This is a genomic window from Sphingomonas populi (genome assembly GCF_004208535.1).
GTDB classification, from domain to species: Bacteria; Pseudomonadota; Alphaproteobacteria; order Sphingomonadales; family Sphingomonadaceae; genus Sphingomonas; species Sphingomonas populi.
On record NZ_SGIS01000015.1, the window covers coordinates 1 to 57,671 of the forward strand.

The window sequence follows — 57,671 nt, forward strand, 5'->3', positions numbered from 1 at the left end:
AACGACATCCGGCAACATCACCGATGACATCATCATGCGATATCTCGACAAGCACATCCACAAGGACCAATGAAGGCTTCAGCCCTCTCCGATGATCCTACCGGCGTCAGCCGGTATGTCATTCAGCCTCGTAGAACATCGGATTGCGCAGCCAGTCATTGACTGCGGACTCCCGCCAACCCGCACAGCGAACGGCGATGCGGATTTGTTTGGGAAAGGTGCCGGCCTGCACCTTTCGATACAAGGTTGCCCGGCTGAGGCCGGTACGATCGAGTACGGTGTTAAGGCGCAGAATGCGATCGGGAGCGTCGGTTGTCATGGCATGATCCTGGTTCGCGTGTGATCCAATGGTTCGGTGCTGTCAGGATTGAGATGCGTCGGCGCGGAGACAAGAGGTGCGGGACCGAGATGCACCGCAGTGCCTCAGAGAGTGCCCAACAGGCCCCATAAAATCAGAGAAGATTATAGGCTTCAGCCGTCCCGCGCTGGAGCGCGGCCGAGCTCTATGGCGCTGCGCGCCACCGAGTCGCCTTCGGCGTCTCGGCCGCAGGGCGGTTACGATCTCTTACGGGGATCGCTCGCGTGCGATCGATCCGGGCCGGGCGTGCCGCCCGGCCGGCGGTCATCGCGCCTCGGGCGCGATGGCGTTTGCGCCTCCGGCGTCGATCTGGCGGGGGAGCGTCGCTGCCCTGTAGGCCTGTCGCGGCAGGCCGCAACCGGGGCTTCGCCCAGGTCTTCCACTGCGTTGCAGCCCTTGGGACCCATCCCCATCGCTAGCGCGCTAGGGGCCCCTGCGGGTGCAGCCTGCCTCTGCCGACGGGCCTGTCGGTCCGCTCCTGCCGCTCCCCGCCATTCCGGCGCCGGGTGCGGTGTTTGAAGGAGTGAAGGCAATGGAACTCAAGCATATCGACATCGCCAATCTGTCTGTCTCGCCTGCCAACATGCGGGTGAAGGGCAAGCCCGTGGACCTGAGTAACATCCTGCCATCGGTGCGGGCACGCGGCGTGCTGGTGCCGCTGATCGTGCGGCAGAATGGAAGTTCTGACACCTACGAGATCGTGGCGGGCAAGCGACGCTATCACGCGGCGCTCGCGGTCGCGCAGGAAACCGGTGAAGCCGAGCCGCTGCCGTGCGCGGTGATGGCGGCGGGGGATGATGCGGCGGCGCTGGAAGCCTCGCTGATCGAGAACATCGCACGGGTGGACCCTGACGAGGTGACGCGCTGGGAGAGCTTTACGCGGCTGGTCCGCGAAGGCCGAACCCCGGAGGATATCGCGCTGACCTTCGGCCTCACGGAATTGCAGGTGAAGCGCACGCTCGCACTCGGCAATCTGCTGCCGCGCATTCGTACTCTGTATCGCAAGGGCGGGATCGATGCGGCGACGGTTCGGCACCTGACCCTTGCTTCGAAGGCGCGGCAGCGGGACTGGCTGGCGTTGCTCGACGATCCCGACGCCCATTGCCCCACAGGTTACCAGGTCAAGGCATGGGCGTTCGGTGGCGCGTCGATTCCGGTGCGGGCGGCGCTGTTCGACATCGACGGCTATCCCGGCGATATCGTGTCCGACCTGTTCGGCGACGACCGCTATTTCGCTGACCCGCAGACGTTCTGGACCGCGCAGAACGCCGCGCTTGCCGAGCGCGGCGAGGCTTACGTGCAAGCGGGTTGGCCCGATGTCGTCGTTTTGCCGACCGGCGAACCCTTTCACACATGGGAGCATGAGCGCACGCCCAAGCGCAAGGGCGGCAAGGTGTTCGTGGCCGTGGGGCCGCGCGGGGATGTCACCTTTCACGAAGGCTATCTGACCACCAAGGAAGCACGAAAGCTGGCAAGCGGTGCCACGTTCGCGGACAGGCCGGCCCGCCCCGAAATCAGTTCAGCGATCCAGAGCTATGTCGATCTTCATCGCCATGCCGCCGTGCGATCGGCGGTGGCGGCAAACCCGTCGGTGGCGCTGCGCGTGATGGTTGCCCACGCCATTGCCGGATCGTCACTGTGGCGCGTGTCGGTCGAGCCGCAGCGGACAACGAACGACGCCATTGCCGAGAGCGTCGAGACCTGTGCATCCGAAGCCGCGTTCGACGAGCGGCGCCGGGCGGTGCTGGCGTTGCTCGGGTTCGATCCCGATACTCCCACCGTTACCGGCGGCCATGAGGACGATCACGGCCTTGCTGGCCTGTTCGTCAGATTGCTCGGGCTGACCGATACTGCGGTTCGCGATGTCCTCGCCATCGTCATGGCCGAGACGTTGGAGGCGGGCAGTGCCCTCATCGAATTGCTCGGCGTCCATCTCGGTATCGACATGCGCGCACTATGGCAGGCCGACGATGCGCTGCTCGACCTGATCCGCGATCGTGACGTGCTGGGATGTGTCCTGACGGAGGTAGCGGGCGAGGGCGTCGCAACCGCCAACGAGGCTGCGACCGGCAAGGTGAAGCGTCAGATCATCCGCGATTGCCTGACCGGCGAAAACGGGCGGGCCAAGGTCGAGAACTGGGTGCCGCGCTGGATGACGTTTCCGCCTGCCGCCTACACGACGCGCGGCTCCGTGCAGACGGTCAGTCGCAGCGTGGCGTTTGGCGGCCTCGTCGAGGCGGTAACGCCGCAGGTCGCAACCATCGCGCGTGCGGCATGATCCGATCCCGGCGGCGCTTACCAGCGCCGCCGGCAAGGCCGCTGACCTTCTGCTTAGCTCAGGTTCGGACGGCGCGACGTGAGGTGGGCGAACGTCCTATTCTCGAAAGCTCAATCGTTGAAGTTGCCCATTTTCATCGCCGAGATTGGGCAATCCTCTCGACTATTTCGTCTAGCATAGCTGACGGACGAATCCCGAGGGCCTGAGCCATCTCAATGAACTCCACCACATCCAGCCGGCGCTGCGAGCCTTCCACGAGGCTAACCCAGCTTTGATCCTTCTTAATTCGTTTGGCTAACTCGGTTTGCTTCAAGCCGGCTGCTATCCGCGCAGCCTTCACGACTTCTACGACCACCACATTCTCGTCGCTGAAAATCGTCTTTGGCATCCGGCATTGATTTAAATGCCATTATGTCATATGCCGTTTTTCCATATCCTTTCCTAGCGGATGGGGATCAAACGTGTCTGGATCGAACAGCGACATCACTCTGCCTGTGGACGACGAGCAGCCGGGCTGGCGCGCGATCGAAGCGCTCTACCGAGACCATGCGGAGTGGCTCCGCGCTCTCGTAACGCGCCGCCTGCGCGCACAGCCGACCGAAGTCGACGACATCGTCCAGGACACGTGGCTCCGCGCCGCCGGCTGCAAGACGGACAACATCCAGCATCCCAAAGCTTTCCTGTCGCAGACGGCACTCAACCTGTTTCGCGATCGCAAGCGGCGCGAGGCGGTTCGCCAGCAGCATCGAGAGGGCGTCGCCGCCGACCGAGGTGGCGGTGACAGACATAGTATGTCCGAGCAGGAGGCCATTCTTGAACTGGAGCGGATCGTTCTCGACTTGCCCGAAAAGATTCGCGACGTCTTCGTGCTGAGCCGATTCCGGCATATGAGTAATGCCGAGATCGCGACAACGCTCGGTATCTCGATCAAGACCGTGGAGTGGCGGATGGGTAAGGCGCTGGCATTGTGCATGAGCAGATTGCGCGACTGAGCGACGGCACATACTTATGAACGATAATGATGCGAGCGGCGGCGATGCTTTGACGCAAGCCGCGCATTGGTACGCGCGGTTGCAAACGCTGCCGGTGTCGGCCCGAACGCTCGAGCAGTTCTTCGAGTGGCGAAAGGGCGAGGGGAATCGCGAAGCGTTCGACGCCGTCGATCGCCTTTACAGGCAGACCGGCACGCTTGCCGATCGCCCAGCGATCGTCGCGGCGACGGAACAGGCGATGACGCGATCCGCCGCTCCGCCTAGCAGACGATACCCGTGGTTGGGGACGATGGCAGCGGCGGTGGTTGGCGTGATTGCAGTCGGCCTGACGACCTTCGCGGTATGGCCCTCGGGCGGTGAGCAATATGCGACCAAGATCGGCGAGCAGCGCACCATCAGGCTCGCCGATGGATCGAAGGTGACGCTCGATACCGACACGGCGCTGACGGTTGCTTTCGCCAAAGATGCGCGCCGCATCTCGCTTGCCCGAGGTCAGGCATATTTCACGGTCGCGCATGATGCCGCGCGACCCTTCACCGTGGATGCTGGTGGTACGCGCGTGCTCGCGACGGGCACGCAGTTCGATGTCCACCGCAGCGGCGACCGGATCGACGTCACTTTGGTCGAGGGCAGGGTGCGGGTCAGTTCGGCGGAGCGGCCTGTGGCGCAGTTGCAAGCCGGGCAGCGGGTGATCGTTGACGGCTCCCGCACAAGTCCGGTTCAGGCGATCGACACGACGCCGACGATTGCGTGGACGCAAGGCCGGATCGTGCTCGACGGCATGACGCTCGAGCATGCGATCACCGAGGTCAATCGCTACGTAAATACGCCGGTTCGCCTCGATGCGCCGGGCTTTGCCGAGGCGCGCATCAGCGGCTCTGTCGAAACCGGCGATATCGGCAGTTTCACGGCGGCGGTTACCGCAGTGCTGCCGCTCAAGGCGCAGACCAACAACGATGGATCGGTCACGCTACGCCCGTGAATAGTGCCGATCGTGCCAGCGGCAGAAAGCGGCTCGCACCGCCCGACGAATGCCGGGCGGTGCGAGCACACCATCAGGCGTTTTCAGCAGCCTTGCGGCGCGTGCGCTTCGCCGGGGCAGGAGCGGGCGCAGACTCCACGCTCGCTTCGCTGGCGGCGGGCGTTTCGGCCGGCGTTGCTGCGCCCCCGCGACCCTTGCGGCCGAGGCCGATCCGCTGCGCCATTTCGCGGCGGGCCAGCGAATAGTTCTCCGAGACCATCGGATAATCGGGGCGCAGATTATAGCGCTCGCGGTACTGCACGTCGGTCAGACCATGCGTCGAGAGATGGCGGCGCAGCGTCTTGTAAGGCTTGCCGTCGACCATCGAAATGATGTGATCCTTCGAGGCAAGCGACTTGCGCACCGACACCGCCGGCGTGAACTCTTCCGCTGGAGCAGCTTCGCCGCCTGAAGCGTCCGCTGCCGATGAGCCAGAACCGAGTTCGACAATCGTAGTGTGCATCGTGCGCAAGAACGCCGGCACATCGTCAGCCGATACGCGATTGTTCTGGTTGCCGAGCCACGCGATCGTCAGTTCGGTTGCGAGTTCGACGGGGTTTGCGGTTTCTTCAGTCATATCAATATGTCCATATGTGTTGCTGCGATGTTTCGCTGCGACCAAGGGGGATATCCAGTATCGGACAACACCGCTGTGACGAAGAATCGCGATCAGCGCAAATCGTCATTGTTAGTATCATCTTCGAACGCGCGCTTGCCGCGACGTCGCCACAGCGTAACCAACGATTCTTTGTCTTCTCTGCGCAACTTCGATGCGGCCTCCACGAGAATGCCGAAGATCACCGCACGATCGTCGTCGGTGAGGTCGATCAGCCCGGACTTGGCGACGAGTCCGCCCAGCTCGATCAACTGACGCGTACGCTCGCGGCGCTTCACTTGCCACTCCCGCATATCATGCCGTGCGCGGCTCGCGATCAAGCGGTAACGTGCCGCCTTCAGCCGCCGAAGCTGATGCAGTGTTTGGCGCAGTCGCTCGGCGTTCGTTGCTTCTGGCTTTGCGCTGAAACATCGCCGAGCCAGCTTTCCGCCACGCCTCCTGTACTGGCGCGTCACTGCTGGAAATCGAGAGCAATGCACCCGCCAGAACATCGACCGGTACTGTATCGGCGCGACACGCGATCACCAATTCACCGAGCTGGATGATCTTGCGCTGTTTGAGCGCTTTCGCCTTCTGGTCGAGTGAGTCGAGTTCGGTGTCATAGTCACGCGGTTTTCGCATCGGGATCGTCCGTGTTGTGGCGTAAGGACGATCCAGTTATCGGGTGTGTCGATCGCCGTAAATGTCGTGATATGTTCTGGGACCACGCCGTCCCGAGACAGATGAAATCTTTCGAGGGCGCGCTTATACGTCGTGCCGACGTGCGCTTTCAGGTGTAAGTGGAGTGCCGTCATGGCGCTCTACCATTTCTCGGCAAAGATGATCTCGCGGGCCAACGGCTCAAGTGCGCTGGCATCCGCAGCGTATCGCTCCGCATCGCGGCTCCACGATCAGCGCCTCGACCGCCACCACGACTTCTCGAACAAGGCCGGCGTCGTGCATTCAGAGGTGATGCTGCCGGACGGCGCGTCCGAGCATCTCGCCGACCGCGAAAAACTGTGGAACGCGGTCGAGGCGGCCGAGGTCAGGAAGGACGCGCAACTCGCCCGTGAGATCGAGTTCGCGATCCCGCGCGAGCTGTCGCAGGAACAGGGCATCGAACTGGCCCGCGAGTTTGTCCGGCAAGAGTTTGTCAGTCGCGGCATGATCGCCGATCTCAACGTGCATTGGGATATCGGCGCGGACGGCGAACCCAAGCCGCACGCGCATATCATGCTCACCACCCGCAAGGTTGGCGAAGATGGGTTTGGCACCAAGAACCGCGACTGGAACCACACCGACCTTCTGGAGAAATGGCGCGAGCGCTGGGCCGAGCACGTCAACACGCGGCTAGCGGAGTTGGATATCGATGCACGGGTCGATCATCGCTCGTTGGCGGCGCAGGGCATCGATATCGAGCCGCAGCACAAGATCGGCCCAGCCGCATCGCGGATGGCCGAACAAGGTTTGGAGTCCGAGCGTCTCGCCGAGCACGTTGAGATTGCGCGCAACAATGGTGAGAAGCTGCTCGCCAACCCGGCGCTGGCGCTCGACGCGATCACACACGGGCAGGCGACCTTCACCACCCGAGACCTCGCGACGTTCGTGCATCGCCACAGTGATGGAAAAGAGCAGTTCGACCAAGTGATGGCGGCGGTTCGCGCCTCACCCGAACTGGTGAAACTGGGCAAGGACGGACGTGGTGAGGACCGCTTCACCAGCCGCGACATGATTGAGATCGAAGCGCGACTGGAGCGTGCGACAGTAAAGCTCGACGCCAGTCGTGGGCATGGCATGGACGAGCAACATCGCAAGTTGGCGCTTGCGCGTGCCGAAATGCATGGCCTGGTCCTGTCGAGCGAGCAGCGCAGCGCCTTCGATCATGTCACCAGCGGCAAGGATCTGGGCGTGGTCGTCGGCTATGCTGGCACCGGTAAATCGGCGATGCTTGGCGTTGCGCGAGAGGCATGGGAGAGCGCCGGCTACCACGTCCAAGGCCTGGCGCTATCCGGCATCGCCGCCGAGAATCTGGAAAACGGTTCCGGCATCGCCTCGCGTACGATCGCGAGCATGGAACATCAGTGGAAGCAGGGCCGCGACTTGCTGACCGAGAGATCGATCGTCGTCATCGACGAGGCCGGGATGATTGGCACCCGGCAGATGGAGCGGGTGCTTGCCGAAGCCGAGAAGCGCCACGCGAAGGTGGTGCTGGTCGGTGATCCAGAGCAGTTGCAGGCGATCGAAGCGGGTGCGGCGTTCCGTTCGGTCGTCGAGCGCCACGGCGCCACCGAGATCACCGACATCCGGCGGCAACGCGAAGACTGGCAGCGCTTGGCGACGCGACAGCTCGCGACCGAGCGGACCGGTGAAGCGCTATCGGCGTATCGACAGCATGATGCGATCCATGCCGCTGACACGCGCGAAGCGGCGCGTGCGGACCTGATCGAGCGCTGGGATCGGAAGCGCCAGCAAGCGCCGGGCGACAGCCGGATCATTCTCACCCACACCAATGACGAAGTGGCAGCGCTCAACCAGGCCGCGCGTGGGCGGCTGCGCGCACGTGGCGAGCTCGGCGAGGATGTGACCTTGCAGGTCGAGAAAGGCGAGCGGCAGTTTGCCGCCGGTGAGCGGGTGATGTTCGGGCGCAACGAGCGTAGCCTGGGCGTGAAGAATGGCTCGCTCGGCCGTATCGAAAGCGTCAGCGCCACCCGTATGGCTGTGCTGCTCGACGACGGGCGATCGGTCGCGTTCGACCTCAAGGACTATGCGGCGGTCGATCACGGTTACGCTGCCACCGTGCACAAGTCGCAAGGGGTAACGCTCGACCGCGTGCATGTGCTGGCGACGCCGGGGCTCGACCGCCACGCAGCCTATGTCGCGCTGTCCCGACACCGAGATGGTGTCGATCTCCATTATGGCCGCGACGACTTTGCCGATCACGGCAGGCTGGTGGCGACGCTGTCGCGCGAGCGGAGCAAGGACATGGCATCCGATTATGCCCCGGCCTTTGCGGCGCGGCGGCAGATCGTACTGCCGGCGCCGGCGCAGGAGCATCAGCTTGCTCCGAAGCGCGACATGTTTGCGGGGCTGAAGCTGCGGGTGCCGCCCGACCTTACTCCAGACCTGCTACCGACGCCCGATCCCGCGACCGCGCTGTCGCAGGCGGTGAAACGTCATGCTGTGATCGTCCGTGAGATGCGGCTCGCCCGTAGTATCGGGGCACCTTACACCGCAGAGCAACGGCAGACGTTAATCGCCAGCCGTGCGGCCCTCGACGCAATCCGGCCAAATGGGCGGATCGATCTGGAGACCGCGCTCGCGAAGAATCTGGGGCTGATCGAGGAGTCCGCGCAGGGCCGGACGACCGCGACAATCCGCGCCATGCAGATGGAAACCGAGCTTCGTGTTTCCGCTGAGGAGCGGGCCGACACGTTCGTGCAGCGCTGGCAGACGTTGGAGCGGCAGCGCGGATTGCTGATCTGCAAGTATGAAACAGCGTTCGCAAACGAAGTGGGCGACCGGATGATCGGCATGGCCAAGAGCCTCGAACGCGACCCACAGGTCGAGTCGATCCTGCGCAATCGCCGAGCACAGCTCGGGCTGCCCGAAGCAGATGTGCGCAGCATCGGTCAGGGTCTTGCGGACATGATCGGCAGAGGGCGGAGCAGGGGGCTCGGCATTGGGATGTGAGTAGCCATTCCGAAGAACGCCCTCCTTGCGGTCATGTCGGCATCCTCGATCTCATACCAAAAACGGAGGCATGTTAAGCAGCATCACGCGCCGATGGTCGAGCCGGTTAAAAGATAGCGCCAAACATCGCGAAGCGCCCTCGATAACTGATAACCCTCACTGATCGAGAGAGGAGGATAGGGAAATGTGCCAAAGCGACTCTCGGGATGGAGCGCTTTGATCCGGTCTTCGTAAAACTCTTCGAAATATCGCATGCCTGAAGGCTCATTTCCGAACGCATCTTCAATGAATGCTTGCGCATCGGGTGCCGTCGGGTTGTTGTTTCCCGAAGCTTTAAGATGACGGAGAGTCAGAGCGAAGGTCGCATCGAGTGATACGAAGAGCGTGTACAAGCCTTCTGCTCGAAAGGTGGTGCCGTTAATAAGCATTTGTGAACGCAGATACGCGCCGAGCCCTCGAACAACCAGATGATCTTTCAAATCGATGGCATTGTAGATCTGCCGCTGGAGATCGAACGGTACTGGATCGGCTCGCAGTTGGTAAGATGGGCCGCCGACACACTCAGGCAGAGGGAGTATGACAACTCTCCGCTCCGCATCGCGGATATTCATCAGACTCGCGCGAAGTTCTGTTTCCAGTTCAAGTATGCCGGCGTTGTCCCATTCGCATTGCTGCCGAAATTCGAGGCTCGCATGCATGGGGAACGGTAGCATTAGCCCGGCATCATATCCGAGAGGTAGCGAAAGGGCTGCACAAAGTCGAAACTCTTCCGCCCGAGGATCATCGAAGTCCGTATAGAAGTCGTTAGGCTGATGATCATCATCGAAGTGACATGCCGTGAAGATTAAATCTCCGGCGTTCACGTATGCTGCGTTTTGGAAATGCGAAGTTTCAGGCCAGTAAATTCCTGCCGGTGACATAGCGCGAACGATTGTGCCGCGGCTAATGCGTCGCTCTCCTAATGCGCTCGGCGGCAGTATGAAGCTGTGGGGTGAGCGTCCTTCCATCTTCTTCGGATAGTGCGTCAGCCGCCGTGATGCGACAAGCAGATATGCGAGGCTGGTCCGCTTCGCGCCTTAAAGTCGGTCGTTCCGCTTGAAACGATGCGTTCTCGGAAGCTGCCGTTCGTTCATCTGACTGCACGAGACGCAGCGAACGGCTGAGACTGGGAACATAGCTGCCCCTCCCGGCATCAACAGCGAACGACGGCTTGCGGGGAAAACTGACGTTCGGGCGATAGCCTTAAGGTGGCTTCAAATGGTAAGCTCGATCGGCAGCCAATCTCGGACGAACGGAAGTTGAGCTTCAAATCGATCACTAGGCTGCTTCTAGATGTACGAGGGAGGATGCAGCGGTTCACAAATTCCGTAGAAATTGCTAGAGGTTGCCTGCCGATCTTCCTGATCATCGCAAAGCTCAACTGCTTCACCGGAATCGGGGCTTGTTGGCCCAGCACAAGCGATCATACTCGACCACACGCGTAGATCGGATATATTCGGTCAAAGTGGAAAAATCTGCCGGAGCTACTGATGACAAGGAATACCCGTCTGTCGTTGAACGCAAAGCAGACAGCAGCCTTGATCGAAAAGGCAACGCGCGAGGGAGATGGCGACGCACTGGCCATCGCGAGATTCCTGCATCACGAGGTGACGAATACCTCGCGGGTCAGACAGATATTCAGGCCACCTAGCTTGTGGCGAAAGCTGCTCGCTGCCGCCCTCGGATGTTAGGCTTCACATCACTAACGCCGATGGATGGCGAGAATGGGGGCAGGCGAACGGTAGCTGGAGGTTGTTCCTGAAATGTGGTTATGGCGCGGCCCCCTCTGAATCTGATCCAAGGTCATTGCTGCCTTATATTGCCCAACGGGGTACCGCGCCTACAGCCGTCAGGCTGCAACTGGTAGAGGCTCGGGATCGCGAACCTCAGGAAAGGCTTCATACGAGCGACCGGTGCGCCACATGTTCAGCATGATGACGGCAAGTTTCCGGGCAACCGCAACTCGCGCCTTGGCAAACCCGATCGCCTCAGCCCGTTCCAATCCCCAGCGCCTCAGCGCCGTATCATGCTTCTTGGCGACGGACAGCATCACCGTTGCGGCACTGACCAAGTGCACGCGCGTCATGGGATTGCCCGCTTTGGTGATGCCGCCGTTCCGCTTACTATCGCCGCTCTCGAAAATCTTGGGTGTTAGACCGAGATACGCGGCGACATCGGTGGACCGGCGAAATCGAGTCGGGTCCTCAATCGCGGTGAAAAACGAGACTGCCGTGATGCTGCTGACGCCAGGTATTTCGGTGAAACGCCGGCAAAGGTCATTGGACATTACGAAATCGTGGAGCTCACTCTCCAAATTCGCGATTTCGGTCCTGAGCTTCATGGAAAGCTCAAGGAGCGGTTTCATATGCTGAGTAAGATCATGGCCGGTTTCGGCCCTGACTTCCTCAATGGCCCGCTCGACATGGAACCGGAAGCGGCTTGAGTTATGGCTCCGTTCCTTGATTCTAGTGCCATAAACCCGGAGCGTGGATTTTATCATCAGTTCTGTAGATACGCGCTGCCGGACCATATTGTGCCGAGCCACTAATTTGGACCGCGTAGAGTAGCACTCGTTGCTCTTGATATGAACTTCAACGAGAAATCCGCGCCCCAAACGCGCGACTTCGGCTATTCCCCGCGCGTCATTCTTGTCGGTCTTGTTCTTCCTCAGTTCGAGAAAGCGCCGCACGGCAAATGTGTCGTAGGCGTTGGCGTCGTAACCGAATGCCCGGAGGCCCTTCACGACCTGAAGGCTTGTTGAGCAGGCTTCCATACCTATTGCGCGGACACCTTCGGGAAAGTGTTCGACAAGCAGGTTCCTGATTCTGGCAGCTTTCGTGGGAAGTTCCTGCTGAATGAGGACCTTGCCATTGTGATCGATTGCACATAGCGCGGTCGAAGCAACTCCCGTATCGAGTCCAATCCAGATTTCTGGCTTCGTATTTTGCAATGCGGTCATCAATGCTCCCTCTTTGGGCTATCCCTCACAGGCCGAGTGCGGAGTCCGCCGGGGCTCCAAAAATTACTTCGAGGTGATAGCCTTCTCCGCGACCGCGAAGGGTCGGGGGGTGGGCTGATGATACCTTTACCTTATCAAAGGGTTAACGACATCGTCGGGTGTGTGTTGTTGGATTGGGGGAAGAAACACAAGGCCTTCGACAGCAACGCGCTTGTGGCCGAGTTGAACGATCGCGGTGCCAAGGTCGTCATCTCCCAGCATCCGGGCCGAGCGCAGAAGCTCAGGATCGACGCGGCCATCTACGCATGGCGGCATCTGATCGAAAACTTCTTCTGTAACCTCAAGGAGTTCAGCGTATCGCCATGCGCGGCTGCAAGACCGACCGGAGCTTCGAAGCCATGATCTACCTCGCTGCCGCAGTCATCCATTCACGATGAATCCGCACAAGCCCTAGGAGGTCGATCTCGCTCTTGGTGCGCGCGCCGAACGCGGGCGTCAGATAGCCGTCCGCCAGATGCGCCGCGAAGGCGAGCGCTTTGGCCGGGTCCTTGAGCGCCGCTGGAATGTCATAGGGCATGGCGCATCGACTCCGTGGTTCCGTTCAGCTTTGCACCACAGGCATCACGTCCGGGCAACTCGCCGCATGGCCCGACAGGACGGGAACCGGCGGGCCGGACCAGCCTACCGCGATCCCCTGCTCGTGCGTCGTCAGGTGCGATGCGGTCGCCAGCACCGGCTGGCCGGCGAGCCTCATCGCCGCCGGCGGCGGCGCCCAAGCGCCCTGCGGCCAGCCCGCGGAATTGTGCGCGGCGACAGCGGCGGCGGTCGGATGCGACACGCCCGTGCGGCCATGGGCATTGGCCGGCCCGAAGGAATAGAGCAGCCGCGCATAGCCCGGATGCGGGGAAGCGGGCGGGATGCTGGCCTTGCCCATGTCCGCGCCGTGGTGAGGCACCGCGACCGCGGTAAGATTGGCCGGCAAGGGGCCGGGCACGTAATTATAGGCGGCGTCGCCGGTGAGCAGCCAGCCGCTCTGCGTTCCATTGTCCTCCGCGATCAGCGCAAGCCCGGAGCCGTTGCGGTCGGTCCCCGTGCAGCGGCGCAGCTCGAAGGTCTGACCCGGGTTTCCCCAGACGAGCGGCGACAGCGCAGTGGGCACGATCAGTATCCGGCCGCCGCCCTTCAATATGTCGTTGCCGAGCGCCTTGTGTACTTTGCTGATTGACTGGCGGGGCGCGACCCAGGTCATGGCGAGCAGGCGCTTGTCGACCGTTGCTCCCGCCCAATGGTCCGCGTCCCAGTGCGACAGGATCACTGTCGGCGGCTCGTGCGTGCAGAAGCTTACCGTCGCCGGCATAGTCTTGGCGTTGCGGTACACCCCGCAGCCGACGTCGAAATAGCTGATCACATTGCCGCATTGGCAAACGAGCGCGGTTGCCGAGCCCTGGCCAATGTCGAACATGAGAAGCCGTTCGATCGGGCAGGCCACCCCGCCCAGGACCGCTTCCAACTCATCGCGGGTCGCGTCGGGCCAGTCTTCCATGCTGAACAGGCGCTCGAGCTTCACTGCAGGCGCGGCGGGGCGCGGCTTGTGCGACAGGCGGGCCGGCACCGCCGCCATGAATAGGCCGCCATAAACTTCGACCTCCTGGCCCTGCTCGGCATTGAGGCCGATCTCGAACCACTGGCCGTCCATGCCGAGCAGCTTCTCGGCGAGCGGGTCGTGGCGCCCCAGCGTGATGTCGATGCGGTACATCGGCAGCGCGTCGAACGGGTCGGGCCCATCGATGACGCGGTCGTCGGGCGGCGAGAATCGCGCCGCCCAGAAGCGGCTCAGCCGCGCCTCGGCCGCGGGATCGTCCTCCAGGCTCAGCATCTGCCCGCCCTCGAACCCCGGCCAGTCGGCATCCACCGCATCGAACGCGAAAAGAATCTTGCGGGCTTCTTCTGCATTGGGCGGCTCGACCTGGTCGAGTTTCGCATAGCTCCGCTTGGGAAAGTCGCGGCGGCCTTCGCCTGGGATGAAGAAGCGGTTCACCGCTCTTGCTCAGCGCAGGCGCGGCTGGCGGGCGAAACGCGCATCACGGCCGCCAGAACGCCAGCATCCGCTTGGACTCGCCGACCTTGCGGCGGCGCTGCCAGTCGGGATCGCGCGACAGGAACTGGAACGGATCACGGCCCTCGCGTTTCGACTCCTCGAGATAGGCGCGCCAGCGGTAATGGCTGTAGGTCTGCATCGCGTTGATCGCATAATGCATCGCGATCGTCGGCTGGCCGCGGATGACGATGAAATTCTCGTCGTTGTTGCCGCTCGCCGATTTCGAGAAATTGTGCGAGCCGGTGACGACGATAGGATCGTCGCCGAAGGGATCGATCACCAGCACCTTCGAATGGGTGATGGCGTTGCCGATATTGGCTTTGAAGTCGGCGGCAGTGCCTTCGACGGCCCACTCGCCGACCGACTGGCCAACCCCTGTGTCCTGCGCGGCGTCGAGGAAACATTCCTCCGGATTCTTCTTCAGCAGCTTGAAGGTCTCGGCGCCCGCGCCGGTGAACTGGGTCGCGACGCCCCGGACATAAAGGTCCTTCTCCTTCTGCATCTGGAGCAGCGTGTTGACCGGCTCGCTGCCCGGCTGGAACATCACGAAGAACACCCCTTGCTTCGCGCTCTTCACCAACGCGATCAGTTCGGCGATGTCGATCTCGCCGGTCAGCCGGCTGAACCAGCTGTCGACCGTCGCATTGCCGAGCGGAATGCCGCGCTTGGGCTTGTTGTTGGAGGCGAGGAGCTCAGGGCTTACCGTATCGCCGGACTTGGCCAGCAGCTGGAACTGCGCCTCGTACCGCTCCGCGATCCCGGCATTCTCGATCATGATGCCGTTGTTGAGCTGGGTGCACAGGCCCGTGGGGGTCCAGTTGGTGCTCCCCGTCCAAGCCTTTTCCGGCGTGAACTTGGCGCCGGCACGCCGGCCGATCACCACGAACTTGTTATGGCCGAGGGCCGCCGGCGACAGGAAGCGGTCGTGGACGACGCACTTGGCGTCCTTCAGGCGCTTGCGGCCCTTGGCGTTCTGGTCGTCGCCTTTCTTGTCGACGCTGCCATTGGCCAGCACGACATGCGCGCGCTTGCCGATCGCGGCGAGCGCGTCGATCAGCTCGGCGTCGCCGAACTCGTAGAGCGCCGCGTGCAGCTCGAGCGCGGGATCGTCCTCGACCGCCTTCATCATCGCGAGCATGCATTCCCGCAGCGTGCCGCCCAGGAAGGCGCGCGCTTCGCGGTCGACGTTGGCGCTGACCACCACGGCGGTTTTCTTGAGCTCCGCCAGCGTGATGTGCTTGCGCTTCATGTAGCGCGCCATGAACTGCGACAGGACATAGCCGCGGTTGAAATGGACGCTGACCCCGTCGCCGCAATCGGCGCTGAGCGTCAGCATCGGCGACCAGTCGCTGGCCGGGCCGTCATGCAGCTTGCCGTCGTCGCCGAGCACCCGGGCCACGATCCGGTAGGCGATCTCGTCGCCGAGATCGGCGGCATGATCGGTCCAGTCATACCGCTGGAACGGCCAGATCTGCGACGAGCGCTGCACCAGCTGCTCGCCTTGGGCGTCCGCTTCGGTGTCGTCCTCATAGCCCACGCGGTTGGAGAGCCAAGTGGGCTCGCCGTGCCCGCGCCGGCACTGGATCGCGAATCCGAGGCAGCCGGGAATGTCCTCGTCATGGTTCCAGACGAGGTGGACGTCGTCCGCGTTCGAGCAAACCTTGAGCCTGATGTCAGCCATTTGTACCCCCCTAATTCCGCGGCGCGGCTGGCCCGCCTCCCGCCTTCAACCTGCAGGACTCTCCGTCAGACGTGAGCCGTCCCGACGCTCCGAGATGTCCGTCCAACACGCTACCAAGCACGATCAGGAGCACGAGCTGCGACTTGGCTTGCTGTAGTCGGCAAGCTCTTTGGCCATACGCCTGAAGTTACGCCGAACAAAACACACGGGATCGGCGCAGGTCAGGAGGCAAAGGCTGCCGTCCACAAAGTCGTGCGACTCTCCAGATTTTACGGTCGTCAGTGTCTCGCACTTCGGATCGGGGTGCAACGCCAACTTAAGTCAGATTGCAGGAATATCCTCGCCCAGCGGTATCGCACCGCTGTCGCCACTTGTGCTACCTGACGGCAGGGAATGACGGGGGAAGCGTGAGCACGGACGAGCCATTTCGAGTGCTGTGCCTCGACGGCGGCGGGATGCGCGGGGCCTATACGGCCACCTATCTCAATGGCTTGGCCAAGAGCTTCGGGATCCGCCGGGGCGGAGTCGACTTCGATCTGGGCACCGGCTTCGATCTCATCTGCGGGACCAGCACGGGAGCGATCGTGGCGTGCGCGCTTGCCTGCGGCATCCCCATGGCTCGGGTCATCGATCTCTACGCGGCGAATGGCGGCAAGATATTCCCGCGCCGGCTGCCCAAGACCGCGGGCCTGGCGTTCGTGCGCGATCTCCTCCTGCGGTCCCGCGACCTGCGCTCGGGCGCCGCCGCATTGCGCGCAGCCTGACCGCCGAGCTTGGGGGGACGACCTTCGGCAATGTCTTTGAAGACCGCGGAATTGCGCTCGCGATACCGGCGGTCACCATCGCCAACCATCGCAGCTGGGTGTTCAAGACGCCCCATTTGTCCTCGACCAACCGCCGAGACGACGCGGTGACCCTGGTCGATGCCTGCATGGCATCGAGCGCGGCGCCAGTCTTCAGGTCGATCGCGGTGATCGGCGGGACCGTAACAGGCAGCAGAGCGAGCCAGGCCTTTGTCGATGGTGGACTCTGGGCCAACAACCCGGTGCTGGTCGGACTGATCGAAGCGCTTGAAATGACCTCGGCCGGCCGCCGCATCGAGATCTTCTGCCTTGGGACGGTGCCTGTCCCGACTGGGCAACATGTCACCGAAAGGGACGTCGACCGCGGCCTGGTCGGCTGGGGATTTGGGGGAAAGGCCGTGGGCCTCTCCATCGATGCGCAGCAATTCGCCTACGATCATATGGCGCGGATGCTGGCCAGGCATGTCAGCCGCGATTGCCGGATCTACCGTTTCCCCTCCGCGGCTGCGCCGGCGAGCCTCCTGCCGTTCCTCGACCTCGACGATGGGCGCAAGGAGGCCGTCGAAGCGCTGCAGCAGCAAGCAGGTTCCGATGTGAACATGACCAACTCGGCCTGCGCAGACCTTTCCAACGATGCGGGTCAGGCGATCTGCGCCCTGCTGACAAGCGAGCGCGTCAAGCCGGCAGGCACGGCGCCGCGCCTGGGCGCAGGCTGAGGCGATGTTCGGGGTGCGGCGGCCGCGGGTATCGAACTGCCATGTGGACCTGCTTGCACTGCACGCCAAAAAGATCGTGCTCCCGGCCTCCAAATATGACGAATTGCGGACCAAGCGGAACAAGGTGCGCATCATCATCAAGCGCCGGCTGCGCGAAATGGGCTACCTTCAGCCCATCGGCTTTCGCAGTCAGGGCAGCGTGGCAATGCGGACGGTCACCAGCGGCGGCTGGTACGGCAGCTTCGACATCGACGACGGCATATATTTCCATCGGCGCGCGCTGATCGGGCCGCAAGGCGGGGAAGTGTCTCCGCTCGCCGCCCGTCAGCGGATCTGGGAAGCGGCCTATCGCGAGCATTTCACGGATCCGCCCGAATATAGGAAGAATTGCGTCCGGGTCTTCTATGCCCGGGGCTTCCATATCGACATCCCCGTCTACCGCGTAACGACCAGACCGTTCGGCGCTCCGGCCATCGAGCTCGCGTCGAGCAGCTGGAAGCCTGCCGATCCGGCAGGGGTCACGGCCTGGTTCCAGCGCGCGAACGCCCGGAGCCCCGGGGTGTTCGGCGGGCGCCAGCTCGCCCGCATGGTGCGCTACCTCAAGGTCTGGACCAGATCCCGCTCAGCCTGGCAGGGCTATATGCCGAGCGGCTTCGCGATCACTGCGCTCGCGGTGGAATGCTACAAGCCATTCCCGGAGCGCGACGACCGCGCCTTGCTCCACCTCCTCACAGCGATTTTCGAGCGCTTGCAGTACCAGACGGCGATCGCCCATCCGGTGATACGCGGCGAATTTATCGTGCGGCCGGACAAGGATGCCACCGCTCGCTGTCTGCTATGGGGTCTCGAGCAGGCGCTTCCGCGCCTGGGACCTATCGCCGAGGGATGTGCGCGCGAGCAGGCGCTCGCGCGATGGGACGGCTTTTTCAACGAGGACTTCCTGCGCCGGCGGCCGCCGGTCACCTTTATCTGAACCGGTGCGGAGTGCGTGGGACGTCCTGCGCGGATATTGAGGCAGCAGGGCGCTGTCCAATCGCCGTGTTGATGAAGCCCAGCAGCCAGCGCAGCTTCTTCATCGTCGCCGCTGAGCGGCCCTCCTTCTCGACTTTACGCAGCCACTCGTCCGCAACGGCTTTGAGACTGTTCGATGCCTCGACCGTCGCAGCGATCCGCGCGCCGCACATGATTGATGCGCACAAGGGCTTCGACGGCTTCCGGATGAGACTCGACGAGTCCAGACAGACCATCACGGCGGTGGTTATTTTCGAGGATAAACCGGCGTAACCGGTGCGCTGGTTGTATGCTTTGTCGCGCTGGTCCAATAGCGCGGCACGGCTCAGCTTCGAGCCATGTCGAACCGCGTAGATCAAGTGAGGCCGTCGATCGCGATGCTGCAAATTGAAAACTTCCATGTCGGGAGCTTCCGCGGCCTCGAGGACGTGGCGCTCGAAAATGCCGGCCAAGTCAATCTGATCGTCGGCGGTAATAACAGTGGCAAGACCTCGGTCCTCGAAGCGCTCGCTGTCTACGCCTCACCGATGGACGTCGGCGCATGGGCGGATGTCGCGCGGATGCGCGAGGTTCGTGCGTTCATCAACCCTAAGCGCGACAGCAGTCTTTCCGCCTTAGACGCATTGCGCTGGCTGTTTCCGCAACGCCAGTCGGATGATTGGGAGCGGGGTCCGCGCCGCATGTGGCTTTCTGCCAGTGGCACGATTGATGTTCGCAAGGTCAGTGCCGAGTGCCTCCCGATCCACGGGATACCTCCTGAGCCGAGATTTGCTCCTGGCCGCATGGGGCGTGAACTCGAGTTGATCGAATCCGATGGCTGGCACCTCACGATCGAGGTCGAGGCGGAGGGGGGCAGTTTCGACCTTAAGTCTTCGAAGCAGCCGATCGATATCTATAGCTATCCCGGTGGCCAGCGTGCTCGACTCGAAGTCGACATGTGGGCGGCGAACGGCGTGCGCCTTCCATTCGCGCGTGCGAAGCCGGGCCTGCGGCATGAGACCCTTACGCCATATTCCCATCGTAATCAGCCGGTGCAGCTTCATAACCTGTCCCGCATCATCTCTTCTGGCAACAAGGCGGAGGTCATCGATCTTCTGCGCGGTGTGGATCGTCGTCTGCGAGATCTCGAGATCATCACCGAGGCGACTGGTCGTGCGCTCATCACTGCGCTTTTCGAAGATGGCAAACGCATGCCGATCACGATTCTTGGCGACGGCTTCCGCCGGGCGTTGGCGATTGCGATCGCCGTCAATCAGGTGAAGGGTGGCCTCCTGCTGATCGATGAGATCGAAACAGCGCTGCACGTCAGCGCGCTGGATGACCTGTTCCCGTGGCTGGTTCGGATCGCCGCGGAGCTGAAGGTTCAGGTCTTTGCGACGACACATAGTCTCGAGGCGATCCAGGCAATTACCAACGCGGCAGCCAAGGCCGGTGCAGACAGTCTGACCGCCTATCAGCTTGCAGGGGGTGGGCTTGGAAGTGGGCCGCCGCGGCGATATTCCGCAGCGATGCTCGAACGCGTCGTGCGGGATCGTGGGCTGGACATCCGATAGATGCAACGATTTCTCGTAATCGTGGAGGGGCCGCATGATGCGAGTTTCCTCGGGGTGGAACTGCGTGAGCGCGGGTTTAAAAAAGTGGAGTCGCTGGAAGACGTCGACGTCTTCTGGCGCATCCTGATCCCCAAAATCTTCCCGTCGAGCAACAAGCTCACACACGTTGTCGCATACCCCGATATCTTCCGTAAGGCTGCAGTACCCGAGCAATCTTGCGCGATCGTCGTAGCTGGCGGAGACTCTCGAATTCTAAGCGAATGCCGCGCCGTTCTAGAAACATTGGACGGGTCGCAACTCGATGGCATCTGCCTTGTCGCTGACGCGGACGACAACAGCGCCGAGCATCGCCACATCCAGCTTTGCAGAGGGCTCGAAGCGCTGAACGTGACTCACGGGCCCGGCGGCAAGGAGGGTGGTACATCCGGTTTGCCAGGGTTTCCGCTACCTATCCCGGCATTCGGTGCAATCGGCCCGGGTAAACCGAAGGTCGGCCTCTTCGTCCTGCCAGACAATGATAGGCCCGGGACGCTCGATACGCTCCTAATCGAATGTGCCCGGACGAGCTTTTCTGCCGTCGTGGCGCATGCAGAGACTTATGTAGTCGCAGCGAATGCTGCGGTCGCCGATGATGGCCGCTTCAAGGCACTTCGCAAACCGTCGGGGCAGGTAAAGGCCATGGCAGGCGTAATCGGCAATGTGCTCTTGCCGGGCTCGGCATTGAGCGTGGCGATCGACCGAGGTGCGTGGCACAATCCTCGTAAGGGTGATGAGAAGAGCCTTAACGCTTTTCGTGCGTTTCTGGACGCGTTCCTCGTTTAGGGTCAGGATCCATTGATGCGAGAGGCGCGATCTGATTCAGGCTCCGCAGGGAGGCCGACTGTGAGTGACCTGTACTTGCTGCCTGACGAGCAGATGGGGCGGCTCGAGCCGTATTCTCCAAGAGCCATGGCAGACGACGGGTCGACAATCGGCAAGTGTTGAGCGGGATCATTTTCGTCAATCGTGACGGGCTGCGCTGACGGGAGGCGCCAGCCGGTATCTAGTGCTTTCCGGATTTCATCGTGCGCGATCATCTTGCGCTGGGTGATGAGAGGAGTCGAGACGTTGAACGAGATCGTAGCGCTTGCCATCCATGACCTTGAACGCCGTGAAGGCGTCTACAAGGTCCAGGCCGCTGACAAGCAGCTCAGCGTCACGCCGACGACGCAGCGGCTGATCGACGAGCTGTATGACCTTTACAACCGTCGGGCGTCGAAGTCCCACGGCAAGTTCACGGCTGCGGAGGGGTATCCCACTCAGGCGCAGGTACGTGACTACGTGGATGATCCGGAAAGGGATTTCCTGAAGCTTACATCGCGGATGATGGAGACGCTGCGCAACCAGGCGCAGGCGCGGTCCGCGTCGACTGGCGGGCACGTGCTGTTCGCGCACTTCCGTCGCGAGACGCGTGACTATCTGCTCGTCGCCATCATCACCGACAAGCTCAGTGCCGCGCTCACGTCGCAGCGCGACGTTCAAGACGTGCGGCATCTCGACCTGGACGGCTTCCGGTTCGCCGGGCGCATCAACCTGACGGCCTGGGCGAATGGCGAGGAGCGCTACATCAGCTTTCTCAAGGGGAAGGGGGACGTGTCGGCGTATTTCCAGCACTTCCTTGGCTGCGATTCCGTCGTTCAGGACCGGGTGGACACGTCGAACCTCGTCACCGCGCTGAAGGAGTTCGTGGTCGAGACCGAGATGCCCGAGAAGGAGGGCAACGAGTTCCTTGGCAAGGCCAAGGCGATCTGCGAGCGCGTGTCCCGCGCGCGCGAGGAAATCGAGTTCGACGCGCTAGCGAACGAGCTGATGCCGAAGGATCCTAAGAGGCTGACCGACCATCTCGCCCACACCGATCGGGGGTTGAGCGACCGGTTTGTCCCGGACCGGCGCGCTCTCGCGTCGCTCGTTCGGTTCCGGGGTGGCACGAAGCAGTGGAAGGTCGAGTTCGACCGCGACGCGGTCAGCAACCGTTCGGTGATTTATGACGCGGCCGCGAACACGCTCACTCTGACGGGGCTACCTGACGACCTCGTTGAGCAGCTGAAGTCCGAAGGACTGGGCAATGGCTGACGTCGGCTTCGCCGACCTCGTCGACATATATCGACACACGCGCTTCGACGGGAACGGCGGAGGCACGCTCACTATCGCCACTCCGGGGATCGCCGCGACCCTGCGTGCGATCGAGGCGGATCAGTCCCTTTATGATCTGACGCAGGTCAGCCTCGTCGAGCCAGTCGATCCGGTGGTCGGCTCGCAGGTCGCCATCAACGTGGCCGCGCCGAACCTCAAGTTGGGCATACTCGCCGACACCTTCGAGAAGCTGTTCCTCGCGCCGGGCGCGGCGTTCGTGGAGCCGGTGAGCTACTTCGTGATCGACGGCGGGCATGCCAGCGGCGACGCGCCGGCGCCTCCGGTTCTCCTCGCCTATCGTGCGATGCTGGCCGTGATCGCGCTGCTCAAGGAGGCCGCTTCCTATGTGATCGAGCTTCAGCGCGAGCTCGTGTTCATCGGCGCCGAGAGCGTAGTCGTGCCGATCAAGTTTAGGGAGGCGGATCTCACGCCTTCCCTGACAGGCGCCGCGGGTCGGCTCGGGACCTTGTTCGCTGATCCGCTGCATACCCAGGAGAAGGCCGAACTGCTGGCGGCGGCCGTGATCGAGCTGGCGGGGGGGCAGCGGATCGATCGCCGCTTCCAGTTCATCGTCTCGAATCTGGAGCAGGTCTGCGACGAAGTCGAGAAGGGCTACCGTCTGTTTGTGTCGAGCTTTTCGTATTCGAAGATACGGAAGGAGATCGAGACTGCGCGGCTCGACTACATCAACAAGATCCACAAGACGATCGTGGACATACAGGGGCAGTTGCTGGGCATTCCCGTCGCGACGATCGTCGTCGTATCGCAGCTGAAGCTCTCGAAGGGCTGCGGTGTCGAGTTCTGGACGAATTGCGCCGTCCTGCTCGGCACCTGGATATTCGTCATCTTGCTATGGCTGGCCGTCAGGAACCAGTGGTACACGCTGTCGATGCTGGCCGGCGAGATTACGGGACAGCGGGCTAGGCTCGACGACGACTACGCGGCCGTGAGCGACGATTTCGTCGACGTCTTCGACGATCTCGACGCGAGGATCGAGTGGCACCGCAAGGTGCTGGTCGGCGTAAGCGGGCTGGCGCTCGCCGGCGCTGTGCTCGCGACTGTCGCCTTCCTCATGCTGACCAAGACCGGATCGGCTAGTTGCCTTGTCGGCGGTTGAACGAGCCGTAGAAAGGTCGGCGGATCAGAACAGCTTGTTGAAGACGGCAGGCGAACTGTCGAGCAACCGACGCAGCATCTGGTTCGCGTAAAACATGTCGGGTGACGCCTGAGCCGGCAGCACGATTACCGTGTAGTCGGGCGCCGCCTTGTCTAGCATGAACGTCACGAGCCCCACGCCGTGGATCGTGCAGAGCGCCTTCAGCCGGCTAAGGTCGTCCTCGCTGGTAGTCTTCGGGACCACGATGTAGCTCTTGTGAGAGAACAGCCGGTACGCGACGGCCTGGCCGAACGCGACGACTGGCTGGTTGGGGTCGATCTTGATTTCGGCCGAGACGATCTGCGGCTCGAACTTTAGGATGTCCTGCGCTCGGGGCTTCAGAACGCCGATCACGTCGGGAGTGCCCCATTTCCCCCGCAGCACGCTGCCGCCCAGCGAGACGGCGACGTTGACCTCTTCCGCGACGTCGGCGAGCCATACTGCGAAGCTCTCGTAGAAGTCCGATTCCAGTAGCGAGATCGTCACGTGCGATGCCGTCTCCAGAACCAGCGGTTCGTTCGCCACCGCATCATCCTGCGCGATCGCCGCGCTGGACTGGTCGTCCTGATACTTTCGCAGTTGATAGGTGCCGCGCGCGACCTTCACGATCTCGTCGGAACCCGAGAGAAGAACCTGCAGCGCGCCGTGGATGCTGTTCTGCGGCGTCTCGGGAGCGAAAGCATGGATCAGCTTCAACATCTCGTTCCATCGGATGCCGCCGGGTGTGGCCTCGAGTATTTCGAGCGCGTTGTCCTGAATCTGCCTTCTGTTGAACTTTGCCATCGTCCCCCCCGGGCGATCGTTCGCACGTCGTCGCGTCGATTGGCAAGTTCGGACCGGCTTGGCATAAGTCGTCGTTGCATCAATGAAAGGCCCCGGTATCTTCTCCGCAGCGGCATGGGGGATGTCATAAGGGGAAATTTCGTGGACGCGCTGCCGCAGTGGACATCGAAAATCGACAAACGCGGCCTCGATCCGCTCGGAATGCAGAACGCCGGCGTGGTCCTCTACCAGGCCCTGCTGCCCGGTATCAGCAACATCACGCTGCGGATGCGTTACTATGGCTTCTTCTGCTGGTTGAGCGACGCCTACGCTCGTCGGGGCGTGACCACCGACTTCGAGCTCTGGCGCCAGTGGGTGCGTCGCGCGGAGGCGCTGTTCGCCCTGGTGTGCGCGGACGCGACCGGGCAGGTCGGCGTCGGGGGCATCGACTGGGCGTTTCAGACGCTTCAGAACGGCGACGACGTGATCGACTTCTCGGTGGCGGCGTCGAACGACGCGAGCGTGAAGCGCTACCTCATCCAGAGCCTCGGCGTGTTCGGCGCGGCCTACTACACGCAGATGCAGGAGATGGGTCTCTTCGAACCCGGACCGAACGGCATCCAGCGGGTGACCGTCGACGCTGGGCTGGCGGCGGCGAACGCCTTCCGGGCCTCGATCGGGTCCGACCTCGAACGCATGTTCACGGACACGGTTGACGCCGCGCGCGTCGACCGCGCGACTCTGGCGGCGCTCCATCCGATCGTGCCGTCGCGCATTCCGGATCCGTCTGACGAGCGGGTGGCATACGAGGACACGCTGTTCGCCGCCGGGTCGGAATCGATGGCGACCGACAGGAGCCGCCGCGCCAGCCTCAGCCTGATCCTCGATGTCACGTCGCGGGAGGGCGAGCGGCCGACGCCTGAGAGCGTGCGGTGGGCCCTCTTCGACTCGCCGGCCGTCGCGCTGCCGGTCGATCTCGAGAGCCAGCGGCTGCTCTGGGAGTCCTACCAGTGCCAAGATCTTTTCCAGGTCGCCGCCGCCAGCCTGCTGGCGTGGGCGATCGCGGTCATGGGGGCAACGGAGGAGGGGGCCACCCTCGCCGAAATCCAGGCCGCAGTCGTGGCGCGGCTGGCGGACACCGACGCCGCGACGGCGGGCGGGACCTGGGCGGATCTGCGCGACGCGACGGACGTGGCAGCGTTCGCCTGGCGCGGGGCGTGGACGAGGCTGACCGGCAGGCGGGGATCGCCGGAGGAGAAGGCGTGGGACGCCGTCCGGCTCGTCGCGGCGCTCCATCGCCGCGTAGTGGTGCGCGACGACCTCAGTGGGACGATCCGGAAGGCGATTCCGGTCAACGGACAGGCGCGCTCGATCGTCACAGAGCTGCGCTGGTTTGACCGTCAGGATGACCGGTCCGTGGCGGAGGCGATCGGCGAATACGTCGTGCAGCGCGCAGTGCTGCGTCACAGCTGGGTCGCCATGCAGAAGCTGCGGCGACAGCGCGACTACACGTTTCTGTTCGAGGCGAGGGATGGCCGTCTGGTCAGTCTGAATGGATATCAGCCAGTGCCCACGACGCCGCGCCTCGCGCCGGCGATCCAGTTCCTCGAGGACGTCCATCTCGTCGCGCCGGACGGCCTGACGGCGCGGGGACGCGCGCTGCTGGGAGCGAACCGTTGAAGCTGCCCGAACGGCTAGGCCGTAGCTGGGGACGGGGCTTCCACTCCGCGTTCGCCACGAGCTTCGCGCTCGAGTTCGCCGCGTTCGAGGAGGTAATGCTGCCGCAGCTCTCGACCGCCGGCGCGACGAACGTCCTACTGATCGCCGACGGCCGCATGGCGACGATGGCGCTGAGTGACGGCTCGGCGTTGCCGGAGGCGCTTGGCCGGGAATACGTCCTACATTCGCCGCCAGTCGCGGACGGCGTCTTCCATCCGAAGATCGTCCTGCAGGTTGGCCGGGCGGGCGGTCGGTGCTTCGTGAGCTCCGCCAATGTCACGGGTGCCGGCCTCGGCGGGAACGTCGAGGTCGCGGTCGAGATCGAGTGCGGGGTCGAGCCCGGCGCGGAACGGGAGATCGTCCAGGCCGCGTGGCGGTATGTTGAGGCCCTCGTTCCGGCCGACGCCGGCGCGGCGCGCGAGGCGATCGTCTGGGCGCGGGACCGCGCTCCTTGGCTCGATGGAGCGGGCGGCGGGGGCGGGCCTCATATCCTGGAGGACGGGACGGCGATCGCCTTCCTCGCCAGGCCGGGCGTCGAGGGGATCGGCGCGCGGTTCGTCAGGATGATCGGCGGCGAGGCGGTCGAACGGATGCTGATCGCCAGCCCCTATTGGGACGAGGGGCTTGAGGCGGTCGTCGATCTGGAGCGCGCGTTGGAGCCTGGCCGCACCACGATCCTTCTGGACGTGGAGCGGCACGAGTTCCCGACGGACGCGCCGATGCCGTCGCATCGGGAGATCGTCGACATCTCGGGATGGCAGGCCAGCCGCTTCAAGCACGCGAAGGTCGTCGTCGCGGTGACGGAGGAGCACGACCACGTCCTGAGCGGCAGCGCGAACTGCACCGTCGCGGCGCTGGGCCGCGAGGGGTTCGCCGGCACCAACGCCGAGGCGTGCGTCTATCGACGGCTTCCGCGCGGAACGGCGACGGCGGCGCTCGGGATGGATGGCTGGCTGGAGGCGGACCCGATCGCCCTGTCGGATCTTCCCGACCCGGTCGAGACCACGCCGATACCGCTGGACGAGATGCACCTCGGCGGCGCCGGGGCATTCGAGGCGGAGGGCGGCCGGTTCAACTGGCGCCGGCCGCCCGGACGCTGGGGCGACGGCGCCGTCACGTTGACGAACGCGTCCGGCGAGGTCATCGCCGAGGTTGAGGTTGGCGCCTTCGCGGTGGAGGGCGACCGGCTCACGACGTGGGTGGGGGAGCCACCGCTTGAAGACGCCGCGTTCGCCCGCGTTCGGTCGGACGCTGGCGAGTCCCTGCGCGGCTACGTCGTTCACCGATCCGTCCTCCGGGCGCGTCGACGGGAGTTCGTGGGCGGGAGCGTCAGCAAGGCGCTCGCCGCGTTCGACGACGCTGGGGAGATGCAGCTGAAGATGCTTCAGGCGTTCGACGAGCTCGCCAGGGCGGACGTCGAGGACGAGGTTTCTGGCGACGGACCCGCCCGGGGCGGCCCGCGCGCCAAACCGGTCGAGTCGACTGCGGCGCCCAAGGTCGGCTTCATGACCTACGAGGAGTTCATGGCCGCGCGCCCGGCGCGCGAGGGAAGGGGTGGCCGCAGCGACAGCACTGTCGCGGGCACGCACTTCGACAGCGTCCGCGCGCTGCTCAACCGCCTGTCCGGCGTCGAGCAGAAAGAAGCGGGCGGCGGTGTTCCCCGCGACGACGGGTCCTGGATGGACCTTGGCGACGAGAGCGGCGAGCTCGGCGACGCCGTCGAGGAGGCGGAGGCCGAGGAGGCGGTGGCACCGCGCGTCCGACCCGCGCCGGACATGTCGGCCTACGACCGCGCGGTCAGGACCTTTGTCGAGGGCCTCGCAGCCGAGGGTCGCGCGATAGGCTCGCGCGACGTGTTGCGCCTCCGCCTCTGGATCGCGCTCGTCCTCTGGGAGGCGAGATGCGCGGCCGCGCCCAACGGGATGCCGGCGGCCGCCGACGACAAAGGCTGGCCCCGTCTTATCGTGCGCATCGTCTCGGGCTTCTTCGTCGGCAGGAGCTCGCCCGTCGGCAGGCTCGTCGTCTCGAGCGAATACGACGACATGCCGGTCGACTTCTACGAGTGCTGGTCGACCATCCTGTGGGCGCTGGACGCCATCGTCGCGTCGGTGCCCGACCAGCCGAGGACGCGCGAGTTCAGGCGGCGAATACCGGCGCTCCGGGCCCGCGTCGTCGCGGCGCTCGGCCTTACGCCGGAGGAGCTACAGGGCGAGCCGATGTCGACGCAGCGCCTGGGCCTCGACGTCGAGTTCGGCACCCGGCTCGGTCTCTCATCTGGTGCCGGTGCGGCGTAGCGTGTCGCGTGAGACCGCACCGGACCGATCGGTCCCTAACGCTCGCGCCGGGCTGGAGGCGGGCGCGTTGCCGTCCGGCGTCGAGCGCCTGTCGGAGCGGCTGCTGTCGCTGCTGACGCAATGGCGGGAGCATGCGGAGGGGAACACGCTCCGCCGCCGGCTGTCCCTGCTGTTGGAGACGCTTGCGCCCCTTCTCCGGGTATGCGCTGGCACGCCTCTCGATGCGGAGCAGCTCGGACGGTTGCTTCCGGCACTGTCGGCGGTGCTTGCGGAACGGAGGGATGCCGGCGAGGCGATAAACCCGTGGACCGTCTCCGGGGCCAGGCGCCGCGAGGTCCGCAATGCCGCCATCCTCGTGGCGCTGTGGTCGTCCGCCGAGGTCGGCGACGCGGGTCCGGAATTCCTGGGCGGGTTCCTCGACCGGTGCCAGGGGCGACTGGGACTCGGCCTGCCTGACCGGAACGAGCTCGCGCTCGGCTACCGAATGCGGGTCGAGAACTGCCCAGGCGTGGACGGGTCGGATCGCGTCGACCTCATCGTCGAGACCGCCCGGCACCTCATCGGCATCGAGATCAAGATCGACGCGAAGGAGGGCAAGGAGCAACTCAGGCGCTACGTCGAGGCGATCGACCGTTGCGCGCAGCAGCTCGGCAAGGACCCTCGGGTGATCCTCCTGGCTCCCTTCCCGCCGTCCCGCGACGACGTGATTCCGGCCGGCTGGTCAATGGTCAGGTCGGCCGCCGCCGCTGCGCTCCCCAAGCGCCGCTCCGAATACGGGTTCGCCCACCATCTCATCGCGCACTTCGCGCACCACGTCCGATCATTCTGAGGAACAGCCGATGTCCGATAGCAGGTCGCTCGATGCACTCGTCATACGCAACATCGCAGACATAGAGGCCGCGATGAAGCACGCTCAAGAGCGCATCGGCCCCCGGATATGGGAGGTGGCGTCTCGCGTGATGCAGGCTGCATGCGAGGCGCGCGACTGGACATCGGTTGCCGACATCAAGGACGAGGACGTCTGGATCGCTGACCCCGCCTGGCTGATGCCCGACCAGCGCAAGCCCAAGGCGGACTTCTTCCTCGGCCTCGACGAGCGGACCTCGGGCGACAATGACGGCGAGAACAGCTGGCTGGCGACGTTCGTCGCCAGCGGCCCCAATAGGGCAACCATGGCGTTCTGGCTCTGTCAGCGCATCCTCGGTGCGGGAGCATGGAAGAAACTCGTCAAGTCGAACGACCGGATCGTGGCGGAGCTTCGGGGCCTGGGCTTTTCGGTGGACGACGACGACGACCGCCGGCTCTACCTGCCGGTCGTGCTGGATCGGGAGCAGCTGGCCCGGGCGTTCGAGACCGACGACTTCGACGCTGTCATGGAGCCGGTTGGAACCGCCGTGGGGAACGCCCTGGCGGCCGCCGACGTTCTCGAGAGGCTTCGGGGCCTCGCCCGCGCCGCCGCGTAGGCACTCCCGCTCCATCGCTTCGATGAAGGCGCGGTGGGAGCGACGACGGCCTCATTGTAGGCGAGGCCTGCCTCGGCGCTTCGCGCTGCCTCCTCGAGCAGCCTCGGCCCGACGCGGTCCTCGACCGCGACCGGGAGGTTGCGGAAGAAGGCGGAGTTCGGTTTGCCGGAGGTGTCGGGACGCAGCATGGGCGAGAGCCTTGCCGATATCGTTGGTCGTGGTCGGGGTAGGGGGCTCGAAATCGGGATGTAGGCAAGTGGTCGTGGGCTTACGTATGCCGGCAAACTGGCCCACCTACATGGCTCGGCACCGTGCGCTTCATTTCGGGCCTGAATCTGAACCTTTTGGTGCAGGATGACCGGCAAGACGATCCTGTGCTGCGAGCGGGCTAAGTCGGGCACGATCATTAAGCCGCTTTGGTCTCCCGCACTTGGCGCTGCGCGCGGCGGAAGAAATGCTTTGTGATCTCCTCCCGCGCGTCCGGGTCGGTCATCATGGCGCTCTTCATTTCGTTATCCCGCTGGAACGCCCGAATGGCGCCCCGGAAGAACACGTCTCGGAAGGCGCGATAGACCACGTCATCGGAGTTATTCTTGAGCATCTCGATCATATTTTCGTCGAGGATCTCGCGATTTACACCCTCGAAGCGGATGAAATCGTCGATCGAAAATTGCGCACCATGCTTCTCATTGAAGTTCGTGATGATTTCGGACAGCGCCTTGTGTTCTTCCTCGCTGTACGGCTTCGCTGCGAACTCGCTGATCGGCGACAGTGCGTCGTGGTCGCCGGCCGATAGCGAGGCCGACCCCTTTTCCTTCTGTTCCACGCGGAAGGCCTGAAGGCGAAGCATTTCATCGGTGACTTCAATGTCGCCCGGTATCTCGCGATCGGGTAGTAGGCGGATCAACCACGACGTATAGGCATACAGCTTTTCGAGGTCTGTATCGCCGAGCATCATGATTTGGCTCAAGAAGCTGTAGAAGCGCATATAGCTACGCAGGAGCTGACGGAATTCTTCCTGACGGTCCTCGTCGTCGCCTTCGAAGCGAGCTACCGCTTGGCGTACCAAGCCTTCGAGGCGCGCACGGTCATGGCCGCTCAGATCGCCCTTGTAGAAGGTTTCAGCGAACCGCTGCACCTCGCCGTCGTCGAGGATGCCGAACTGCTTTAGCCGGCGCTCCAGGGTGTAGATCTGGTTCGGATCCGAGTTAGCCTCCAGCGCGGTCACCTCGAAAAATGGCCGGAATGCGTTCTGGATGTCCTCGACCGTGTTCTGGAAGTCGAGGATGTAGGTGTGGTCCTTCCCAGGAAATGTCCGGTTTAGCCGCGACAGCGTCTGAACCGCCTGCAACCCGGCGAGCTTCCGATCGACATACATCGCACTGAGCTTTGGCTGGTCGAACCCGGTCTGATACTTCTCAGCGACAATCAGCACCTGGTAATCTGAGCTGTCGAACTTTGACGGCAGCTCAGTTTCCGCGAAGCCGTTGACCTCGGCTTCGGTGTAGATGTTTCCGTCAACCTTCAGCTCACCCGAGAAGGCGACCAAGGCACGCATGTCGCCATAGCCGGCGTCGGCGATATAGGTCTTGATCCCCTGATAATAGCGCAGCGCATGTTCACGGCTCTGCGTCACCACCATGGCCTTGGCCTGGCTGTCGAGTCCGTCCCGAACATGCCGTCGGAAATGCTCGACCATCACTTCGACTTTCTGACCGATCGCGGCGGGATGCATTGAAGCGAAGCGGGCTACACGACGGCGCGCCTGCAGGCTGTTCAGTTCGGGATCATCCTCTATCGTTTTCTCGAGCTGGTAGTAGGCCTTGTAGGTCATGTAGTTCTGCAGAACGTCGAGGATGAAGCCCTCCTCGATCGCCTGCCGCATGGAATAGAGATCGAACGGGTGTGGTAGCCCATCCATCCCCTTGCGGCCGAAACGCTCCAGTGTCACGTTACGCGGCGTCGCCGTGAAGGCGAAGAAGCTGATGTTCGGTTGGGGGCCCCGCGCGGCCTGATAGTCAGCGACAATGTCCTCGATCGTGCGATCGTCGTCGGCATCCTCGCGAGACAGCGCTTCGGTCATCGCCTGCGCGCTCTTGCCGGACTGGCTTCCGTGGGCTTCGTCCACAATGATGGCGAAGCGCTTGTCCGCCATGCCGGAGAGGGTCGTCAGGTGCTCGGTTGAGAACTTCTGGATCGTGGTCACTACGATGCGCGCGCCAGACGCGAGCGCTGCCTTCAACTGCTTCGACGTGCCGTCAATCGTCTTCACGATGCCCGCAGTTTGGGCGAACTGGGCAACGGTGCGCTGCAGCTGACGATCCAGCACGATCCGGTCGGTGACGATGATGGCGGTGTCGAAGATCGGCCTGTCGTCGGCACTGTGCAGAGTGATGGCGTGATGTGCCGTCCACGCGATCGTGTTGGACTTTCCTGATCCGGCCGAGTGCTGGATCAAATAGTTCTGTCCGGTACCAAGGGTACGTGCGTCGGCCATCACCTTGCGCACGGCGTGAAGCTGATGGAAGCGCGGGAATATCATCGTCTCGCGCCGTTCCGGGACGTTGTTCTTGCCAGGTTTTTCCTCAACAAGCAGGTGCATGAAGCCGCCAATGATATCGAGCGTCACGTCTTTGGACAGGACGGCGAGGCCGTCCGGCTGGTCCGCCCAAATATAGGCGGTGCGGAAATCACCGGGGATGTCCCGGTTGCCGGCGCCGCCTTCGTCAGTGCCGCGGTTGAACGGCAGGAACTTCGTCTTCCCATTCATAAGGCGAGTGGTCATGGAGATGTTGGACTCGTCCATGGCGAAATGGACCAGCGCACCGCGCTTGAAGGTCAGCAGCGGCTCGTTCGCGGGCGCGCGATGCCTCTGATACTGCTTCTCGGCATGCTTGAACGTCGTGGCAGTGAGTTCGTTCTTGAGCTCGAACGTGGCGATCGGGATGCCGTTGATGAACGTGACGATGTCTATCTCGTTATCGTTCCGCCGGCTGTAGCGCACTTGCCTAGCGAGCGAGAGGATGTTCGCGTCATACAAGGCCGTTAGCCCCGGGTTGACGCTTGACGCTGGCTTGAAGGCGCAAAGGCGCAGCTTTATGCCGGGCACGATCTTGATGCCATGCCGAAGGACCCCCAGGGTGCCGACGTTCTTCAGGTTGGCGTCGAGTTGCTTGAAGAACTCCGACTCCGCAGAGGCGGAGTACTGACTCTCCAGTTTCGCCCATTCCTGCGGTTGGGTGGTGCGGACAAATTCGACGACCAGTTCCCTATCGACCGCCAGGTCGCGGTCGTAGTCCGCGCTGGTCCGCAAACGGTATCCCTGCTGAGTCGTGAGTTCGGTGCACATGTGCTGCTCAAGGACCGACTCGTGATGGACACCTTGAGGAGTGTGGGCTTTGGTCATTCGCCGATCTTCCGTGCCGTCGTGTTGGCTATGTCGGTGAGGCCCATCACTGCGGCCGTCACCAAGGCAGCGCGGTGTTCCTGTAGAAGAGCGATGGATGCCTGTGTGACGGCCTTCATCCTCTTCTCCAGCTTTATAGCCTGCTCTATGGCTTCCTGGAGCTTCATGCCCGGAACCGGGATTTTCTCCTTCGCGAGGCGGCCGGTGTTAAGCGGACGGTTTCGTCCAGCAGATCCGCGCGACGCCTCGTTGAGCAGGAAGTCGCCGAAGTTCGTTCGCAGAAGTCCTGTCAGATACGCAGACTTCACGCCGTTCTCACCCCGGTAAATCGGGTAGCGGTGGGAGACCACGCATCCTTCCTCATCTGAGCTGGCGAGAGCCACCGCGCCCTCCCATGCGAACTGTCCGCTGATGATGAGGTCGTCTTCCTTGACGAAGAAGAAGTCGGAGTCGCCCATGCCTTCCTCGTCGGTGGCGGGCTTCTTAAATATTCCCCGCCCTCGGTTGTAGAGGCCCAAGCGCACTAGGTTGGTGTGCTCCGACAGTGTCGCGGGCCGGTGGATTCGACGGGTGACGTGTTCGAAGCGAACACGCGGGACGTCGCTATCGGAGATGGCCCTGTCCACCAGCGCCTCAATACGCGCGGCCGAGCAGCGTAGGAACTGCTCCTTCTTCTCAATCAGCAGATCAATCTTGCCTGTCTCCCGATCGAGGAAGGCGGCAATCTCGCGTTGTTCATCTATCGGCGGGACGGGTAGGACGATCTGCCTGAACTGCTCCCAGTAGAGGCGCTTCCGAAAGTCGGCGATGCCCTTCGATCCGCGGTGCATCTCCCCGATGTAGATCGGCGTCCGCAGAAGGTACTGATAATACGCGCTGTGGATTTCGCCCGTTGGTTTCGCGACCACGTAGGCGGGGCTCACGGCGCCATCCACCGTCGAAACGCCTACGGCGCCCTGCCACGCGCGCATCATGTTGTATGCTAGGTATCCGGGACGCACCCTCTTGTAGGCGGAGCGGTCCTCGATCAGGACGGTCTTCCGGTCGCGCTCCTCCGCCGACAGTTCGTGCTGCGATATGCCGCTGTGGATGGATACCGAGAGCACCGGTAGATCGTCATTGTTGCGCTCCGACACCTGTTGGAACAGGAGACCAGCTCGGCGCTGCCGCCAGCCATGGGGCAGAACGCCTATTGGACTGGCGGCCGTATGCGACGGGGGCGGCGGCAACATGTCTGACGGGGTCACGAGGCGACATCCTGTAGGAGGGCCGCTATGCTGGCTTCGATCGTCTTCAGTTCTGCCGACAGTTCCTCAAGGGGCCGAGGTGCCTTGTAGCGATAGAAGTAGCGGTTAAAGTTGATCTCGTAGCCCACGCGACCAACCCCCTTGTCCGCGTGGTCGCGATAGCTCTGATCAACCCAGGCATCGTCGGCATACGGGGTGACCTCGCGGCCGAAGAATTCGACCCAGTGCTCCTTCAGCGGAACGAGCTCGTAGTCCCTTAGCTCTAGATCGGCCTCCGGGGCACCTTGATCGTCGAGACAGACGGTGGCCTGTTCGTCGCGCGCGGACAGCGCCGCGAGGATTGCCTTCTTAACGGGACCGCCGATCTTAATTCCGGCGCCTTTCAGCGCCTTGGCCAGTGCGTTCTCAAACGCGGGGCGATCGTTGATCCGGCTGGTCGGCAGGCGGCTTTCGACGCAGTCGATCAGGGCTTCTCGCGTCTCCGTGTCGAGCTTTAATAGGGCCTTGTCGCGGCAGAGTGCGGCGATGCCCTCTGGCGTCACCTGAAACACGAGACGGAGGGGGCGCTCGACCCTGATCTCGCGGTAGCCGAAGTCAGCGGTATCGAAGATCTTCGAGTATTCGCCCCATCCGACGGAGCCGTTCAGCATGCCGTCGAACATTCGGACGATCTCTTCCCGCGCAGCCTCGTGGATCTCGCGGCGCTTCGATCCAAGGTTTTTCCGCATGCTGCGCCAGAAACGATCGGCCGATGCGTCAATTAGCTGGACCTTACCCTGTCGGCGCTTCTCCTTGCGGTTGGTCAGGATCCAGGCGTAGGTCTGGATGCCCGTGTTGTAGAATAGGTCGGTCGGGAGCGCGATGATCGCCGCGACCAGATCCTGCTCGAACAGCCAGCGCCGGATTTCGCTTTCCCCCGAGCCTGCGCCGCCCGTGAACAAGGGGGAGCCGTTCATGACTATACCGATCTGCGACCCCAGCTCGTCGTCACGCATTTTGCCGATCATGTGCTGCAGAAACAGCAGCTGGCCATCCGATATCCGTGGCAGCCCGGCGCCAAACCGGCCCTCGTGCCCCAGATCCCTGGCTTCCACCTTGATGGGATCGGCGTATTTTTTCCAATCCACACCATAGGGCGGATTGGATACCAAATAATGGAACTTACCGTTCTTGTGGGCATCCTGCGTCAGCGTGTTGCCGAATGCGATCTGCTCAGGGTCATGCCCTGTGATGAGCATGTCCGAGCGGCAGATGGCGTAGGATTCGGGATTGATCTCCTGTCCGTAGAGTTCGACGCGGACGCTTTCGTTCAACTCCTTGATCTCGGCTTCGCAGATGGACAGGATGCCGCCCGTCCCGCATGCCGGATCATACACCGTACGGATGACGCCACGGCCGGTCAGCGCCTTGTCGTTGGCCAGCAGAAGTTCGACGATGAGGTGGATGACCTCACGGGGGGTAAAATGCTCGCCCGCCGTCTCATTTGACTGCTCGGAAAAGCGGCGGATCAGCTCCTCGAAGACATAGCCCATCTCAAGGTTCGATACGTCGGTCGGAGATACGTCGAGCTTCGTGAATTCCTCGAAGACGTGCCAGAGGATTTCGGCATCGCTAAGCCGCTTCAGTGACTCCGTGAACAGGAACTTGTCGACGAATATGTCCTTCACCCCCGCAGAGAAACCCATGACGTAGCTGACGAGGTTGCGATGAAGATCGCCGGGGTTCTGGCCCTTGATGCGGGCAAACGACAACTCAGTCGTGTTGTAGACCTTTGCGCCCGCGGCATCGAACAGGATCATATCCTTTGTCGCCCCGTCGATGCCATCGGGCAACGTGCTGGCCACGGCGATCACGTCGGCACGAGTGGGCTCAAGCAGTTGGTCGAGGCGGCGCAGGATCGTGAACGGCAGAATGATGCGGCCATAATCGGTTTGACGGAAATCGTGCCGCAACAGGTCCGCGATCCCCCACGTGAAATTCGCTAGCCGCCGGACCTTATCATTCAACATTACGCAACTGCCCCCTTTTTGCCGGGGTATAGGATGGCGCTTACCGAACGGCAAAGACCCTGTGGTTATGCCGGTGAAGGGGCATGAGCGACTTCTTCATCCGGGGGGATAGATGGTCAGTCCCAACCGCTTCATCGGATCGTCACAACGATCCTAGATGTGAGATTTCATTGGGCTCAGCCCCCGAAGGGATCGTCAAAGAATCGAAACCGATCGCTCACGGCATGCCAAATCATGCCACCAAAGCCGTAAAGAAGTGTGGGACGGAAAGTGGGAACAACTTTGAGCAGATCGCCGAAATCCGTACTATCTCGCCGCATTCCGCTTGACGATGGTGACCCCTACGGGATTCGAACCCGTATTTCAGCCGTGAAAGGGCCGCGTCCTAACCCTTAGACGAAGGGGCCATGCCTGTTGCCGGGCGGGCGTTGGGCGCTGCTAGGGAAACACGCGCCTTCGGTCAAGTCTCTAATCCGCCCAGGCGGCATCGTCGAGGTGCAACTCCGCCGCTGGCCTGGCGCCCCAGTCGTCGATCTTGGCGCGTCCGGCGAGCCACAGCTTGCGGTGCGGTGGTGCGCCCAGCAGCGCTTGGCCCAGCAATGTATCGGCGGCGCGGAACGCTACGGTCTTGAGCGGCCGGCCGTCATCGCCGCTGGCGATCGCGCGAACGTGGCCGTTGCCGACGATATCGGCCTTGATGATCCGCACCGGCCCGGCGGCGATGCGTGGTGCGGGCCAGCCCATGCCGTAGGGGCCGCCGGCCTCCATCGACTCGACCAGCGCCGGGTTCACCCCACCCGGCGCGAGCAGGGCATCGACCAGCAACGCGCGGTCGCCGATCGAGCGGGTCACCGCCGCTTCGAGTCGCTCCTCCAGAAAGTCCGAGAACGCCTCCAGCCGGTCCTCCGCGATCGTCAGCCCTGCCGCCATCGCATGGCCGCCGCCCGCCACAAGAAGACCGCTGTCCTTCGCCGCCAGCACGCCGGCACCAAGATCGACGCCGGTGATCGAGCGGCCCGATCCCTTGCCGACGCCCGCATCGTCCAGCGCGATGACGATCGCGGGCCGGCCGTATTTTTCCTTGAGCCGCCCGGCGACGATACCGATCACGCCGGGATGCCAGCCGCGCCCGGCGACCACCATCACCGCGCGGTTGCCCTTGTGGACCGCGATCTCCTCTGCCGCTTCCTGCACCTGCGCCTCGATCGCGCGGCGGTCCTCGTTCAAGCGGTCGAGCTCGGCGGCGATCGCCTCGGCCTCGGCGGGGTCGCGCGTCGTCAGCAGCCGCACGCCGAGATCGGATTTGCCGACTCGCCCGCCGGCGTTGATGCGTGGCCCCAGCGCGAAGCCGAGATCGGAACACACCGCCGCGCGCTTCATCCGCGCCGCGTCCGCCAAGGCGCCGAGGCCGATGTTACGACGTTGCCCCATCACCTTGAGGCCCTGCGCCACGAACGCGCGGTTGAGGCCCTTCAACTGCGCGACATCCGCGACGGTGCCGAGCGCAACCAGATCGAGCAGGTCGAGCAATCGTGGCTCGGCCCGGCCCGCAAAATACCCCCGCGCGCGCAGTGTCCGCACCAGCGCAGCGCCGAGCAGGAACGCCACGCCCACCGCCGCGAGGTGCCCGTGCGCCGCGCCCTCGGTCTCATCGAGTCGGTTGGGGTTCACCAAAGCATGTGCATGCGGCAGCGCCGTCGCGCATTTGTGGTGATCGACCACGATCACATCGACTCCGGCCACGCGCGCCATCTCGAGCGCTTCGAACGCCTGCGCGCCGCAATCGACCGTGACGATCAAGCTGGCACCTTCCTGCGCCAGCCGCACCAGCGCCTCGCCCGACGGGCCATAGCCCTCCATCAGCCGGTCGGGGATATAGGCACGCGCCTCCAGCCCGAGATCGCGCAGCAGCAGGATCATCAGCGCGGCGGAGGTCGCGCCATCGACGTCGTAATCGCCGAAGATCGTCACCTGCTCGCCGGCCTGCACCGCATCGGCGAGTCGCGCGGCGGCGCGGTCCATGTCCTGGAAGATCGACGGATCGGGCATGAAGGCGCGGATGCTCGGGGAGCGGTGCGCGTCGAGCGCGTCGCGTGGGCAGCCGCGCGCGAGCAACAGATGCGTGACGAGATCGTCGGGCGCGAAACCGGGGTCGCGCGCGTCCGCCGCCAGCATCCGCCAGCGCCACGGCTGGCCGAGGATCGAGCGGGTGATGTTGAGGACGGTCGGGGTCATCGCGCGCGGGGTAGGGGGCACTGCATCGCCGCGCCTTGCACCAAATCGCGGCGGGTTAACAGGCGCGCCCGCCGGTGTGGGATGAATATCACACTGCTTCGTAATCGCACCACGCAGGCGGGCGTAGGGCTGGCGCATGGCGCGATTTTGCGCGAAGGGCGCGCCGCGTTGATGAAAAGACCGCAAGGAGAGCAAGTGTTTACGGGGTTTGGCTGGCCGAACGGCAGGTCTCTCCAAAAGCAAAAGCGCTGTCATCAAAACTACACAATCCGATCCTAGCCGCGATGCAAGGGTCAGCCGCAAACACCATCGAACGCCTGTTCTTGATGAACCGGCGCGCGGTGGCGCGCGTGCGGACAAACGGCTTCGATCGCGTCGATCATTTTACCTTGGGGGTTCCCGTGTCCAACTTTACCATCCGTTCGCTTCTCTTCGTCGGCTGCGCCACCGCCGCGCTGTCGTTCGCCACTGCCGCCTCGGCGCAGGACGCGCCAGCGACCGCGACCGCCGCAGCGACCGACGGCACTTTGGGCGACATCGTCGTGACCGCCGAGCGGCGTTCGGAGAATCTCCAGAAGGTGCCGATCTCGGTCGGCGTGCTCCAGGGCAGCGACCTGCGCGACTATACCGCCGGCGGTAGCGACACGTTGCTCGAACTCGCCAACCGCGTCCCCGGCCTCTATGCCGAGACGACCACCGGCAAGATCTTCCCGCGCTTCTACATCCGCGGCCTCGGCAATATCGATTTCTACCTCGGCGCGTCCCAGCCTGTGTCGATCATCCAGGACGACGTCGTGCTCGAGCATGTCGTGCTCAAGTCGAACCCGGTGTATGACGTCGCCCAGATCGAAGTGCTGCGCGGGCCGCAGGGCACGCTGTTCGGCCGCAACACCACCGCCGGCATCATCAAGTTCGACACCAACAAGCCGACCAACGAGTTCACCGGCCGCGCGACCGCGTCCTACGGCACGTACAACACCGTCACGCTCGACGCGGGCGTCGGCGGGCCGATCGTCAAGGACGTGCTGAGCTTCCGCGTGTCTGGCCTGTACCAGCACCGCGATAACTGGATCACCAACACCTACACCGGCACGACCAGCGCAGACGGCACCACCGGCGGCAAGGATAAGCTGGGTGGCTTCGACGAGAAGGACATCCGCGTCCAGCTCGAACTGACCCCGCCGGACACCGGCTTCACCGGCCTGCTCTCGGCACATGCGCGCGATTACAGCGGTACGTCGACGATCTTCCATCGCGGCGGCATCCCCAAGGGCAGCAACGACGTAAGCAACACGCCGCGCGCGTTCGTCGGGCTCGACGAGGGCGCGGGCAACCCACAGGCGTACAAGACCTACGGCACCTCGCTGAACATGAAGAACGATTTCGGCGGCGTCACGCTGACCTCGATCAGCGCCTATGAGACCACCTCGGGCTACAGCCGTGGCGACACCGATGGCGGCGTCGCCACCAACTTCCCCGGCGGCCTGTTCTTCGGCGAGAGCCAGGGCCGGGTGCGCGATCTCGACCAGCTCACGCAGGAAGTCCGGCTGGCGAACAACAGCACCGGCCGCTTCAAATGGCAGATCGGCGGCATCTATTTCTACTCGCGTGACAACACCGAGTTCGATCAGCGCGGCTTCTTCCTGCTGCCGGGGCAGGCGGCACGCAACCCGAACAATTTCGTCCTGCTGCGCAACACCAACACGTCCTACGCTGGCTTCGGTCAGGCCAGCTATGAGATCGTCCCCAAGCTGACGATCACGGGCGGCGTGCGCGTCACCAACGACACCAAATCGACTCGCCTCGTCATCGGGCCGCACAACGCGGCTGGCGTCTCGACCTTCCCGGCGACCGCGCCGACGTTCGTCCGCCTGTCCGACACGCAGCCGAGCTGGGACGTCGCTCTCCGCTATCAGGCGAGCGACGACGTCAGCCTGTTCGCGCGCGTCGCGCACAGCTTCCGTGGGCCGACGATCCAGGGCCGCAACGCCGTGTTCAGCTCGGCGTTCGTGACGGCGGGTTCGGAAACGATCACCTCGTATGAGGCGGGCTTCAAGTCGAACCTGCTCGGCAACACGCTGCGCTTCAACGCGACCGGCTTCTACTACAAGGTCAAGAACATCCAGTTGAACGGCAACGACGCCAACAACAACGGCCTGCTGTTCAACGCCGATCAGGCGCAGGCATGGGGCGGCGAAGCGGAGCTGACCTGGCGTCCGGTGCCGAACCTGACGATGGGCCTCGGCGCGAGCGTGCTCCACACCGAGATCAACGACACGCGCGTCTACACCCCGGTTTGCAAGCTGAACGGGGTCGTCACCTGCACGGTGCTCAACCCGATGATCAATGTCGGGGCGGCGACGCTCGCGCAGATCAACGGTAACCCGCTGCCCAACGCGCCGAAATATCAGCTCGACGGCAACGCGCGCTACGACTTCCCGCTCGGCAACGGCGGCAAGCTGTTCGTCGGCGGCGACGTGACGTTGCAGGGCTACACCAGCCTCGTGCCGTACAAGACGGTCGAATACACCACGGACGGGACGTTCGAAGCGGGCCTGAAGGCGGGCTACACCGCGCCGGAAGGGGCGTATGAGATCGCCGTGTTCACGCGCAATGTCACCAACGAGAAGAACCTCAAGGGCGTGCTCGATAACTACAATGCAGCGGTGTTCAACGATCCGCGCATCGTCGGCGTGCAGCTCAGCGGCAAGTTCTGATGCCGGGCGGGGCCGTCCTTCGGGGCGGCCCCGCACTACCGCGCGACGGTGGTCAACACCTCCAGAAACGCGCGCACTTTCGAACTCGACAGCCGGCGCGTGTTCTGGAGCGCCCAGATTTCGACCGACCGGCCCTCATGCGCGCCGTGCGAGACGAGCCGGCCCGTCGCCACGTCCCCGGCGACCAGCAGCTTCGGCACCAGCGCGATCCCCGCACCGCCGATGACCGCGTCGCGCACCATCAGGAACGACGAGAAGCGTAGTCCGAAGCGCGGCGCGATCAGCCCGCCGGCGACGCGCCAGACGATGTCCGCCGGCGTGGCGATCAGCCCGACGGCCGGCACGCGTTCGAGCGCTTCGGCGCCTTCCAGTTGTAGCGTGACCGCGACACCCGGCGCGGCGACCAGCAAGCGGTCGTCTTCGAGGATGCGCCGCCCGACCAGCCGCTCGTCTGGGCTGGGATCGACCCGGATCACCAGATCATAATCCTCCTCGACCGGATCGACCTTGCGATCCTCCGCGACGATTTCGAGGTCGACTTGCGGGAAGCTGCGCACGAACGCGGCGGCGATCCCCGGCAACAGTACATGCGCCAGCACGGTCGGCGCGCTCACGCGCAGCTTGCCGGTCGGCACCGCCGCTCCCGCAGCGACCGCGCGCTCCGCCTCGACGATCTCCGCCAGCGGTCCGCGCGTGCGCTCATGCAGTGCGCGGCCTTCGGCGGTGAGCCGCAAGGTTCGCGAACCGCGATCGATCAGCCGCACGCCGAGCGCCGCCTCCAGCTCGGACACCTTGCGCGACAGGGTGGCCTTGGATCGCCCGCTGTTCCGGCTGGCGCGCCCGAAGCCGCCGTGTGTCGCCACCAGATTGAAATCGGCGAGTGCGGGAAGGTCCATCGCATGTTCCATATGTGATACGTTGCGTCCCGATCATGCCGCCTGCCCTCAGAAAACGGAACAGTTATCTTGCCTCCAGCGACATCGGGTCGCGGTTGGAGACACGAGATGGCGATTTTGGTGACAGGCAGCACGGGCCGGATCGGCACCGAGCTTTTGAACGCCCTCGACGGACAGGGCGCGGACGTTCGCGCGCTCACCCGTTCGCCCGAAACGGCACAGTTCCCGGCCGGCGTGACGGCGGTGAAGGGCGATCTCTCGGACATCGACAGCGTGCACGCCGCGCTCGACGGCGTGAGCACGTTGTTCCTGCTCACGCCCAATGTGGCCGATGAGCTGACTCAGGCGATGCTCGCGCTCAACGCGGCGCGCGATGCCGGCGTGAAGGGGGCCGGCGTGAAGGGTATCGTCTATCTGTCGGTATTTCCCGGCGAGGCATTCGCCAACCTGCCGCATTTCTCCAGCAAGGTCACGGTCGAACGCATGATCGCCGCCGAGGATTTGCCGGTGACGATCCTGCGCCCCGCCTATTTCATCCAGAACGATCTGCAGCAGAAGGACGCGCTGCTCGGCGGCGGGGTGTACGCCATGCCGATCGGCGGCAAGGGCATCTCGATGATCGATGTCCGCGACATCGCCGAAGCGGCGGCGAAGGAACTGCTGCGTCGCGAACGCGCGAGCGGACCGCTGCCGCCGGAGACCTATACGCTGGCCGGACCGGACGCGTTGACCGGTGACTCGGTGGCCTCGCTATGGAGCGCGGCGCTGGGCCGGCCGATCCATTACGCCGGCGACGATCTGACTCAGCTCGAGCAAGCGCTCAAGACGTTCGCGCCCGCCTGGCTGGTGTATGACATGCTGCTGATGATGCGCCGCTATCAGGCCGATGGCGCGGTCGCGAGCGACGCCGACATCGCCCGGCTGACTGATCTGCTCGGCCACGCCCCGCGCAGCTACCGCGATTTCGCGACCGCCGCCGCTGCGGGATGGGCGAAAGGCTGAGCCGGATCGCGGTGCAATTGCTTGTAATGTGCGGTCGGTGCCGCGAAAGGGAGCGGTATGACCGCGCCGACCGCACGCTATCCGATGAGCGAATTCGAGTTCGTCGCGTTCATCGCCGCGTTGATGGCGGTGAACGCGCTGGGTGTCGATCTGATGCTGCCAGCGCTCGCCGATATCGGGCGCGATCTCGCGATCGTCACCGCGAACGACCGGCAGTGGATCGTCACCGCCTATATCTTCGGCTTCGGCATCGGGCAGATTTTCTACGGCCCGCTGGCGGATCGGTTCGGGCGCAAGCCCGTGGTGGTGGTGGCGCTCCTGTGTTTCGTCGGAGCGGCGGTGTTCGCGGCGCATTCGGCGTCGTTCGCGGCACTGCTCGGCGCGCGGGTGTTGCAGGGGTTCACGTCGGCCGCCTCGCGCGTGCTGTCGGTGGCGATCGTGCGGGATCGCTTCTCCGGGCGGCCGATGGCGCGCACCCTGTCGGTCGCGCAGATGATCTTTTTCGTCTTCCCGATCCTCGCGCCCACCTTGGGCAGCGCCGTGCTCGCGTTCGGGCCGTGGCGGCTGATCTTCTACGCGCTCGCCACCTATACGCTGGTGGTGTTCGTCTGGGCGCTGGCGCGCTTCGCCGAGACGTTGCCGCAGGCGCGCCGCGTGCCGATTTCGCTGGCCGCCTTGCGCCAGTCCTACCGGCTGACGCTGACCGACCGTTTCTCGATCGGCTATGCGGTAAGCAGCGCGCTCACCTTCGGCGGGATCGTTTCGTTCGTCTCGTCGTCGCAGCAGATCTTCGTCGATGAATTCCACGCCGGCGGCAAGTTCACGATCCTGTTCGCGGTCTGCGCTTTCTCGATGGGGTGCGCGGCCTTTGCCAACAGTCGCCTCGTCGAACGGCTCGGCATGCGGATGATCTCGCAGAGCGCGGTGTTCGGGCTGATCGCGCTGTCGCTGGTCCATCTGGCTATCATCGCCAGCGGGCATGAGACGCTGGCCACCTACATCGTCTTCCAGGCGCTGAGCATGACGTGCATCGCCTTGTGCGGATCGAATTTCGGCACGATGGCGATGGAGCGAGTCGGTCATATCGCCGGCACCGCGTCTTCGGTGCAGGGCTTCATCGCCAGCGTCGGCGCGGTCGCGGTCGCGGCGGTGATCGGGCAATCCTATGACGGCACCACGCTGCCGCTGGCGCTCGGCTATCTCGGTATCGGCCTCGTCGCGCTGGCGCTGATCCTGTGGATCGAAGGCGGACGGCTGTTTCAGGCGCGCGCCGGCGCATGACTCTGCCGCGCCTTGATGTGCGCGCCGTCGGCAAGAGCGTGCCCGGCCCGCGCCGGCTGTTCGCGGGGCTCGATCTCGCGGTGCAGGGCGGCGAACTGGTCGCGATCCTCGGCGAATCGGGCGTGGGCAAATCGACCTTGCTCAACATCCTCGCCGGGCTCGACGACGCCGACGAAGGCACCGTCGCGATCGAGGGCATCACGCTCGGTCCGCTCGACGAGGCGGCGCGCACGCGGCTGCGCCGCGAGCGGATCGGCTTCGTGTTCCAGGCCTTTCACATCCTGCCGTATCTCACGCTCGCGCAGAACGTCGCGCTGCCGCTCGCTTTGGTGTCTTCCGACGCGCGCGCCGCGCAAACCCGCGCCGAGGCGATGCTGGAAGCGGTCGGCCTCGGCGGGCGCGGCGGCGGCTATGCGCGCGATCTTTCGGGCGGCGAGTTGCAGCGTGTCGCCATCGCCCGCGCGCTCGTCCACGCGCCCGCGCTGATCCTCGCCGACGAACCGACCGGCAACCTCGATCCCGAGACCGCCGCGCGCGTGCTGGCATTGTTCGGCAGCGCGGTGCGCGAGCGTGGCGCGGCCGGCGTGATCGTCACCCATTCCGATGCGACCGCCGCCATAGCCGATCGCGTGTTGACGCTGACGGCCGAGGGGCTGGTGGAGCGCCGTGGCCGCTGAACCGGGGCTTTGGTCGGGCCGGCTCGCGCTTGGCTGGCTGATCGGCGGCGAGTGGCGCTTCCATCCGGGCCGCTTCCTGCTGACGGCGGTGGCGATCGCGGTGGGGGTGGCGCTGGGCTTCGCGGTCCATCTCATCAACGGCTCGGCGCTTGCCTCGTTCGACGGCGCGGTGCGCGGGGTCGGCGGCGGCGCTGAGTTGTCAGTGCGCGCGACCAGCCCGCTCGGCTTCGATGAGCACCTCTACCCCCGCGTGGCGCGTGCCGTCGGCGTGCGCGACGCCAGCCCGGTGGTGAAGCTCGATGCGCGCATCGGCACCGCGCGGCTGACTTTGCTCGGCCTCGACGTGATCCGTGCCGCTGCCGTCACGCCAGCGCTGATCGGCATCGCGCCCGAACGGGGCAACGACACGATGTTCGCTGAAGATGCCGTGTTCCTGTCGCGCGCCGCGCTCGCGCAGGCGGGCACGCGGATCGGCGCGCGCGTAACCGTCACCGCCAACGGGCGAAGCGTGCCGCTGCGGATCGCCGGCACGCTGCCCGGCGCGGGCGATACCGCGTCGCTCGCGGTGATCGACATCGCCGCCGCGCAGTGGCGCTTCGGGCGGCTCGGCAAGCTCGACCGGATCGATCTCGCCGTCTCGGACCGTGCCGCCGCCGAGGCCGCACTCGCGAACCTGCCAGATGCGAGCCTCTCCGCCGCCGAGGCGCAGAACGCGCAGGGCGATGCTCTGTCGCGCGCCTACCGGGTCAATCTCGACATGCTCGCCTTGGTCGCGCTGCTCACCGGCGGCTTCCTCGTTTATTCGGCGCAGTCGCTGTCGGTGGCGCGTCGCCAACGCGCCTTCGCGCTGCTCCGCACGCTCGGCATGCCGCGCGGCGGCGTGGTCGCGGCGGTCGCGGTTGAGGGGCTGGCGATCGGCGTAGTCGGCGCGGGCGTTGGCCTCGCGGCGGGCTATGCGATGGCATGGGCGGCGCTGCACTGGTTCGGTGGCGATCTCGGCGCAGGCTATTTCGGCGGCGGCACGGTGCGGCTCGCCTTCCAGCCCGGCGCGGCGTTCGGCTTCTTCGCGCTCGGCCTCGCCGCCGCCGCGCTCGGCAGTGCCATACCCGCGCGGCTGGCGGCACGCGCCGCACCCGCCGCCGCGCTCAAGAACGCCGGCGACGTGCTCGATCCGCGCGCGCGTGTCGCATGGTGGCCGGCGGCGGTGTTGCTGGTCGTCGGCGGCGCGGTGACCTTGCTGCCGCCGGTCGGCGGGCTGCCGCTGTTCGGCTTCACCGGCATGGCGCTGCTGCTCGCCGGCGGTGTGGCCGGGGTGCCGTGGTTCGCGCGCGTACTGCTGACCCCGCTCGCACGGCGGAGCGGCGCCTCTGTGCCGCGCCGGCTCGCGATCCGCCACCTCCACGGCGCGCCCAATGACGCTGCGACGGCTTTGTGCGGCATCGTCGCTTCGACCGCGCTGATGATCGCGATGGCGACGATGATCACCAGTTTTCGCGGCGCGGTCGATGATTGGCTCGGTCAGGTACTCGGTGCCGACCTCTATCTGCGCACGAACGCGGGCGCGGTGTTCGATCCCGCCGCGCAAGCCCGGCTCGCCGCGACCCCCGGCGTCGCCCGCGCCGCGTTCAGCCGCCAACTCCCGCTGACGATCGCGCCCGATCGCCCGCCGATCACGCTGATCGCCCGCCCCGAGCAAGGCACGCGTGATCCGTTGCGCGTCCTGATCGCGCCCGCCGTGCCGCTCCCGCCCGGCGCGCGTCCGGTCTGGGTGTCGGAACCGGCGCAACGGCTCTACGGCTGGAACCCCGGTGACAGTCTGACCCTGCCGATTGGCGGCGGCGCGCGCTTCACCGTCGCGGGGGTGTGGCGCGATTACGGGCGGCAGACCGGCGCGGTGCTGGTCGATGCGCAGGACTATCAGCGCCTCACCGGCGACACCGGCCGCGACGAACTCGCGGCGATGCTGCGCCCCGGCGCCGATGCCGGAGCCGTAACCGCCGCGATACAGGCGCGGCTGCCGGCGGATCTGCGCGATCAGGTCGAGATCACCCGGCCAGCCACGCTGCGCCGCTTCGCGCTGACGTTGTTCGATCGCAGTTTCGCCGTCACCTATCTGCTCGAAGCGATTGCCATCCTCGTCGGTCTCGCCGGCGTCGCCGCGACCATCTCGGCGCAGACGATGGCGCGCGAGCGCGAGTTCGGCATGCTCCGCCACCTCGGTCTCACCCGCCGCCAGCTCACCGCGATGCTCGCGACCGAAGGCGCTTTGGTCGGGCTGACCGGCGCGCTCGCCGGCATCGCGCTCGGGCTGGTGCTGGCGCAAGTGTTGATCCACGTCATCAACCCGCAGTCGTTCAACTTCACGATGAGCACGCGAATTCCGCTCGGCACGCTCGCGGCGGTGGCGGCGGCGCTGTCGGGCGCGGCGGCGGCGACCGCGATCCTCGCCGGTCGTCGCGCGACCGCGCGCGGGGCTGTGCAATCGGTTCGGGAGGATTGGTGATGCTGCGCTGGATATTCGGCCTCGCGCTTGCCGCCGCCGCGCCGGCCGCGACGCCCTATCCGGTGGTCCAGCCCGGCATCGTGCTGCGTTTTCCGCAAGACCACGGCGCGCATCCCGCGTTCCGCACCGAATGGTGGTATGTCACCGGCTGGCTGCGCACCGCGCGCGGCGGCGATCTCGGCTTCCAGGTGACGTTCTTCCGCACCCGCCCGCAGACCGACCCGCGCAACCCGAGCCACTTCGCGCCAACGCAGGTGTTGTTCGCGCACGCCGCTCTGTCCGACCCGAAGACCGGCCGCCTGCTCCACGGCGAGCGCGCCGCCCGCGCCGGCTTCGGGTTGGCGCAGGCGCGAGCAGGGGACGCCGATGTCGCGATCCGCGACTGGCGGATGCGGCGGCTTCCTGACGGGCGCTGGGCGACTGAGGTCAACGCCGATGGTTTCGCGCTGACGCTGGCGCTCAGCCCGCCCCAGCCGCCGCTGCCGCAAGGGCAGGGGGGCTACAGCCGCAAGGGTCCGCGCCCAGAAGAGGCGAGCTATTATTACTCGATCCCGCATCTGCGCGTCAGCGGCCGCGTGACGCGGGGCAACGCGGTCGAGCCGGTGACCGGCGAGGCGTGGCTCGATCGCGAATGGTCGTCCGACTATCTGGCGCCGCAAGCGCAGGGGTGGGACTGGACTGGCCTCAACTTCGACGACGGCAGCGCGCTGATGGCGTTCCGCATCCGCCGCAAGGGGGGCGGCACGCTCTGGGCGGGTGGCGCCTTCCGCCGCGCCGACGGTATGCGGACGGTGTTCGCCCCCGGCGACGTGTCGTTCCGCCCGCTCGCCACCTGGCGCAGCCCCGCCACCGGCGCGACCTATCCGGTCGCGCAGCAGCTCAGCGTGCGGCTGGCCGACGGCATCCACCGCTGGCGCCTGCAACCGTTGTTCGCCGCGCAGGAACTCGACACCCGCCGCAGCGGCATGCCGGTCTATTGGGAAGGCGCGGTGCGGACGCAGGGCGGGCGCGGCTATCTCGAACTGACCGGCTACGACAAGCCGCTGGCGATGTAATCACCCCGGCGTCAGCAGCCGGTATCCCACGCCGAGTTCGTTCGCGACCACCGAACCGATCGCATCGGCCGCTTCGATCTTCTGTCGCAAATTGCGGATGACGATGCGCAGATACTCGATCTTGCGGTCATGATCGAGCGGCCACGCCGCCGCGAGGATGCGCTGGTGCGTCACCACGCGCCCCGGCGCTTCGGCGAGGCACGCCAGCACGTCATATTCCTTGCGCGTCAGATGCACCTCTTCGCCCGCGCGGCGGACGCGGCGGTGTTCGAAATCGATCTCGACGTCGCCAGCGCGCAGCGTCTTCGGCTTCGGACGATGGCCGGTGTGGCGCAACGCCACCCGCAGCCGTGCGAGCAATTCCTCCGAATCGAACGGCTTGGTGACATAGTCGTCGGCGCCGAGATCGAGCGCGGCGACCTTCTGATCGGTCTCGTCACGCGCCGAAACGACGAGGATCGTCGCCTCACCCATCTTGCGCAGCAACGGCACCAGCGAAAGCCCGTCACGGTCAGGCAGGCCGAGATCGAGCAGGATCGCGGTCGGCGCATGCCGTTCCGCCGCCTTGAGCGCTTCGCCGCCATTCGCCGCCTCGACCACAGTATAGCCGGCGCGTTCGAGCGTGTTGCGCAGCAGCCGGCGGATCGATTGCTCGTCATCGACGACGAGGATGGTGGCGTCGCTCACAGGATCAAATCTCCGTCGCTGTCGCGGACCAGCAGCGCTTTCGGGAAGATCAGCCGGAAGTCTGCGCCGGTGCCATCCTCGCGGTTGCCGGCGCGCACCGCCATGCCCATCGCCTCTGCGAACGCCTTGACGATGGCGAGGCCAAGCCCGGTGCCGCCGATCTGGCGGTCCGATCCCTGCAACCGCCGGAACGTCTCGAACACCTCGCTCTCGCGCCCCGGCGGGAGGCCCGGCCCCTGATCGAGCACCGACAGCGTCAGCGTGTCGTGGCGATGCACCCCGCGCACCGTCACCGGCGTACCCGGATCGGCATAGCGGCCGGCATTGTCGAGCAGGTTGAGCAGGCAATGGTGGAGCAATTGCGGATCGACCCGCACCAGCGGCAGATTGGGCGGCACCTCGAGCACGATCGCATGCCCCTCCAGCGCGCGCCGCGCGTCCTGCGCCGCGCCGGCGACGGCATCGGACAGATCGACCGGCTCGAGCGCCAGCGTCAGCGCGCCCGCTTCGACTCGCGCCATGTCGAGCAGATTGGCGACGAAGCGGTTGAGCCGCGCCGATTCGCTCTGGAGCGTGGCGATCAATTCGGGCGTCGCGCCCTGATCGAGCTGGCCGGCGGCGGCGATCATCGCGGTCAGCGGCGTGCGCAGATCGTGGCTCACCGAGGAGAGCAGGGCCGCGCGCAGCCGGTCGCGCTCGCGCAGGCGATCGACGTCGCGCATGTCCGCCTCCAGCCGCAACCGTTCGAGCAAAAGCGCGGCCTGGTCGATCAGCCCGGTCAGCAGCGGCAGTTGGTCGGCGCGCAGCGGTTCGGCGCTGTCGTCGCGCGCCATGCCCAGCACCGCCAGCGTCCGCTCGCCCGCGCGCATCGGCCGGAACAGCCATTCGGAGGCGGCGAGCGTGTCCGATCCGCGCCCGGCCGGCGTGCCGGTGTCGAGCGCCCATTGCGCGGCGGCGAGTTCCATCGTCTCCAGCCGCACCTCGGTATTGGCGGCTTGGAGGACGAGGCCGGTGCCGGTCGGGGCGGGGACGAGCAGCATCGTGCGGAAATCGAACAGCCGCCCGATCTCCTCGCAGATCGCGCGCGACAGCGCTTCGGCATCGTTGATCGCGCCAAGCTGGCGCAGGAACCCGGCGAGCGCGGCATTGGCGCGCGCGCTGGCGGCGGCGAGATCGGCCTGCGCGCGCACCCGCGAGGTAAGCTGGCTGGTCGCCAGCGCCACGCCGAGCAGCACCAGCACCGAGATGACGTTCTCGGGGTTGTTGATCGTCAGCGTGCCCGTCGGCGGCAGGAAGAAGAAATTATAGGCGAGCGACGACAGCACCCCCGCGAACAGCCCGGTGCGCAGCCCGAACAGGCTCGCCGCCGCCATCACCGGCAGCAGATACAGCAAGGCGACGTTGCCGAGGTTGAGGATGTGGAACAGCCCGTTGGCGAAGGCGGTGACGCCGCCGACCATCAGCGCGGTCCACGCATAGCCGGCGCGGCTGCCCCAATGGCCGGGGCGAAGCCGCAGCTTGGGTGCGGTCGCGCCCTCGATCGGCAGGACATGCACCGCCACGCCCGGCGTCTCGCGCACCAGCCGATCGACCACCGAGCCGTGGCGAAGCTCGAACCAGCGCGAGCGTACCGATTTGCCGACGACGAGCTGGGTCGCGCGCGCGTTCGCCGAAAACGCCTTCAGCCCCTCGATCACCGAAGCCGCCGGCACCGTCGCGGCGGCCGCGCCGAGCTGCGTGGCGAGGTTGAGCACCTTGGCGATCTGACGATGTTCGTCGTCGCTGAACCCCTGCGTGCGCGGCGTTTCGACATGCACGGCTGTCCAGGGCGCGTGCAGCGCGTCGGCGATCCGCTTGGCGGCGCGCACCAGCCCCTCGGCGCCGGGCACCTCGCTGACCGCGACGACGATCCGCTCGCTTCCCGCCCAGGTGCCGCCGACGCCGAGCGCGCGGACATGTTCGAGCATTTGCACATCGACCGCCTGCGCCGCACGCCGCAGCGCCAGTTCGCGAAGCGCCGACAGGTTCGATTTGGAGAAGAAGTGCGACAGCGCCCGCGTCGCCTCCTGCGGCAGATAGACCTTGCCATCCTTCAGCCGCTCGATCAGCTCGTCGGGCGGGATATCGACCACCTCGATCTCGGCGTTTTCGAGAATGCTGTCGGGCACCGTCTCGCGCACCCGCACGCGTGTGAAGGAGGCGACGACATCGTTGAGGCTCTCGACATGCTGGATGTTGAGCGTCGAATAGACGTCGATCCCGGCATCGAGCAGTTCGACGACATCCTGATAGCGTTTGGGATGGCGGCTGCCCGGCGCATTGGTATGGGCGAGCTCGTCGACCAGCACGAGCCGGGGGCTGCGCGCGAGGATCGCGTCGAGGTCCATTTCCTGGAGCGTCCCGCCGGCATGGGCGACGGGACGGCGCGGTACGATTTCATAGCCGCGCGTCAGTTGTTCGGTCTCGACCCGCCCGTGCGTCTCGACCACGCCGATGACGACGTCCACGCCGGCCTTGATACGGCTGCGCCCGTCGCTCAGCATCTCGAAGGTCTTGCCGACGCCGGGCGCCGCCCCGAGGAAGATCTTCAGCCGCCCCTTACCCTCCTGCGCCGCCTGGCGCAGCAGGGCATCGGGGGAGGGGCGGCCGGTCGTGTCGGTCAACGCGTGCGCCCAACACCATCAGGGGCGACACCATCAAGCGCGCGGTTGAGCGCGAGGACGTTGACATGCGGCTCACCGACCACGCCGAGCAGCGGTTGTTCGACATGATCCATCACGAGCGCACGCACCTTTTCGACCGGCAGGTTGCGTACCTTAGCGATACGCTGTGCCTGATACAAAGCCGCCTCGGGGCTGAGATCGGGATCAAGCCCCGAGGCAGAGGCCGTCACCAGATCGGCGGGGACTTTGGTCCCTGGTGCGGAAGGCTTGGCGGCGGCGACATCGGCACGCACGCGGTCGACAAGCGCCTGCGAGGTCGGGCCGTAGTTCGAACCGGACGAGGCGAGGCCGTCATAGCCTTTGCCCGCCGCCGAAGGACGTGTCTTGAAATAGCGATCGCTGGTGAAGGCCTGACCGATCACGGTCGAGCCGATCACCTTGCCGCCTTGCGAGATCAGGCTGCCATTGGCCTGGCTCGGGAAGATCGTCTGGCCGATGCCGGTCAGCGCGAGCGGATAGGCGATGCCCAGCAGCAGCGCGAACAGCAGGGTCATGACGAGCGCGGGACGAAGTGCGGATGTGATGTCGTTGCCCATGAGACTATTCCTCAGGCGAGACCGAGGCCGGTGACGGCCAGGTCGATGATCTTGATGCCGATGAACGGGGCGACGAGGCCGCCCAGACCATAGACGGCGAGGTTGCGGGCGAGCAGCGGGCCGGCCCCCATCGGCTTGTACGCCACGCCCTTCAGCGCGAGCGGCACCAGCAACGGGATGATGAGCGCGTTGAAGATGATCGCCGACAGGATCGCCGATTGCGGCGTCGCCAACCCCATCACGTTGAGCACCGCGAGGCCCGGATAGAGCACCACGAACATCGCCGGGATGATCGCGAAATATTTGGCGACATCGTTGGCGACCGAGAAGGTGGTGAGCGCGCCGCGCGTCATCAGCAATTGCTTGCCGAGACCCACGACCTCGATCAGCTTGGTCGGATCGCTGTCGAGATCGACCATGTTGCCGGCTTCGCGCGCGGCTTGCGTGCCGGTGTTCATGGCGACGCCGACATCGGCCTGTGCAAGCGCCGGTGCGTCGTTGGTGCCGTCACCGCACATCGCGACGAGGCGGCCACCCTCCTGCTCCTTGCGGATCAGCGCGAGCTTGTCCTCGGGCGTCGCCTGCGCGAGGAAATCGTCGACCCCCGCCTCGGCGGCGATCGCGGCGGCGGTCAGCGGGTTGTCGCCGGTGATCATCACCGTGCGGATGCCCATCTGGCGAAGCTCGCCGAAGCGCTCGCGGATGCCGGCCTTGACGACATCCTTGAGGAAGATTGCGCCGAGCAACCGGCCGTCCTGCGCGACCGCCAGCGGCGTGCCGCCGGCGCGGGCGATCTCGTCGGTGATGCGGCGCAATTCGGTCGCCGCAGCCGTCTCGCCCGCACCCGGATTGGCGCGCAGGATCGAATCGACCGCGCCCTTCTGGATCAGCGAGCCCGCGATCTGCACACCGGATATCCGGGTCTGCGCGGTGAACGGGATCACCTCGGCACCGGCCGGCAGGGCGGTGGTGGTGACCGCGAATTGCTCGCGCGCCAGCACCACGATCGAACGGCCTTCAGGCGTTTCGTCGGCGAGGCTGGCGAGCAGCGCGGCTTCGGCGAGGTCGGTCTGGCTCGCGCCGCCGACCGCACGGAATTCCGATGCCTGTCGGTCGCCCACGGTGATCGTGCCGGTCTTGTCGAGCAGCAGCACGTCGATGTCGCCCGCCGCCTCGACCGCACGGCCCGATTTGGCGAGCACGTTGAAGCGCACCAGCCGGTCCATGCCGGCGATGCCGATCGCCGAGAGCAACGCCGCGATTGTCGTCGGGATCAGCGTGATGAGCAGCGCGGCAAGCATCGCGACCGGGATGCTACCGCCGGCATAGCTGGCGAAACCGGGGATCGTGGCGACTGCGATCAGGAAGATGATCGTCAGGCCGACCAGCAGGATCGTCAGCGCGATCTCATTCGGGGTCTTCTGGCGCTCGGCACCCTCGACCAGCGCGATCATGCGGTCGAGGAAACCCTGGCCCGGATTGACCGTCACCCGCACCTTGATCCGGTCGGAGAGGACGCGGGTGCCGGCGGTGACGGCTGAGCGGTCGCCACCCGCCTCGCGGATCACCGGCGCGCTTTCGCCGGTGATCGCCGCTTCGTTGACCGAGGCGACACCCTCGACGACTTCGCCGTCGGAGGGGATCAATTCGCCGGTTTCGACCACGACGACGTCGCCGATCCGCAAAGCACTGGCGGCAACGTCCTCGACGCCCGCGCCTTTGACGCGCTTGGCGGTGAGTTCCGCCTTGGTCGCGCGCAGCGACGCGGCCTGCGCCTTGCCACGGCCCTCGGCGATGGCTTCGGCGAAGGTGCCGAACAGCACCGTCAGCCAGAGCCAGATCACGAGCTGGAGCTTGAAGCCGATGCCGAGACCGTCATGCCCGACCACGAGGAGCAAGGTCAGCAGCGTGGCGACGATCGCGGTGGTGAACATCACCGGATTGCGGATCAGCTCCTTGGGGTTGAGTTTGCGGAAGGCGTCACCGATCGCGGGTACGATCAGATCGGCGGTGAACAGAGATTTCGCAGGTGTGCGTGCCATGATGGCGGCCCCCGATCAGAAGGTTTTGCCGGCGATCATCGCGAGATGATCGGCGATGGGACCGAGCGCGAGGCTTGGCAGGAAGGTCAGGCCGCCCAGGATCATGATGATGCCGACGAGCAGACCGACCCACAAAGCGCCCGTGGTCGGGAACGAGCCGGCCGAGGCCGGCGTGTATTTCTTGGCGGCGAGGCTGCCGGCGATGGCGAGCATCGGCACGATCACGAAGAACCGCCCCAACCACATCGCGACGCCGAGCATGCCGTTGTAATAGGGCGTGTTCGCGGTGATGCCGGCGAAGGCCGAGCCGTTGTTGCCGACCGCGCTGGTGAAGGCGTAGAGGATTTCGCCAAAGCCATGCGGCCCCTTGTTGAGCGGCCCGGCAAGGCCATCGGCGACCACCGACGAGATCGCCGTCATGCCGAGAATGACGAGCGGTAGGATCGCGATCGCCAGCACCGCCAGTTTCACTTCGCGCGCCTCGATCTTCTTGCCGACATATTCGGGCGTGCGGCCAACCATCAGCCCGGCGACGAACACCGCCAGGATCGCGAACAGCAGGAAGCCGTAGATGCCTGCGCCGACGCCGCCGACAACGACCTCGCCCAACTGGATGTTGAACAGCGGGATCATCCCGCCGAGCGCGGTGAAGCTGTCATGCATCGCGTTGACCGCGCCGCATGATGCCGCCGTGGTGACGACCGCGAACAGCGAGGAGGCGACGATGCCGAAGCGCACCTCCTTGCCCTCCATATTGCCCCCGGCGACGCCGAGATGGTGGAGGATCGGGTTGCCGGCGGCTTCCTGCCAATAGGCGACGGTGGTGCCGGCGAGGAACAGGATCACCATCGCCGACAGGATCGCCCAGCCCTGCTTGGTGTTGCCGACCGCCTTGCCGAACGTCCACGTCAGCCCGAAGCCGATCACGAAGATCGACAGCATCTGGACGAGGTTGGTGAGCGCGGTCGGGTTTTCGAACGGATGCGCGCTATTGGCGTTGAAGAAGCCACCGCCATTGGTGCCGAGCATCTTGATTGCTTCCTGGCTCGCCACCGGGCCGATCGCGAGCGTCTGCTTGACGCCTTCCAGCGTCGCCACATCGACCGATCCGGCGAGCGTCTGCGGTACGCCGCTGGCGATCAGGAACAGCGCGTAGACGATCGAGAGCGGCAGCAGCAGGTACAGCGTTACGCGCGTGCAATCCGCCCAGAAATTGCCGACCGTCTTCGCCTCCCGCCGCGCGAACCCGCGAAACAGCGCGAAGGCGAGCGCGATACCGGTCGCCGCCGACATGAAGTTGTGGATCGTCAGCCCGAGCATCTGCGACAGGTTCGACATGGTCGATTCGCCGGAATAGCTCTGCCAGTTGGTGTTGGTGGTGAAGCTGATCGCGGTGTTGGCGGCGAGATGCTCGCTGGTGCCCGCGAAGCCGAGCGGGTTGCCGGGCAGCACGCCCTGCAACCGCAGGATCGCATAGGTGAAGAACATCAGCACCGCGTTGAACAGCAGCATGTGGACGGCATAGCGCCGCCAGCCCTGCTCCTGCGTCGGGTCGATCCCGGCGAGGCGGTAGAAGCCGCGCTCGACGGGTCCGAACACGGTGTGGAGCGGCGTGCGCCGTCCCTCGTAGAGCGCGTGCAGCCACAACCCCATCGGCTTGGTAAGCGCGAGGAGGATGCCGACGAACGCGGCGATGAGAATCCAGCCCTGGATGGTCATGGATGTGCTCCCTTCAGAAGCGTTCGGGCCGGACGAGCACGGCCACGAGATAGAAAAGCAGACCGATGGTGGTCAGCGCGGCGAGCCAGAGGTCGAGCGTCATCGCCGCCTCACGCATTGTCGCAGAGGCGGACATAGGCGAGCGTCGCCGCCACCAGCCCGGCCATCACTGCGATCCAGAGCAGATCCTGCATGCGATATTCCTTTCGAGATGCGAATGCGCGCATCGCGAAGCACGGCCCCACGCCGCACGTCGCGGTCGCGCGGGGTTCAGGCGGAGCGGACCGCCGGGAGGGTTATGGCGCAAAGCGGATTAGCGGCAGCGGCGTGGGCCGGCCGTACAATGGCACCTGTCATGATCGTCCTCGATCACGATGCGCCGCGCCCGACATCCGGCCGCGAACCCTCGTGAGGACGCCTAATTAGGCTCGACTCGCATAGGGATTCGAGATCGATTCCCGGAGGAACGCATAGGTTTTACATAGTATTTGCGCTGGGAGACGCGCTCACGGCGCGGGGTGGCGCGCGCCTCGCTCCTTCCCCGTTCGTCCCGAGCGAAGTCGAGGGACAAGCCCGGAGCGCAGGTGTCTCGACTTCGCTCGACACGAACGGATGGGGAGGAGCGTATGAATCCGCCCGCCCGCCCGCCCGTGCCGAGCGCAATCGGAGCAACGTGTCTGGTTTGGCAACAGCGCTCAGCGGTGTCGCGACGTTGAGAAGGCGAGACGGCCAAAAGCCACCCCACCCGAAATCACCTCACTCCGCAGCCACGCCCGCGCGCGAGAACATGTCCCCGCCCTGCTCGCCGGCATCCTCGTTCGCGGCCGGGCCGGCCTTGGCTTTCTTGCGCGTGTCGAACGAATCCCACACCTCGTTCCAGTTGCCGCGCGTCGCCGCCTTCGAATATTCGGTCGCGCGCTGTTCGAAGAAATTGGCGTGCTCGACGCCGTTGAGCAACGGCGCCAGCCAGGGCAGGGGATGTTCGTCGATCATGTAGATCGGCTTCATGCCGAGCTGCCCCAGCCGCCAGTCGGCGATGTAGCGGATGTACTTCTTGATCTCCTTGGGGGTCATGCCGTTGACCGGCCCCATCTCGAACGCGAGATCGATGAAATTGTCCTCGAGATGCACCGTCGTCTGGCACATGTCGCGAATGTCGGACTTGACCGACTTGGTGAAACAGTCGCGCTCGCGCACGAAGGTGTGGAACAGCTTGACGATGCCCTCGCAATGCAGGCTCTCGTCGCGGATCGACCAGGTGACGATCTGCCCCATGCCCTTCATCTTGTTGAAGCGCGGGAAGTTCATCAGCATCGCGAAGCTCGCGAACAACTGAAGCCCCTCGGTGAAGCCGCCGAACATCGCCAGCGTCTTGGCGATATCCTCGTCATTGTCGACACCGAAGGTCTGCAGGTAATCGTGCTTGTCCTTCATCTCGCTATATTCGAGGAAGGCGCCGTACTCGCTCTCGGGCATGCCAATTGTGTCGAGCAAATGGCTGTACGCGGCGATATGCACCGTCTCCATGTTGGAGAAGGCGGCGAGCATCATCTTGATCTCGGTCGGCTTGAAGATG

At 64.9% G+C, this 57,671-nt stretch carries 46 protein-coding genes, 1 tRNA gene and 2 pseudogenes (1 of these 49 running past the window's edge); 25 read left to right on the top strand and 24 right to left on the bottom strand.

Annotation, left to right across the window (positions count from 1 at the left end; all coding sequences use genetic code 11):
• Nucleotides 1-73: pseudogene (locus EWE75_RS26250) on the top strand (IS200/IS605 family transposase); the annotation flags it as partial.
• 45 nt (nt 74-118) lie between these two features.
• On the opposite strand, the gene EWE75_RS11140 reads toward EWE75_RS26250, so the two are convergent.
• Entirely contained in the window at nt 119-319 is a 201-nt protein-coding gene (locus EWE75_RS11140) for a helix-turn-helix transcriptional regulator (RefSeq protein WP_130157411.1), read from the bottom strand.
• Nucleotides 320-890: 571 nt separating this feature from the next.
• Here EWE75_RS11140 and EWE75_RS11145 point away from each other — a divergent pair.
• Nucleotides 891-2,636, top strand: a complete 1,746-nt coding sequence (locus EWE75_RS11145; protein WP_130157413.1) for a ParB/RepB/Spo0J family partition protein — start codon at nt 891-893, stop codon at nt 2,634-2,636.
• A 133-nt stretch (nt 2,637-2,769) separates the two neighbouring features.
• Here the strand turns inward: EWE75_RS11145 and EWE75_RS11150 are convergent, their stop codons facing one another.
• A complete protein-coding gene (locus EWE75_RS11150; RefSeq protein ID WP_130157415.1) occupies nt 2,770-3,024 on the bottom strand; it encodes a helix-turn-helix domain-containing protein in 255 nt (84 codons plus the stop codon).
• A 106-nt stretch (nt 3,025-3,130) separates the two neighbouring features.
• Between EWE75_RS11150 and EWE75_RS11155 the strand changes: the two genes are divergently transcribed.
• Both EWE75_RS11155 and EWE75_RS11160 read left to right on the top strand, forming a co-directional pair.
• Entirely contained in the window at nt 3,131-3,628 is a 498-nt protein-coding gene (locus tag EWE75_RS11155) for an RNA polymerase sigma factor (RefSeq protein WP_231708311.1), read from the top strand.
• 16 nt (nt 3,629-3,644) lie between these two features.
• Complete coding sequence (locus EWE75_RS11160; RefSeq protein ID WP_130157419.1) at nt 3,645-4,610, top strand: FecR family protein; 966 nt, start codon at nt 3,645-3,647, stop codon at nt 4,608-4,610.
• Nucleotides 4,611-4,683: 73 nt separating this feature from the next.
• On the opposite strand, the gene EWE75_RS11165 is transcribed toward EWE75_RS11160, so the two are convergent.
• From EWE75_RS11165 to EWE75_RS11175, 3 genes are all read right to left on the bottom strand, one after another.
• Entirely contained in the window at nt 4,684-5,226 is a 543-nt protein-coding gene (locus tag EWE75_RS11165; protein ID WP_130157421.1) for a Ros/MucR family transcriptional regulator, read from the bottom strand.
• 92 nt (nt 5,227-5,318) lie between these two features.
• The gene (locus tag EWE75_RS11170) at nt 5,319-5,543 is read right to left on the bottom strand and encodes a conjugal transfer protein TraD (protein ID WP_231708312.1); all 225 of its coding nucleotides are present in this window, start codon (nt 5,541-5,543) and stop codon (nt 5,319-5,321) included.
• A 16-nt stretch (nt 5,544-5,559) separates the two neighbouring features.
• Nucleotides 5,560-5,886 carry a conjugal transfer protein TraD gene (locus EWE75_RS11175; RefSeq protein WP_130157423.1) on the bottom strand — a complete coding sequence of 109 codons (327 nt, stop codon included), beginning with the start codon at nt 5,884-5,886 and terminating at the stop codon, nt 5,560-5,562.
• Nucleotides 5,887-6,057: 171 nt separating this feature from the next.
• Here EWE75_RS11175 and traA point away from each other — a divergent pair, with 171 nt between their 5' ends.
• Nucleotides 6,058-8,934, top strand: a complete 2,877-nt coding sequence (gene traA / locus EWE75_RS11180) for a Ti-type conjugative transfer relaxase TraA (protein WP_130157425.1) — start codon at nt 6,058-6,060, stop codon at nt 8,932-8,934.
• An 83-nt stretch (nt 8,935-9,017) separates the two neighbouring features.
• On the opposite strand, the gene EWE75_RS11185 is transcribed toward traA, so the two are convergent.
• Both EWE75_RS11185 and EWE75_RS11190 read right to left on the bottom strand, forming a co-directional pair.
• Complete coding sequence (locus EWE75_RS11185) at nt 9,018-9,797, bottom strand: hypothetical protein (RefSeq protein WP_130157427.1); 780 nt, start codon at nt 9,795-9,797, stop codon at nt 9,018-9,020.
• 1,025 nt (nt 9,798-10,822) lie between these two features.
• Nucleotides 10,823-11,932 (bottom strand): IS110 family RNA-guided transposase, encoded by a 1,110-nt coding sequence (locus EWE75_RS11190; RefSeq protein WP_130157429.1) that lies wholly within the window; start codon nt 11,930-11,932, stop codon nt 10,823-10,825.
• 117 nt (nt 11,933-12,049) lie between these two features.
• On the opposite strand from EWE75_RS11190, the gene EWE75_RS11195 reads away from it, so the two are divergent.
• A complete protein-coding gene (locus EWE75_RS11195; RefSeq protein ID WP_130157431.1) occupies nt 12,050-12,334 on the top strand; it encodes a hypothetical protein in 285 nt (94 codons plus the stop codon).
• Nucleotide 12,335: 1 nt separating this feature from the next.
• Here EWE75_RS11195 and EWE75_RS25020 read toward each other — a convergent pair whose 3' ends face one another.
• From EWE75_RS25020 to EWE75_RS11205, 3 genes are read right to left on the bottom strand one after another with little or no spacing between them, the layout of a single operon-like run.
• Complete coding sequence (locus EWE75_RS25020; RefSeq protein ID WP_165388351.1) at nt 12,336-12,509, bottom strand: hypothetical protein; 174 nt, start codon at nt 12,507-12,509, stop codon at nt 12,336-12,338.
• 24 nt (nt 12,510-12,533) lie between these two features.
• The gene (locus tag EWE75_RS11200; protein WP_130157433.1) at nt 12,534-13,970 is read right to left on the bottom strand and encodes a ComEC/Rec2 family competence protein; all 1,437 of its coding nucleotides are present in this window, start codon (nt 13,968-13,970) and stop codon (nt 12,534-12,536) included.
• A 43-nt stretch (nt 13,971-14,013) separates the two neighbouring features.
• Nucleotides 14,014-15,711 (bottom strand): phospholipase D-like domain-containing protein, encoded by a 1,698-nt coding sequence (locus EWE75_RS11205; protein ID WP_130157435.1) that lies wholly within the window; start codon nt 15,709-15,711, stop codon nt 14,014-14,016.
• Between the two features lie 407 nt (nt 15,712-16,118).
• Here EWE75_RS11205 and EWE75_RS26145 point away from each other — a divergent pair, with 407 nt between their 5' ends.
• From EWE75_RS26145 to EWE75_RS11250, 9 genes and pseudogenes are all read left to right on the top strand, one after another.
• Nucleotides 16,119-16,475, top strand: coding sequence for a patatin-like phospholipase family protein (locus EWE75_RS26145; protein WP_130157437.1), 357 nt, complete (start codon nt 16,119-16,121; stop codon nt 16,473-16,475).
• Complete coding sequence (locus EWE75_RS25540) at nt 16,472-17,230, top strand: patatin-like phospholipase family protein (RefSeq protein ID WP_345789378.1); 759 nt, start codon at nt 16,472-16,474, stop codon at nt 17,228-17,230. Before EWE75_RS26145 ends, EWE75_RS25540 begins: the two co-directional genes overlap by 4 nt.
• A 43-nt stretch (nt 17,231-17,273) precedes the next feature.
• Entirely contained in the window at nt 17,274-18,203 is a 930-nt protein-coding gene (locus tag EWE75_RS11220) for a cyclic GMP-AMP synthase DncV-like nucleotidyltransferase (protein WP_130157441.1), read from the top strand.
• Nucleotides 18,204-18,274: 71 nt separating this feature from the next.
• Complete coding sequence (locus EWE75_RS25025; protein ID WP_165388350.1) at nt 18,275-18,514, top strand: hypothetical protein; 240 nt, start codon at nt 18,275-18,277, stop codon at nt 18,512-18,514.
• Between the two features lie 65 nt (nt 18,515-18,579).
• A complete protein-coding gene (locus EWE75_RS11230; protein WP_130157443.1) occupies nt 18,580-19,794 on the top strand; it encodes an AAA family ATPase in 1,215 nt (404 codons plus the stop codon).
• Entirely contained in the window at nt 19,795-20,616 is an 822-nt protein-coding gene (locus EWE75_RS11235; protein WP_130157445.1) for a DUF3226 domain-containing protein, read from the top strand.
• Between the two features lie 60 nt (nt 20,617-20,676).
• Nucleotides 20,677-20,813, top strand: a pseudogene (locus tag EWE75_RS11240) (IS5/IS1182 family transposase); the annotation flags it as partial.
• 88 nt (nt 20,814-20,901) lie between these two features.
• The gene (locus EWE75_RS11245) at nt 20,902-21,906 is read left to right on the top strand and encodes a nucleoid-associated protein (RefSeq protein ID WP_231708313.1); all 1,005 of its coding nucleotides are present in this window, start codon (nt 20,902-20,904) and stop codon (nt 21,904-21,906) included.
• Entirely contained in the window at nt 21,899-23,083 is a 1,185-nt protein-coding gene (locus EWE75_RS11250; RefSeq protein ID WP_130157447.1) for a hypothetical protein, read from the top strand. Before EWE75_RS11245 ends, EWE75_RS11250 begins: the two co-directional genes overlap by 8 nt.
• Before the next feature lie 24 nt (nt 23,084-23,107).
• Here EWE75_RS11250 and EWE75_RS11255 read toward each other — a convergent pair whose 3' ends face one another.
• Nucleotides 23,108-23,905 (bottom strand): hypothetical protein, encoded by a 798-nt coding sequence (locus EWE75_RS11255; RefSeq protein ID WP_130157450.1) that lies wholly within the window; start codon nt 23,903-23,905, stop codon nt 23,108-23,110.
• Between the two features lie 141 nt (nt 23,906-24,046).
• Between EWE75_RS11255 and EWE75_RS11260 the strand changes: the two genes are divergently transcribed.
• The 4 genes from EWE75_RS11260 to EWE75_RS11275 all read left to right on the top strand — a co-directional run bounded on the left by EWE75_RS11260 (nt 24,047) and on the right by EWE75_RS11275 (nt 29,360).
• Complete coding sequence (locus tag EWE75_RS11260) at nt 24,047-25,564, top strand: hypothetical protein (protein WP_130157452.1); 1,518 nt, start codon at nt 24,047-24,049, stop codon at nt 25,562-25,564.
• The gene (locus tag EWE75_RS11265) at nt 25,561-27,897 is read left to right on the top strand and encodes a phospholipase D-like domain-containing protein (RefSeq protein WP_130157454.1); all 2,337 of its coding nucleotides are present in this window, start codon (nt 25,561-25,563) and stop codon (nt 27,895-27,897) included. The genes EWE75_RS11260 and EWE75_RS11265 overlap by 4 nt, the downstream gene beginning before the upstream one ends.
• Before the next feature lie 67 nt (nt 27,898-27,964).
• Nucleotides 27,965-28,726, top strand: coding sequence for a PD-(D/E)XK nuclease family protein (locus EWE75_RS11270; RefSeq protein WP_165388352.1), 762 nt, complete (start codon nt 27,965-27,967; stop codon nt 28,724-28,726).
• Between the two features lie 10 nt (nt 28,727-28,736).
• Nucleotides 28,737-29,360 (top strand): hypothetical protein, encoded by a 624-nt coding sequence (locus tag EWE75_RS11275; protein ID WP_130157458.1) that lies wholly within the window; start codon nt 28,737-28,739, stop codon nt 29,358-29,360.
• Between the two features lie 406 nt (nt 29,361-29,766).
• On the opposite strand, the gene EWE75_RS11280 is transcribed toward EWE75_RS11275, so the two are convergent.
• The 5 genes from EWE75_RS11280 to recJ all read right to left on the bottom strand — a co-directional run bounded on the left by EWE75_RS11280 (nt 29,767) and on the right by recJ (nt 38,257).
• Nucleotides 29,767-32,766, bottom strand: a complete 3,000-nt coding sequence (locus tag EWE75_RS11280; RefSeq protein ID WP_130157460.1) for a type I restriction endonuclease subunit R — start codon at nt 32,764-32,766, stop codon at nt 29,767-29,769.
• Entirely contained in the window at nt 32,763-33,872 is a 1,110-nt protein-coding gene (locus EWE75_RS11285; RefSeq protein WP_165388353.1) for a restriction endonuclease subunit S, read from the bottom strand. The genes EWE75_RS11280 and EWE75_RS11285 overlap by 4 nt, the downstream gene beginning before the upstream one ends.
• 137 nt (nt 33,873-34,009) lie before the next feature.
• Nucleotides 34,010-36,022 (bottom strand): type I restriction-modification system subunit M, encoded by a 2,013-nt coding sequence (locus tag EWE75_RS11290; protein WP_130157464.1) that lies wholly within the window; start codon nt 36,020-36,022, stop codon nt 34,010-34,012.
• Nucleotides 36,023-36,354: 332 nt separating this feature from the next.
• Nucleotides 36,355-36,429 (bottom strand) — tRNA-Glu (locus EWE75_RS11295).
• A 61-nt stretch (nt 36,430-36,490) separates the two neighbouring features.
• Nucleotides 36,491-38,257, bottom strand: a complete 1,767-nt coding sequence (gene recJ / locus EWE75_RS11300) for a single-stranded-DNA-specific exonuclease RecJ (RefSeq protein WP_130157583.1) — start codon at nt 38,255-38,257, stop codon at nt 36,491-36,493.
• Between the two features lie 401 nt (nt 38,258-38,658).
• On the opposite strand from recJ, the gene EWE75_RS11305 reads away from it, so the two are divergent.
• The gene (locus EWE75_RS11305) at nt 38,659-40,974 is read left to right on the top strand and encodes a TonB-dependent receptor (RefSeq protein WP_231708314.1); all 2,316 of its coding nucleotides are present in this window, start codon (nt 38,659-38,661) and stop codon (nt 40,972-40,974) included.
• Nucleotides 40,975-41,009: 35 nt separating this feature from the next.
• Here EWE75_RS11305 and EWE75_RS11310 read toward each other — a convergent pair whose 3' ends face one another.
• Nucleotides 41,010-41,870 (bottom strand): LysR family transcriptional regulator, encoded by an 861-nt coding sequence (locus tag EWE75_RS11310; RefSeq protein WP_130157468.1) that lies wholly within the window; start codon nt 41,868-41,870, stop codon nt 41,010-41,012.
• 120 nt (nt 41,871-41,990) lie between these two features.
• On the opposite strand from EWE75_RS11310, the gene EWE75_RS11315 reads away from it, so the two are divergent.
• The 5 genes from EWE75_RS11315 (at nt 41,991) to EWE75_RS11335 (ending at nt 48,388) form a co-directional block, all read left to right on the top strand.
• On the top strand, nt 41,991-42,872 hold the full coding sequence (locus tag EWE75_RS11315) for an SDR family oxidoreductase (protein WP_231708315.1): 882 nt from the start codon (nt 41,991-41,993) through the stop codon (nt 42,870-42,872).
• A gap of 84 nt (nt 42,873-42,956) precedes the next feature.
• Nucleotides 42,957-44,153 (top strand): multidrug effflux MFS transporter, encoded by a 1,197-nt coding sequence (locus tag EWE75_RS11320; protein WP_130157586.1) that lies wholly within the window; start codon nt 42,957-42,959, stop codon nt 44,151-44,153.
• Entirely contained in the window at nt 44,150-44,830 is a 681-nt protein-coding gene (locus tag EWE75_RS11325; RefSeq protein WP_130157472.1) for an ABC transporter ATP-binding protein, read from the top strand. Before EWE75_RS11320 ends, EWE75_RS11325 begins: the two co-directional genes overlap by 4 nt.
• The gene (locus tag EWE75_RS11330; RefSeq protein WP_130157474.1) at nt 44,820-47,333 is read left to right on the top strand and encodes an ABC transporter permease; all 2,514 of its coding nucleotides are present in this window, start codon (nt 44,820-44,822) and stop codon (nt 47,331-47,333) included. The genes EWE75_RS11325 and EWE75_RS11330 overlap by 11 nt, the downstream gene beginning before the upstream one ends.
• Entirely contained in the window at nt 47,333-48,388 is a 1,056-nt protein-coding gene (locus EWE75_RS11335) for a lipocalin-like domain-containing protein (protein ID WP_130157476.1), read from the top strand. Before EWE75_RS11330 ends, EWE75_RS11335 begins: the two co-directional genes overlap by 1 nt.
• Here the strand turns inward: EWE75_RS11335 and EWE75_RS11340 are convergent, their stop codons facing one another.
• The 7 genes from EWE75_RS11340 to EWE75_RS11375 all read right to left on the bottom strand — a co-directional run.
• A complete protein-coding gene (locus EWE75_RS11340) occupies nt 48,389-49,075 on the bottom strand; it encodes a response regulator transcription factor (protein ID WP_130157478.1) in 687 nt (228 codons plus the stop codon). It abuts the gene before it with no gap.
• Nucleotides 49,072-51,738, bottom strand: coding sequence for a sensor histidine kinase (locus tag EWE75_RS11345; RefSeq protein ID WP_130157480.1), 2,667 nt, complete (start codon nt 51,736-51,738; stop codon nt 49,072-49,074). Before EWE75_RS11345 ends, EWE75_RS11340 begins: the two co-directional genes overlap by 4 nt.
• Complete coding sequence (gene kdpC, locus EWE75_RS11350; protein ID WP_130157482.1) at nt 51,735-52,334, bottom strand: potassium-transporting ATPase subunit KdpC; 600 nt, start codon at nt 52,332-52,334, stop codon at nt 51,735-51,737. Before kdpC ends, EWE75_RS11345 begins: the two co-directional genes overlap by 4 nt.
• Before the next feature lie 11 nt (nt 52,335-52,345).
• Nucleotides 52,346-54,376 carry a potassium-transporting ATPase subunit KdpB gene (gene kdpB, locus EWE75_RS11355; protein ID WP_130157484.1) on the bottom strand — a complete coding sequence of 677 codons (2,031 nt, stop codon included), beginning with the start codon at nt 54,374-54,376 and terminating at the stop codon, nt 52,346-52,348.
• A gap of 15 nt (nt 54,377-54,391) precedes the next feature.
• Nucleotides 54,392-56,095: a potassium-transporting ATPase subunit KdpA gene (gene kdpA / locus EWE75_RS11360; RefSeq protein ID WP_130157486.1), complete on the bottom strand. Its 1,704-nt coding sequence runs from the start codon at nt 56,093-56,095 to the stop codon at nt 54,392-54,394.
• A 13-nt stretch (nt 56,096-56,108) separates the two neighbouring features.
• Nucleotides 56,109-56,198 (bottom strand): potassium-transporting ATPase subunit F, encoded by a 90-nt coding sequence (locus tag EWE75_RS11365; protein WP_130157488.1) that lies wholly within the window; start codon nt 56,196-56,198, stop codon nt 56,109-56,111.
• A 653-nt stretch (nt 56,199-56,851) separates the two neighbouring features.
• A protein-coding gene (locus tag EWE75_RS11375) for a ribonucleotide-diphosphate reductase subunit beta (RefSeq protein WP_130157490.1) crosses the window boundary here: on the bottom strand, nt 56,852-57,671 show its 3' portion. Its footprint extends 239 nt past the window's final position; only the last 820 of its 1,059 coding nucleotides appear in the window; the start codon falls outside the window, past its right edge — the gene reads right to left on this strand; it ends in the stop codon at nt 56,852-56,854.

Bases quoted from the DNA above. Each gene is read 5' to 3' on its own strand.
- EWE75_RS11140 (WP_130157411.1), bottom strand. From the start codon at position 319: ATGACAACCGACGCTCCCGATCGCATTCTGCGCCTTAACACCGTACTC.
- EWE75_RS11145 (WP_130157413.1), top strand. From the start codon at position 891: ATGGAACTCAAGCATATCGACATCGCCAATCTGTCTGTCTCGCCTGCC.
- EWE75_RS11150 (WP_130157415.1), bottom strand. From the start codon at position 3,024: ATGCCAAAGACGATTTTCAGCGACGAGAATGTGGTGGTCGTAGAAGTC.
- EWE75_RS11160 (WP_130157419.1), top strand. From the start codon at position 3,645: ATGAACGATAATGATGCGAGCGGCGGCGATGCTTTGACGCAAGCCGCG.
- EWE75_RS11165 (WP_130157421.1), bottom strand. From the start codon at position 5,226: ATGACTGAAGAAACCGCAAACCCCGTCGAACTCGCAACCGAACTGACG.
- EWE75_RS11175 (WP_130157423.1), bottom strand. From the start codon at position 5,886: ATGCGAAAACCGCGTGACTATGACACCGAACTCGACTCACTCGACCAG.
- traA (WP_130157425.1), top strand. From the start codon at position 6,058: ATGGCGCTCTACCATTTCTCGGCAAAGATGATCTCGCGGGCCAACGGC.
- EWE75_RS11190 (WP_130157429.1), bottom strand. From the start codon at position 11,932: ATGACCGCATTGCAAAATACGAAGCCAGAAATCTGGATTGGACTCGAT.
- EWE75_RS11195 (WP_130157431.1), top strand. From the start codon at position 12,050: ATGATACCTTTACCTTATCAAAGGGTTAACGACATCGTCGGGTGTGTG.
- EWE75_RS25020 (WP_165388351.1), bottom strand. From the start codon at position 12,509: ATGCCCTATGACATTCCAGCGGCGCTCAAGGACCCGGCCAAAGCGCTC.
- EWE75_RS11205 (WP_130157435.1), bottom strand. From the start codon at position 15,711: ATGGCTGACATCAGGCTCAAGGTTTGCTCGAACGCGGACGACGTCCAC.
- EWE75_RS25025 (WP_165388350.1), top strand. From the start codon at position 18,275: ATGAAGCCCAGCAGCCAGCGCAGCTTCTTCATCGTCGCCGCTGAGCGG.
- EWE75_RS11230 (WP_130157443.1), top strand. From the start codon at position 18,580: ATGTCGAACCGCGTAGATCAAGTGAGGCCGTCGATCGCGATGCTGCAA.
- EWE75_RS11235 (WP_130157445.1), top strand. From the start codon at position 19,795: ATGCAACGATTTCTCGTAATCGTGGAGGGGCCGCATGATGCGAGTTTC.
- EWE75_RS11250 (WP_130157447.1), top strand. From the start codon at position 21,899: ATGGCTGACGTCGGCTTCGCCGACCTCGTCGACATATATCGACACACG.
- EWE75_RS11255 (WP_130157450.1), bottom strand. From the start codon at position 23,905: ATGGCAAAGTTCAACAGAAGGCAGATTCAGGACAACGCGCTCGAAATA.
- EWE75_RS11275 (WP_130157458.1), top strand. From the start codon at position 28,737: ATGTCCGATAGCAGGTCGCTCGATGCACTCGTCATACGCAACATCGCA.
- EWE75_RS11280 (WP_130157460.1), bottom strand. From the start codon at position 32,766: ATGACCAAAGCCCACACTCCTCAAGGTGTCCATCACGAGTCGGTCCTT.
- EWE75_RS11290 (WP_130157464.1), bottom strand. From the start codon at position 36,022: ATGTTGAATGATAAGGTCCGGCGGCTAGCGAATTTCACGTGGGGGATC.
- recJ (WP_130157583.1), bottom strand. From the start codon at position 38,257: ATGACCCCGACCGTCCTCAACATCACCCGCTCGATCCTCGGCCAGCCG.
- EWE75_RS11310 (WP_130157468.1), bottom strand. From the start codon at position 41,870: ATGGACCTTCCCGCACTCGCCGATTTCAATCTGGTGGCGACACACGGC.
- EWE75_RS11320 (WP_130157586.1), top strand. From the start codon at position 42,957: ATGAGCGAATTCGAGTTCGTCGCGTTCATCGCCGCGTTGATGGCGGTG.
- EWE75_RS11325 (WP_130157472.1), top strand. From the start codon at position 44,150: ATGACTCTGCCGCGCCTTGATGTGCGCGCCGTCGGCAAGAGCGTGCCC.
- EWE75_RS11335 (WP_130157476.1), top strand. From the start codon at position 47,333: ATGCTGCGCTGGATATTCGGCCTCGCGCTTGCCGCCGCCGCGCCGGCC.
- kdpC (WP_130157482.1), bottom strand. From the start codon at position 52,334: ATGGGCAACGACATCACATCCGCACTTCGTCCCGCGCTCGTCATGACC.
- kdpB (WP_130157484.1), bottom strand. From the start codon at position 54,376: ATGGCACGCACACCTGCGAAATCTCTGTTCACCGCCGATCTGATCGTA.
- kdpA (WP_130157486.1), bottom strand. From the start codon at position 56,095: ATGACCATCCAGGGCTGGATTCTCATCGCCGCGTTCGTCGGCATCCTC.
- EWE75_RS11365 (WP_130157488.1), bottom strand. From the start codon at position 56,198: ATGACGCTCGACCTCTGGCTCGCCGCGCTGACCACCATCGGTCTGCTT.